This is a genomic window from Pseudomonas sp. Pse79 (assembly GCF_024519615.1).
GTDB classification, from domain to species: Bacteria; Pseudomonadota; Gammaproteobacteria; order Pseudomonadales; family Pseudomonadaceae; genus Aquipseudomonas; species Aquipseudomonas veronii.
The window spans coordinates 526,680-584,350 of the sequence record NZ_JALJRR010000001.1; the positions used below are offsets into that span (position 1 = coordinate 526,680).

Annotated in this window: 40 protein-coding genes (2 of these 40 cut by a window edge); 18 read left to right on the forward strand and 22 right to left on the reverse strand. The window is 62.8% G+C overall.

What is annotated here, in order from left to right; translation table 11 throughout:
• The 10 genes from NR164_RS02305 to tssA all read right to left on the reverse strand — a co-directional run.
• Positions 1 to 1,375, reverse strand: the 5' portion of a protein-coding gene (locus NR164_RS02305; RefSeq protein ID WP_256822224.1) for a pentapeptide repeat-containing protein. It extends 1,220 nt beyond the left edge of the window; 1,375 of the gene's 2,595 nt are visible here — the first part of the coding sequence; its start codon is at positions 1,373 to 1,375; the stop codon falls past the left edge of the window.
• Between the two features lie 42 nt (positions 1,376 to 1,417).
• Entirely contained in the window at positions 1,418 to 4,045 is a 2,628-nt protein-coding gene (locus tag NR164_RS02310; RefSeq protein WP_256822225.1) for a type VI secretion system Vgr family protein, read from the reverse strand.
• A gap of 36 nt (positions 4,046 to 4,081) precedes the next feature.
• Positions 4,082 to 6,814: a type VI secretion system ATPase TssH gene (tssH, locus tag NR164_RS02315; protein ID WP_256822226.1), complete on the reverse strand. Its 2,733-nt coding sequence runs from the start codon at positions 6,812 to 6,814 to the stop codon at positions 4,082 to 4,084.
• On the reverse strand, positions 6,815 to 7,822 hold the full coding sequence (gene tssG / locus NR164_RS02320; protein WP_079443810.1) for a type VI secretion system baseplate subunit TssG: 1,008 nt from the start codon (positions 7,820 to 7,822) through the stop codon (positions 6,815 to 6,817).
• Positions 7,786 to 9,501, reverse strand: a complete 1,716-nt coding sequence (tssF, locus tag NR164_RS02325) for a type VI secretion system baseplate subunit TssF (protein WP_104903192.1) — start codon at positions 9,499 to 9,501, stop codon at positions 7,786 to 7,788. The genes tssG and tssF overlap by 37 nt, the downstream gene beginning before the upstream one ends.
• Positions 9,502 to 9,504: 3 nt before the next feature.
• Positions 9,505 to 9,924, reverse strand: a complete 420-nt coding sequence (gene tssE, locus NR164_RS02330) for a type VI secretion system baseplate subunit TssE (RefSeq protein WP_226926231.1) — start codon at positions 9,922 to 9,924, stop codon at positions 9,505 to 9,507.
• 70 nt (positions 9,925 to 9,994) lie between these two features.
• Positions 9,995 to 10,483 (reverse strand): Hcp family type VI secretion system effector, encoded by a 489-nt coding sequence (locus NR164_RS02335; RefSeq protein ID WP_017849099.1) that lies wholly within the window; start codon positions 10,481 to 10,483, stop codon positions 9,995 to 9,997.
• Positions 10,484 to 10,642: 159 nt separating this feature from the next.
• Positions 10,643 to 12,127: a type VI secretion system contractile sheath large subunit gene (gene tssC, locus NR164_RS02340; RefSeq protein WP_017849098.1), complete on the reverse strand. Its 1,485-nt coding sequence runs from the start codon at positions 12,125 to 12,127 to the stop codon at positions 10,643 to 10,645.
• A 3-nt stretch (positions 12,128 to 12,130) separates the two neighbouring features.
• Complete coding sequence (gene tssB / locus NR164_RS02345; protein WP_017849097.1) at positions 12,131 to 12,628, reverse strand: type VI secretion system contractile sheath small subunit; 498 nt, start codon at positions 12,626 to 12,628, stop codon at positions 12,131 to 12,133.
• A 98-nt stretch (positions 12,629 to 12,726) separates the two neighbouring features.
• Positions 12,727 to 14,277 carry a type VI secretion system protein TssA gene (tssA, locus tag NR164_RS02350; protein WP_256822227.1) on the reverse strand — a complete coding sequence of 517 codons (1,551 nt, stop codon included), beginning with the start codon at positions 14,275 to 14,277 and terminating at the stop codon, positions 12,727 to 12,729.
• A gap of 638 nt (positions 14,278 to 14,915) precedes the next feature.
• Between tssA and NR164_RS02355 the strand changes: the two genes are divergently transcribed.
• Complete coding sequence (locus tag NR164_RS02355; protein WP_079443806.1) at positions 14,916 to 15,971, forward strand: helix-turn-helix domain-containing protein; 1,056 nt, start codon at positions 14,916 to 14,918, stop codon at positions 15,969 to 15,971.
• On the opposite strand, the gene NR164_RS02360 is transcribed toward NR164_RS02355, so the two are convergent.
• The 11 genes from NR164_RS02360 to NR164_RS02410 form a co-directional block, all read right to left on the reverse strand.
• The gene (locus NR164_RS02360) at positions 15,965 to 17,242 is read right to left on the reverse strand and encodes an MFS transporter (protein ID WP_079443805.1); all 1,278 of its coding nucleotides are present in this window, start codon (positions 17,240 to 17,242) and stop codon (positions 15,965 to 15,967) included. The genes NR164_RS02355 and NR164_RS02360 overlap by 7 nt on opposite strands.
• A 296-nt stretch (positions 17,243 to 17,538) precedes the next feature.
• The gene (locus NR164_RS02365) at positions 17,539 to 18,765 is read right to left on the reverse strand and encodes a RhtX/FptX family siderophore transporter (RefSeq protein ID WP_017849093.1); all 1,227 of its coding nucleotides are present in this window, start codon (positions 18,763 to 18,765) and stop codon (positions 17,539 to 17,541) included.
• 13 nt (positions 18,766 to 18,778) lie between these two features.
• Positions 18,779 to 20,269 (reverse strand): PepSY domain-containing protein, encoded by a 1,491-nt coding sequence (locus NR164_RS02370; RefSeq protein ID WP_241561573.1) that lies wholly within the window; start codon positions 20,267 to 20,269, stop codon positions 18,779 to 18,781.
• Positions 20,266 to 20,547 carry a hypothetical protein gene (locus NR164_RS02375; protein WP_126585247.1) on the reverse strand — a complete coding sequence of 94 codons (282 nt, stop codon included), beginning with the start codon at positions 20,545 to 20,547 and terminating at the stop codon, positions 20,266 to 20,268. The genes NR164_RS02370 and NR164_RS02375 overlap by 4 nt, the downstream gene beginning before the upstream one ends.
• The gene (locus NR164_RS02380) at positions 20,547 to 22,619 is read right to left on the reverse strand and encodes a TonB-dependent siderophore receptor (RefSeq protein ID WP_372340278.1); all 2,073 of its coding nucleotides are present in this window, start codon (positions 22,617 to 22,619) and stop codon (positions 20,547 to 20,549) included. Before NR164_RS02380 ends, NR164_RS02375 begins: the two co-directional genes overlap by 1 nt.
• A gap of 142 nt (positions 22,620 to 22,761) precedes the next feature.
• Complete coding sequence (locus NR164_RS02385) at positions 22,762 to 24,456, reverse strand: ABC transporter ATP-binding protein (protein ID WP_256822229.1); 1,695 nt, start codon at positions 24,454 to 24,456, stop codon at positions 22,762 to 22,764.
• The gene (locus NR164_RS02390) at positions 24,453 to 26,180 is read right to left on the reverse strand and encodes an ABC transporter ATP-binding protein (RefSeq protein ID WP_169881076.1); all 1,728 of its coding nucleotides are present in this window, start codon (positions 26,178 to 26,180) and stop codon (positions 24,453 to 24,455) included. Before NR164_RS02390 ends, NR164_RS02385 begins: the two co-directional genes overlap by 4 nt.
• On the reverse strand, positions 26,177 to 27,226 hold the full coding sequence (locus tag NR164_RS02395) for a Gfo/Idh/MocA family oxidoreductase (RefSeq protein ID WP_256822230.1): 1,050 nt from the start codon (positions 27,224 to 27,226) through the stop codon (positions 26,177 to 26,179). Before NR164_RS02395 ends, NR164_RS02390 begins: the two co-directional genes overlap by 4 nt.
• Positions 27,223 to 32,544, reverse strand: a complete 5,322-nt coding sequence (locus NR164_RS02400; RefSeq protein ID WP_256822232.1) for a non-ribosomal peptide synthetase — start codon at positions 32,542 to 32,544, stop codon at positions 27,223 to 27,225. The genes NR164_RS02395 and NR164_RS02400 overlap by 4 nt, the downstream gene beginning before the upstream one ends.
• Positions 32,541 to 36,812, reverse strand: coding sequence for an amino acid adenylation domain-containing protein (locus tag NR164_RS02405; protein ID WP_256822233.1), 4,272 nt, complete (start codon positions 36,810 to 36,812; stop codon positions 32,541 to 32,543). The genes NR164_RS02400 and NR164_RS02405 overlap by 4 nt, the downstream gene beginning before the upstream one ends.
• Positions 36,813 to 36,967: 155 nt before the next feature.
• Positions 36,968 to 37,861, reverse strand: coding sequence for an AraC family transcriptional regulator (locus tag NR164_RS02410; protein ID WP_017849084.1), 894 nt, complete (start codon positions 37,859 to 37,861; stop codon positions 36,968 to 36,970).
• A 222-nt stretch (positions 37,862 to 38,083) separates the two neighbouring features.
• Between NR164_RS02410 and NR164_RS02415 the strand changes: the two genes are divergently transcribed.
• The 16 genes from NR164_RS02415 to NR164_RS02490 all read left to right on the forward strand — a co-directional run bounded on the left by NR164_RS02415 (position 38,084) and on the right by NR164_RS02490 (position 55,515).
• On the forward strand, positions 38,084 to 39,739 hold the full coding sequence (locus NR164_RS02415) for a (2,3-dihydroxybenzoyl)adenylate synthase (RefSeq protein WP_108524095.1): 1,656 nt from the start codon (positions 38,084 to 38,086) through the stop codon (positions 39,737 to 39,739).
• A complete protein-coding gene (locus tag NR164_RS02420) occupies positions 39,736 to 40,506 on the forward strand; it encodes a thioesterase II family protein (RefSeq protein ID WP_284694040.1) in 771 nt (256 codons plus the stop codon). The genes NR164_RS02415 and NR164_RS02420 overlap by 4 nt, the downstream gene beginning before the upstream one ends.
• Complete coding sequence (locus NR164_RS02425) at positions 40,503 to 40,808, forward strand: isochorismate lyase (RefSeq protein WP_017849081.1); 306 nt, start codon at positions 40,503 to 40,505, stop codon at positions 40,806 to 40,808. Before NR164_RS02420 ends, NR164_RS02425 begins: the two co-directional genes overlap by 4 nt.
• A complete protein-coding gene (locus NR164_RS02430; RefSeq protein WP_256822234.1) occupies positions 40,805 to 42,202 on the forward strand; it encodes an isochorismate synthase in 1,398 nt (465 codons plus the stop codon). Before NR164_RS02425 ends, NR164_RS02430 begins: the two co-directional genes overlap by 4 nt.
• Positions 42,203 to 42,286: 84 nt before the next feature.
• Entirely contained in the window at positions 42,287 to 43,015 is a 729-nt protein-coding gene (locus tag NR164_RS02435; RefSeq protein WP_177033711.1) for an AraC family transcriptional regulator, read from the forward strand.
• A gap of 183 nt (positions 43,016 to 43,198) precedes the next feature.
• Positions 43,199 to 44,263 carry an SDR family oxidoreductase gene (locus NR164_RS02440; protein WP_046383432.1) on the forward strand — a complete coding sequence of 355 codons (1,065 nt, stop codon included), beginning with the start codon at positions 43,199 to 43,201 and terminating at the stop codon, positions 44,261 to 44,263.
• On the forward strand, positions 44,260 to 45,519 hold the full coding sequence (locus NR164_RS02445) for an aspartate aminotransferase family protein (protein WP_017849077.1): 1,260 nt from the start codon (positions 44,260 to 44,262) through the stop codon (positions 45,517 to 45,519). Before NR164_RS02440 ends, NR164_RS02445 begins: the two co-directional genes overlap by 4 nt.
• 14 nt (positions 45,520 to 45,533) lie before the next feature.
• Positions 45,534 to 45,977 carry a type II toxin-antitoxin system RatA family toxin gene (locus NR164_RS02450; RefSeq protein ID WP_046383430.1) on the forward strand — a complete coding sequence of 148 codons (444 nt, stop codon included), beginning with the start codon at positions 45,534 to 45,536 and terminating at the stop codon, positions 45,975 to 45,977.
• Positions 45,978 to 45,980: 3 nt separating this feature from the next.
• Positions 45,981 to 47,123, forward strand: a complete 1,143-nt coding sequence (locus NR164_RS02455) for an acyl-CoA dehydrogenase family protein (RefSeq protein ID WP_256822235.1) — start codon at positions 45,981 to 45,983, stop codon at positions 47,121 to 47,123.
• A complete protein-coding gene (locus NR164_RS02460) occupies positions 47,120 to 47,947 on the forward strand; it encodes an SDR family oxidoreductase (RefSeq protein WP_017849074.1) in 828 nt (275 codons plus the stop codon). The genes NR164_RS02455 and NR164_RS02460 overlap by 4 nt, the downstream gene beginning before the upstream one ends.
• Positions 47,948 to 47,957: 10 nt before the next feature.
• Positions 47,958 to 48,914: a fatty acid desaturase gene (locus tag NR164_RS02465; protein WP_256822236.1), complete on the forward strand. Its 957-nt coding sequence runs from the start codon at positions 47,958 to 47,960 to the stop codon at positions 48,912 to 48,914.
• A 59-nt stretch (positions 48,915 to 48,973) separates the two neighbouring features.
• Complete coding sequence (locus tag NR164_RS02470) at positions 48,974 to 49,774, forward strand: DUF3050 domain-containing protein (RefSeq protein ID WP_017849072.1); 801 nt, start codon at positions 48,974 to 48,976, stop codon at positions 49,772 to 49,774.
• A gap of 16 nt (positions 49,775 to 49,790) precedes the next feature.
• The gene (locus NR164_RS02475; RefSeq protein WP_017849071.1) at positions 49,791 to 50,858 is read left to right on the forward strand and encodes an HlyD family secretion protein; all 1,068 of its coding nucleotides are present in this window, start codon (positions 49,791 to 49,793) and stop codon (positions 50,856 to 50,858) included.
• On the forward strand, positions 50,855 to 52,372 hold the full coding sequence (locus NR164_RS02480; protein WP_046489551.1) for a DHA2 family efflux MFS transporter permease subunit: 1,518 nt from the start codon (positions 50,855 to 50,857) through the stop codon (positions 52,370 to 52,372). The genes NR164_RS02475 and NR164_RS02480 overlap by 4 nt, the downstream gene beginning before the upstream one ends.
• Before the next feature lie 23 nt (positions 52,373 to 52,395).
• Positions 52,396 to 53,739, forward strand: a complete 1,344-nt coding sequence (locus tag NR164_RS02485) for a TolC family outer membrane protein (protein ID WP_079443793.1) — start codon at positions 52,396 to 52,398, stop codon at positions 53,737 to 53,739.
• A 150-nt stretch (positions 53,740 to 53,889) separates the two neighbouring features.
• Complete coding sequence (locus NR164_RS02490; RefSeq protein ID WP_079443792.1) at positions 53,890 to 55,515, forward strand: methyl-accepting chemotaxis protein; 1,626 nt, start codon at positions 53,890 to 53,892, stop codon at positions 55,513 to 55,515.
• Between the two features lie 14 nt (positions 55,516 to 55,529).
• On the opposite strand, the gene NR164_RS02495 is transcribed toward NR164_RS02490, so the two are convergent.
• The gene (locus NR164_RS02495) at positions 55,530 to 56,654 is read right to left on the reverse strand and encodes a LysR family transcriptional regulator (RefSeq protein WP_231589922.1); all 1,125 of its coding nucleotides are present in this window, start codon (positions 56,652 to 56,654) and stop codon (positions 55,530 to 55,532) included.
• Here NR164_RS02495 and NR164_RS02500 point away from each other — a divergent pair.
• Positions 56,547 to 57,671, forward strand: partial view of an FAD-dependent monooxygenase gene (locus NR164_RS02500; RefSeq protein WP_236255119.1) — the 5' portion only. It continues 132 nt past the right edge of the window; 1,125 of the gene's 1,257 nt are visible here — the first part of the coding sequence; its start codon is at positions 56,547 to 56,549; its stop codon lies off the right edge, out of view. The genes NR164_RS02495 and NR164_RS02500 overlap by 108 nt on opposite strands.

Here is a 57,671-nt window from a genome sequence, read left to right on the forward strand (position 1 = left end):
ACGCTTGCTCTGCATCTATGCCCAGCCGGGTCATCATCTGCTGGGCATACTCCATGCCTTGGGCCTTAGCCTTGGCGATTTCCGAATCAATTTCCAGCGCCAATGCCTCGGGGTCAAAGGGCTTGAGGGGGCGCATCGGTTCGCGCATCAGAACCGTAAAGTCCGTTTTCGCTGACGGTGGGTAATCGGTGGGGTTGAAAGGCAGGTTCATGCGAGTCGCCATCATCTGAGCGTATTGCATGCACTGCTCATGAGTTGCGCTTAACTCTGCATATTGCGCATCCGCAACGGCCTGCAAACTGGCGATTATCGGCCCGGAGTCGAACGGGGTTGGTTCGACAGGCGCAACCTTGACCGACTCGACGGGAGGGCGTGGCCAAAGCCGCTCAATCCAGACTTGCGCGTCCAGCACCGGATCACCCGCTCGCTCGAGGGCCATAGCCAATTTGACGATATCTTGCGCATCTATATCGAGTACCGGTACTTCGACGCGGTACAGCAGAAGAGCACTTTGCGCATCAGGGAACAGCCATACCGTATCCAGGTCCATCGACATTTCGGTAACGGGTACACGCTTATCCGCACGCTCAATAAACAGCCGTGGCCGCAGGCCCGGCAATCGCCCGGCGACCCTGGCCTCGGTAGGGTGCATGCCTGAGATCGACCAGGCTTCGTCGCCACGCCAAAAACCGGCGTTGCATTGGTCCTGCGCCACTTCATCGAACCAGCGCGCATCAGTATCCGTCGGTAAGAATGGGGCGCGATAAGCAGTCCAATGCTCGTCAAGGGTGCCCATATACTGGCGGCGCTCAGCACTTTGTACTGGCAATGGCAAAAAACTCGCCAGGGCTGGCCGATCATCGGGGTCAACAACTGTGGCATTCGCCACTTCCAGTTGTGCCAACGGCATTCCTTGCGCGGCGTCCACCTCCGGATAATGGCCTTTGCCTGTCGGATTATCTGGCCACTTATTACCGCCATAAGCGCTTTCAAAGTCCAACGGCAGGTTATCCAGTTGACCGCTCACAACGGACGTCCAACCCAGAGGCCCTTTGCGCCATTGCCGCGGCGCGAGTACATGCAATGTTTTTTCCATATCCCCCAGACGCACCCGCACCGCCATGCCACCCCGTTGCACATCGGTCAACGGATAAGCCTTACCCTGTACGGCAAATGTGCCTCGACTTTTCTTTAAACCCCGATCAAGCATCTGCTTGCCAAGTCGCTCGGTTAACCAGGCCCAAGTTTCCCCAGCGGCCATTACCTGATCTTCAGCGTCCACCAGCAGACCCAGGGTGACGACCACGCAATGAAGGTCCAGTGGTTTGGCATTGGCGAGCAATAAAAGGCTGGCCTGTTCACATTTGAGCTGCATCGGACTCTCCGAATAGGAAACTTACGCCTCTTTTTTTCCGTATCACGGCGCGGCAGCGGGCGGCGCAGCAGCATCGCCCGCTGCCGCGACCGCATCGGCGGCGCCATCAAGCAGGTCAACGGCGCCGTTTACAACCGCATTGGCTCCGCCCGCGGCCACTTTCACCGCAGCAAGACTTGGGCGTGATGCTAGCTTCAGACTTAACAGGCTGGGGCTGGGGGCTAGTTCAAAACACGGAAATTCCTGTACTTGATCCGACGTGATCGTTGCACCCACTATAGTGCCGCTGACTCTCATGAACTTATTAAAAAAGGCGTTACCGCAAACTTCTAAGTCCCCATCCACAAGAACATCACCAGTAACATGCACCTGGCCTTCAAGATGTATAATCTTGTCCGACTTTATGACAATCCCTGCCGCATTGATAAGTATGCTATTCCCACCCAGCTTGATCTCATATGAAGTTACATTTTCATGGCAGTAAATATCTGTATTCTTCAACTCCATCTTTGAGTTGGACGCTCGAACTATATGCATTCCTTTCAGATATTCTGAATTTTTAATACTCGCCTTATGATACTCCCAGGCACTGTTGCCAACGCTTTTCTTATACAGACTGTAGTCAGCCGAAAGCGAAACCAATCCAAGTTTCACTGACACGCCAACCCCGTAGAGAGAGAGACTTCCGCTGGCTATATTTACGTCACCCTTCAATTGAAGCATTGAAGTTGTAACGTCTAATTTTGTGCTCAGTTTTGGGTTGGTTATTGCGTCTTTGAAATTATCAAATCCGCTTTTCTCTGATGCGCTATTTGTTGTGCTTGGCGCGGAGGCAAGCTTGCTGCTACTTGCGGGAGTGGCAAGCCGATCTTTAAAGTTGGCACCCATCAAACTCTCTGAAGAGCTCGTCCCCGCCACCGGGGCCGGCGCATGCCCTCCCCCTATGGATTGCCAATAAACACCTGGCACCTGATGCTTATACGAACTGGACGCCAGCTGCATATGCTTGTCCGTGCGCAAATGCGCCCCACTGACATCGCCCTCACCCAAGGTAAAACTACAACCGGTGGACGCCCCCATCTTCATCATCGGCCCGGACGGGCTGTCTTCCATCGCAAACAAATGCCCACCGGGAGTGCTCAAGCCACTTTGGGTCGCGTTTTCGCCGGTGACCACATTGGGATTCTCGGAGTTGGGCACACTACCGGTGATCACCGGACGGTCCGGGTCGCCGCCCAAGAACGAAACCAGCACTTCCGTGCCTTTGAGCAGCGGGAAATTCATGCCGTGGCTCGAACCACTGGACAGCGTGGCCATACGCAACCAGGCCGAACCACGCGTCGCATTCTTCTCACCGCGAATGAACGGGAAACTCACCCTGTAGCAACCATGCTCATTGAGCAGCGGCCGACCGGTATCTTCATCACCATCCACCACCGCACTGAGCACGCCCTGCACATAAGGCCGCGGTGTCACACAGGGTGCGCGGAACTGCACGTCGCCGGGCAAGGCGATAAACCGCGTGTTGATCCCCTGCCCCGGCCCTTCCCCCTCCGACCCCAGGCCCGGCAACGGCTGATAACCGTCGTGGTGAACTTCAATCACCTGATAACCGGCATTGAACAGCGGACGCGGGTGGCCGACTAACAGCATCGGATAACCGGCGCGCAACCCCGTGGCTCGACCGCTGCCATGAAACTCCCGTTGACGGCAACCGATGGCCTGGGCGCGGCGATTGGCCAACCATTGCCCCTGTTCGAGCGAACCGAAGTGCTCGCCATACAACCCTTGTCCGCCGATAAATACAGACGAACCAGAGACGGCCTCTCGTTGTGCGGTTGAGGCATCTGCGCCAAGACTGGCAGCTGCCACCGAAGCATTGACCTCTAACTTCAACTGCGCGTTGCTCGCGGAAAAGTCCTGGAGCGTGACCCCCGCTGCTTGCCGCACGAGTTTGCGCTCGAAGGTCCGCGCCACCGCCAGGACCCGGCCTACATCCAGTTCCGAATCTTGGCGGCGATAGGTCAGCAGGCTGGGGAGTTGCGGCTGGTACAGTCGGTCGCCACAGAACACCAGCGCCTCGCCGTCAGGCCCCTGTTCAAAGAAGTAATACACGCCGAAATATTCAAGAAGACGTGAAATAAAGGCGAAACTGGTTTCTTCGAACTGGCAGGTAAACGTCGCCTGAGTCAGCGGATCATCGGCCAGCGGCAGGCGGATATCGAAGTCATACGCCGAACCGGGCAAACCGTTCATACCCGGCCCTTCGACAGTCAGGTCGGCCAACTTGAGCACGTCGCGAATCAGCTCCGGCAGACTTTTGTCCAGCCAGATTTCCGAAAAGCGGAAATGCCGCAACTGCACGAAGCGCGGTTCCAGCACCACGCGGTAGTAGTAATACAAGGAATCGGCGTCGAGATAATCCACCTCCGTGACCACGCCCTGATAGGGATGCGGCTGCCCCAACGCATCGCTCAGGGTCAATATCGCCCGGTTGCCCAGCAGCGCTTCGTCGTCGAACAATGGATTGATCGTGGCCAGCCGAACCTCGAAGCGATAGGGCTGAGAGAGCTGTTCCTCGCCCTGCCACTGCTGTACCCATAATGTTTCGAGCAGCAGCGAGGGTGCCAGGCTGCCGAAAGTGCAGAGCGCATGATCATTGAGAGCCATCAATCAATCCTTGTTCTTCAGTCGGTAAACGAGCGGTCACTCTAGGGGCTCAAGCAGCGCTTCACGCTCGGGTAAAGACCTGATCGCATCGACGTCTTGCGTGGTAATGATCCACTCGCCGCGCGCATCCACCGCCACATGCAACCCAGCCAGCGGCCGCTGATCGGCAATCGCCCCCAGCAACACGTCAGACAAACGCGGCGTCAGGCTTTTGCGCAGGATGAAGTCGATATTGCGCGCCCCGCTCTCCACTTCCGTGCAGCGCGCGGCGATGGCGTCGGCGACCTCTTCTGCAAACGTCAGACGGACTTTCGACGACGCCAGCAGACGCTCGCTGAGCCGGCCCAGCTTGAGGCGCACGATACCTGCCAGTTGCGCGCCACCCAGGGTGAAGAACGGCACGATGGTCATGCGCGCCAGCAGCGCCGGTTTGAAATGCCGGGACAGAGTCGGGCGGATTTTTTCCGCGAGGGTGTCCGGGTCGGGCCGCCCGTCGACGCACAGGTTCTGGATTTCTTCGGTGGCCAGGTTGCTGGTCAGCAGCACCACGGTGTTGGAGAAATCGATCTGCCGCCCTTCGCCGTCGGACAGGCTGCCCTTGTCGAAGACCTGATAGAAAATGTTCACCACGTCCAGGTGGGCTTTTTCCACTTCATCGAGCAACACCACCGAATACGGACGCTTGCGCACCGCCTCGGTCAACATGCCGCCCTCGCCGAAGCCGACATAGCCGGCGGGCGAACCCACCAAGCGGCTGACGGTGTGCTTCTCCTGATACTCGCTCATGTTCACCGAGATCATCGCCTGTTCGCCGCCGAACAGATGTTCGGCCACAGCCAGAGCGGTTTCGGTCTTGCCGACCCCCGACGGCCCGACCAGCAGGAACACACCCAAGGGCTGTTGCGGATCGCGCAGGCCGGATTGCGCGGCCTTGAGGATTTCCGCGATCTGCTCGACGGCGGTGTCCTGACCGCGAATGCGCGTCTTGAGGTTGTCGGCCAGGGCCAATACGCCGCCCGCCGCATCGCGCAGCACTTTGCCCAGCGGCACGCCGGTCCAGTCGGAAACCACCTGGGCAATCGCATCGGGACTGACTTCGGTGAACAGCAACGGCGCGTCGCCTTGCAGTGCGGCCAGGGTTTCACGGGCCTGATCCAGCTCGGCCTGACGTTCCTCCAGCGAGGCCAGTACCTGCACTACCTCGCCTTCGGCCGGAACCGGCAGGTCCTGTGCTTGCAGGGTCAGTTGCTTGCGTGCTTCAAGGACGCGCAGCGCCGCGTCGCGCTCGGCCAGCCAGCGGACTTCCAGCGCCACCCGACGCTCGTCAATCTCAGCCTGTTCGTCGGCGATATCTATCAGGCGCTGGTCTTCCACAGGAAAACCATTGCCACGGTCGCGCTCCAGCGCGCTCTGTTCACGCGCCAGACCGGACAACTGCCGCTCCATGCGCTCCAACTCGGCAGGCTTGATGCCCAGGCCGATGCGTACCCGGGCGCTGGCGGTGTCGAGCAAGTCGACGGCCTTGTCCGGCAGCAAGCGCCCGGTGATGTAGCGATCGGACAATTCGGCGGCGGCGACGATGGCGTCGTCGCGCACGCTGACCCCGTGGACTTTTTCGTAGTGCCCCTTGAGCCCGCGCAGGATCAACACTGCGGTTTTGACACTCGGCTCGTCCAGCTTGACCAGTTGGAAACGACGCGCCAGGGCCGGGTCTTTCTCGAAGTACTTCTTGTACTCCGACCAGGTCGTGGCGGCGATGGTGCGCAGCTCGCCACGGGCCAATGCGGGTTTGAGCAGGTTGGCCGCATCCGAGCCACCCGCCGCGCCGCCGGCGCCGATCAGCATGTGCGCTTCGTCGATGAACAGGATCACCGGCGTGGTGGACGCCTTGATCTCTTCGATGACGCCACGCAGGCGGTTTTCGAACTCGCCCTTGACGCTGGCGCCCGCTTCCAGCGCACCGAGATCCAGGCTGAGCAAACGTGTGTTTTTGAGGAAGTCGGGGACTTCGTCCTGGCTGATCAACAACGCCAGGCCCTCCACCACGGCGGACTTGCCCACACCCGGCTCGCCCACGGCGATGGGGTTGTTTTTACGCCGCCGGGCGAGGATGTCGATCATCTGGCGAATCTCATCATCGCGCCCGAAAATCGGGTCGATGCGCCCCGCCGCTGCCTTGGCGGTCAGGTCTTCGCAAAAGCGCGCGATATTGTCTTCGGCTGCGGGCGCACTGCCGCCGGCGCCGGCCAACGAAGCAGAGGCCGCGCCGGTCTGCAGGCTGTCCAGCGGACCTTCGCTGGAGCCGCCCAACAGTTGAGCGAACTCTGCGGTCAGGGCATCGGTGGAAATCGGCTTGAGCAGTTCGCCGTAACGCGTGCCAGCGCTGTAGTAGCCCAGGCGCGATACCAGCGCCAGCAGCAGCGAACCTCCGCGAATCCGCCCGCTGCCGACCACCAGCGAGGCAATCAGCCAGGCGTCCTGAATCCATTCGGTGAGCAGGCCAGCGAACACCGGACGTCCCGGGTTGCCGTTTTTCAACTGCGCCAGGCCCTCATCCAGCAGCGCACGCAAGCGCATCGGATCGATCTCGAAGCGCACGAGAATGCGCGTCGTATCGGCATCCGGATCTTCCAGCAACTGGCGCAGCAGGTGCTCCAGGGAAATCTCGTAGTGAGCGCGCGCCAGGGTCTGGCCCGCCGCGTTCTCCAGGGCCTTGGTGCTGTACACATTGAGCCGTGCGAACAGCGGTTTGAGTTCTACCTGAATCATCTAGCGAGCCCTCTCTTCGAGCATTGGTCCGTGTTCGGCCGTCAGCATGAATACAACGTCGTCCTGTGTGTCTCCGTCACCGAGCCAGGTATCCAGGCCCAGCCGCTGCCAGCCGCCGCCCAGCGAAGCGCACTGCTGCTTATCTGCCGCAAGACGCATGACCAGACGGCTGCGTAGCGGCGTCTGCAAATACAATCCCACCAAGCGTTCGAGCTTTTGATACAGCGCCTGCCCCGGCAATAACCCGTGAAAACGCTCGGTACTCAGTGCCGTCAGGCGGATATCCAGGGTGCCGCTGCGGTCCATGACTTCACGACCGAGCAGGCTGTTTTCGCCCAACACCCCGCACTGCATGCCCAGGTAAGTGCGTGCCGTGCGGTCGATCCGCAGGCGCGTCTCGACACACGGCACGACTTCCACCGTCACATCGCTGAGTACCGCCTTGACCAACTGCTGCAGCCCCAGGGCCGAGCGCGGGTACTGGTTGAACAACCCGGCATACCGCAGCAAATCGGTGGATTGATCGCGCTGCTCCGGACGCGCATCCGCAATGCCGATCAGCGCCTGCAACTGACGCAGGCTCTTGACGTCGCGCCGCTCGGTAATGTCGATCCAGATCCGGTGCTTTTCCCAGGCACGGAACAGCAACGGATAGAGCGAGGCATGCAGGATGTCGAGAAAGTCACGTCCCGCAGAGTGGCCCAGCAGTTGCTCGTCGATCAGGTCTTCGGTGTAAAACGTCGGCAACGGCGAAGTGACGCCATACAGCCCGAAGAAGTTGGCCTCGATCCGATAGCGACCGTCGTCGTCCTGCTCGATCCCTTCGATATCCCGCAGCGGAAACCCGAGCCCCAGCCGCGGCCGGACCCGCACGTTGTCGACGAAGTGTTTTTCGCTCGGAAAACGTAGGCGCAACAGGCGCAAGGCCTGGAAAAACCCGAACTCGCCGCCGTCATCGAGCAGCGGATCGATCACAACAGGCGTTGGTGCCCGATCTTCGCTGGCCATTTCAAGGTCTCGTGGTTGACGCTGTCGAACAGCGTGAAGGCGGTAAAGCTGTTGATGGCCGTACAGCCGGCGAAAAACTCATCCAGCACACAGCCGAACAGGTAGAAATTGCCGGGGCTGAGGAAATAGTCGCCCCGGCACTCGACCCGGACCACACTGCCTTCGATCGGCAACCCGCGAATAAAACGCCGCTCGTGGCTGACGGTGACTTTTTCGATGGCATCGATGCGCCGCTGGTTGGCATCCTGGGCCCCTTCGCCGACGCTCGGCAGATACAGCGCGAGCAGGCCGCGCAGGTAGTCGCGATCGGCCAGGCGGAAGTGGTTGGCATTGAGCTGCGAGAGCATGCGCCACAGCAACTTGTCGTCGAACTTGGGCGGCTGGCACGGCGTAATGCCGCGAATGCTCTTGAATTCGACCCTGGGCGGCGTGTTGTCGGTGGGCTGGTTCAAATCCCCCAGGCGCAGGCTTTCTGGCAGCTTGCCATTGGTGCAGAGCAAGCCGATGGACAAGGTCATCTCGCCCGGCACTTTGCCTTCGCTGTAGGGCAGGCTCAGATAGTGGTCATAACCTTGGGCATCGATGCTCGAGGCGCGGATGCGCAGGTTATAGGTGTCGCGCTGCGAGAAGGTATTGAACGGCTCCAGCAGCCGCTCCCCGCCTCCAGCGGAATAAGCACTGACCTTGAGCACCGAATGAATCCGCATGCTCATGCGCTGACCATGGTCGGCAGGCTGGATGCGATAGTCGACTTGCTTGTGGTCGATGCGCAGCGGGTGTGCATCCTGGGCGAACAGATTGATCGCCGGCGTCACCCCCAGCAAAAAGCTGTTGGCCGACAGGTTCGGTGTCCAGTCCGGCAGGTTCTCGAACATCAGGCGCACGCTGAAGCGCCCGTCTGCGCCTCTGGCTCGCCACTGTTTGAAGCCGCGAAGCTCGATAAACAGGAATTTCTCGGGCAGCGCGAAGTATTCCTGCAGGCACCGATAGGCCGGGTGCGCGGTATCGGGAAACGGCAGCAAGGCGTTGCTCGCATCGAATCCCAGGCCACGCAAATGGCTGGCCGGCAACACCGTCATGGGCTGCTCTTGCGCAGAGATACGAATCTCGCGCAGGTTGAGCTGCAACAGACGCAATAACTTGGAGCCATCGACCAGGCCATCCCCCAGATAGAAACGCAGGCTGTCGGCCAGCCAGCTATTCGGGTCAGCGGTGGTAAAAGCGAAGTCCAGGACCAGGCTGCGCTCTTCACCGGCGCCGCCGTCCCAGCGGCTGCCGAGCAGTTGCAGCGGCTCCAGGTCGACCGCCGCGGTACTGCTAAAGCGCACGCGCTGGCCATCGACCGGCACCGAGGCAATTTCGCAGCCGGGCTCGATACGCGTAACCTCCTGCAATGCCGTGCGCGGCTGAAATTGCAGCAGCGTCAGGCAGGGCAACGGTTGCAGGTAATGGGGATAGAGCAGCTGCGCCAACTCTTGAATGAACTCGGGAAACTCGTCGTCCAACCGTTGGCGAACCATCCCGGTAAGAAACGCCACGCCTTCGAGCAAGCGTTCGACGTCCGGGTCATTGGCCGAGTCCACCCCCAGCAGCGGCGCCAGGGCCGGGTTGCGGCGGGCAAACTCATCGGCCAGACGCCGCAGTTGGTTGAGTTCACTTTGATAATGGCTGTTGAGCATGACTTAGTGCATCGCCAGGGACACGCGACCGTCCGAAGACACACGCGTTGCCAGGTGAATAGGAATGTCCCGATCGTCGATCGACACCACGCCCTCAAGACTGAAACTCAGCGACAACACTTCCTGGGCACCTTCGGCGACCAGAATGCGCGGCGATTTCAAGCGAGGCTCGTAGCGGGCGATCATGCGCGTCATGTTCTCGATTATTTGCGTGGTCTCGCCGGTCGCAAACGAACCGGCCAGATTGGTGAAGTCGGGTACGCCAAACTCGGCGTCAATCGGCACGCTGCCGCGCCGGGTATTCAAAATGCGTTGCAGATGCTGGACGATCGACTGCGTCAACACTTCAGCCTGGGTCAGGTGCGTGCGACCGGTTTCGGCCTGCAGGCTTGTGATGCGCTCCAGCAATCGCTTTTCTCTCAACGCGGTGTACCTTCTGCAATAACAAGAACACCGCCCTGGACCAGGGCGGCATTGAACTGTCGAGCCTGGCTTACGCTTTTGGCGCCAACCACGAGTCTTCGGCTTCGATACCGTCCGGCACCCAGGTCCAGACGATTTTTTCGTAGGTGATGCCGATGTCTTCCATATGGCCCATTTGCTTGAACTCAGGGCTCAACACGTTCGGCACCCAGGTGCGGGCCGAAACGAGCACGGCATTGCTCAGGGTGATGGTGTAGTACTTTTCTTCGGTGCCTTTAGGCGAGATCCGATAGAACTCCAACACAACAGACTTGAGCTGCTCGCCGGAAGTCAGGGCTTGCAGCAGCTTTGGAGAAGACTTATCGATTTCCTTGGTCAGGGTCATGCCCTGGTGGACACGCTTGCCGGCAGGCAGGCCGGTCTGCGGGTTCTTGGGAATATCGATCAGGTGTTCGACGGCCTGAACAAGGATCTTTCCTTCATGACCGGTAACCGTGCTGGAACCTTCGATCTTGCCTTGGTTCTGGCCTTCGATACTCAAGTAGCATGGCATTGGCATAACGTGTACTCCGGGTTTAATCAGTGAGTTTTCAGGCATCGATCAGCGCCTCTGGCCCTGTCTCGCTGCGTTGAATCCATCTTATGGAAACGCCGAGGCAATGACCCTCGGGTGAACACCTGAATGGGCAACGGCGGCGTTGCCCATTCGCGCTACCGATCAGCTCTTGTCGAGCTTGCCCACCAGCGACAGCGTGAAAGACGCGCCCATGTACTTGAAGTGCGGACGGACTTTCAAACCGACGCGGTACCAGCCTGGATCGCCTTCGACGTCGCTGACGGTAATCTCCGCCTGACGCAGTGGGCGACGGCTGCGCACACCGGCGGCGGGGTTATCCATGTCGGCCACGTACTGGCGAATCCAGGTGTTGAGTTCGGACTCCAGGTCGCCACGCTCTTTCCAGGTGCCGATGTTTTCGCGCTGGATGACCTTGATGTAATGGGCCAGGCGACTGACCACAAAGATGTACGGCAGTTGGGTGCCCAGCTTGTAGTTCAGCTCGGCTTCCTTGCCTTCTTTGTCATTGCCGAAGAACTTGGGCTTCTGGCACGAGTTGGCGGAGAAGAACGCCGCGTTATCGGTGTTCTTGCGCATGGTCAGTGCGATAAACCCCTGCTCGGCCAGCTCGAACTCGCGACGCTCGGAAATAAGCACTTCGGTCGGGATCTTGGTCTGGGTTTCGCCCATGGCCTCGTAGTTGTAGATCGGCAAATCACCGACGGTGCCGCCACCCTGTGGGCCAATGACGTTGGCGCACCAGCGGTACTGGGCAAAGCTGTCGGACAGGCGACTGGCAAAGGCAAACGCAGCGTTGCCCCACAGGAAGTCCTGGTTGCCGCCACCGACGTTCTCGTTGTAGCGGAACGTCTTGGCGGGGACCGTGTCTTCGCCATAGGGCGTGCGCAGCAGGAAGTGCGGCAATGTCAGGCCAACGAAACGCGCGTCGTCGCTTTCACGAAAGGCATTCCATTTGGTGAACTGCGGCCCCTCGAAGACGGCTTGCAGATCCTTGAGATTGGGCAGGTCGGCAAAGCTGTCGATGCCGAAGAACTGCGGGCCGGCCGCGGCGATGAAGGGCGTGTGGGACATGGCCGAAATCGCGGCGACCGACTGCAGCAACTTCATGTCCTGCGGGCCGGGGTTGAACTCGTAGTTACCGATGATCGAGCCGAACGGCTGGCCGCCGAACTGGCCGAACTCGGCGGTGTACACCGCCTTGTACAGACCCGAACGGGTGATCTCCGGCGCATCCTCGAAATCTTCGAGCAGCTTCTCTTTGGACACGCTGAGGATTTCCAGCTTGTTGTTCTCGCGAAAATCCGTGCGGTCGACCAGAAACTTCAGCGAGCGCCAGGACGACTCCAGCTTCTGGAACTGCTGGTGGTGAATGATCGCGTCGACCTGCCGGCACAGCTTGGCATCCAGCGTGGCGATCATGTCGTCGATCAACCCGGCGCTGACCTTCTCGGCCTGCCGGGCCGGCTCGAGCAGTTCGGTGACAAACGCTTCGAGGCCCTGACGGGTGACGGCATACGCCTCGTCGCCCGGCTTGACGCGCGTCGCTTCCACCAACTGATCCAACAGGGAAACCGACTCGACCGCCTGGCCGGTCGTGCTCGCTGCCTGACTCTTTTCTTCGCTCATGGGTTATTCCTTGTCCTTTACGCCAAGTTCCGAGAGCAAACGCTCGCGGGCCCCGTCATCGTTCATCAGGGCCTGCAGCTGCTTGCGAAACTCCGGCAAGTTACCCATCGGCCCTTTCAAGGCCTTGAGCGAATCCCGCAGGGCGATCAGTTGCTGCAACTCGGGAACCTGGGCCACGATGGCATCCGGCTCAAAATCGCGAATGGACTGGAAGGTCAGCGAGACCGGGATCTGCTCGTCCTCCGGCGCGTTTTCCGCCAGATGATTGGGTACCGCCAACTGCAGGCTCAGGTTCTGGCCCTTGAGCACATCGGTGAAGTTGTCTTTGTCGACGCGGATCGGTTTGAGGTCTTCAACCGGCGTGTCGTCTTCACGCAAGGTGAAGTCGCCGATCACCAGTTGCTTGAGCGGCAGCTCGACCTGTTCCTGCGCGCCGCCGGTGTCAGAGCTGTAAACAATATTGACGCGCTCTTTAGGCGCGACCGAACCTTCACTAGCCATTAAATCTCACTCCTGTTTACCGGACTCGCTCAACGCAGCCGTTAGAAAACTCATGGCATGGATATGCACACGCCTGCCAGGTATTGCCTGTTGCCCATTCAACTTGCCGGCGGGCTGGCCAAACGCCAGAACGCCGGCAAATCCATTGCAGCCAACTGTTGCGCCCACAGCGCTCTCGAACCGCCGTCGTCATGCGCCAGTGCCAACTCCAACAACGGCCGGACCAGCTCCGGCTCCCAACGATCGAGGCCCTGCTCCGTCGCTTCCTGGAGCAACACATCCAAGGCAACACCCAACTGAGCGCGCGGGTCGAAACGCTGTAGCAGATGGCATTGGGCAGCGCGCAGGCGAAACCGCTCGCGGCCGCTGCCGGCCTCTCGCACGGCGCTCTGCAAACGCGCCAACGCTTCGTTCAAACGGCCTTCGGCGGCATCACGCGCGACTTCATCGATCAGCGTTTGCAGCCCATCCGTGGCGCCGCTGCCGGCCGTCGGTGCCAAACCTTCGAGCCAACTGCGGGTCGCGCCATCGGCGAACGGCTGGCCGTCGGCGAATGTCAGCTCGACCAGCGCCGGCAGGCGCGCCAGAAAATGACGGGTTTCCAGGGCCAGGCTGGCAGCACCGGCCTGCGCCGCCGAACCGAGCCTCAAGAGCGCGGCGTGACTGGCCCGATTGAGGTCCAGCCAGCACGGATAACTTGGTAACCGACCTTCGCAAAAACGCACGATGTCCAGCGGCTCGCCAACGCTCTGCAAGCGGCTGAAACTTTCGAGTTCCGCGTCCGAAGGCGGCGGCACGCGTGTCGTGTAGCCTTGCGCAGGAGGGACCTGCTCCAGGGTCGTCCACGCCAATTGGCGATTGAGGCGAAACAGCAACGGCAAGGTCGCCCGAGACTCCAGGCAAAACCCCAGCAGCGGTGCAAGCGAGGCAAACACGCTATTGACCGCGTTCTCGATGGCTTCATCGCTCTCAAGACGGCCCAATGGCGGAGCCGGCACAAGGGCCGGGAGCGGCGCCGAAGGGGCGTGCGCAACCGGCGTCGGGAGCGCTGTAGGCGCATCGACTGCCGCTGGAACCTCTTCCGCCGTCACCGCTATTGGCTCGACACCCGCTTGCACGGGCAACTGCGATAGGCGACGACGCAACGCAAAAAAACTCGGGCCGTCGGCGTCCCGGTCGCGCCAATGGCGATCGATGGCGTCCCAGTCTTCGAGCAACTGCGCCAATTGTTCTCCGGGCACCGCTTCGAAGTTGGCTTCAAGTTTGACGGCGAGCCACTCGAGCATCCACTCGGCCTGGTTGCGCCGGGCACGCAATCGAGCCGGCGGCGGGGTCAGGGTCTCCCAATACAACTCGAGCATTTCGCGCACTATATGCACGCCGGTCGCCAGGCCGGAAATGCCTTGCAGAGTGGTCCAGGCACATAACAACCAGACCGCGGCATTAAAGTCCTTGCCCTCTTCTCGCAGCACTTTTACACAGGCATCGGCGACTTTCTGCCAATCCACTCCGGACTCGGCGTGGATATTGTTCAATTTATCCACTTCGATTTGCGCGAGGGAAAAAGCCAGCCCTTCCCGAGGATTAACGCCTGCAGGATGAGTCAAACTGATCGCAAACGAACCTACTTCCCGGTCGAGGCAACTCATCCGTTACTCCTTACTTCAATAGGTTGTTTGATACATCGTTGCCGCGTAAAAAAAATCGCCGCCGATGCCGGGTTGATTTATGCAGCGGTGACGATCTTCATTGATTGATCCAAGGCCTGAAATTCCGCCCACCGCGGCTGTAATCCGCCAAGCCAAAGCCCCGCGCGTTGAAGCGTCGGACAAGCATGTGTCAGCCAAGGCGCCGGGGCCATCGGGTGAACACCTGAAGTACTCGCCGGTTTAACGTACCCGTTCAGATCATCGCGCCGAAAATAACAAGACCAATACCCAGCGCACTTTGCTTGAGAAACAAGCGCACGCGTTCACAGCGTGGAAACACATAAACGCTGTCAAATTCGAATTCGCGTCAATCTATCAAGCGCCTTGCAGATGGCTTGACCCTGCGTTGCAACTTTTCAATTATTTTCAGGCGCCCGGCCCCGCTCTTGCCGCCGCCAGAAAGTGCGCAACAAGTTGGATACAAGAGGGATTGTCATTACTTTCATGGAGAAACCGGTTATAAGGAGCACAACAACCCATTCTGACTGGCTGCCGCTAGGCAGCACGGACGTACAGTGGGAAGATGCAACGCCTGTTCACGGGGCGTGAACATAGGCTTTCCGGGTTGTAGTGAATCCATGAACAAACCAGCCTCACTGATATGCGCCCCTAAACACGTCGGCTCCAGGCACGCCCATGATCACTTCGAGGTCAGCGCCGAGCCGGTTGCCAACCAACTGCTGGCCTGGCGTGATCGGGTCGGACACGTCATCGACGTCCTGCCTACATCCCACGCAACCACCACGCCCTTCAACGCGAGCATTGACCGCTACAAATTGGGTGATCGCGTCTTCACCGACTGCTCAAGCGACGCCTTGTTGCTCGACCGTTCGATTGCGCGCATCTCTACCGACAAGGTCCGGGACTATGTTTTCCAGGTCTTCACCCAAGGCGCAATGGAGTCCATTCGAGGCGGCCCTCAGGAACATGGCGCGTCCGCCAGGGCGAGCATCGTTGCCATGGACATGAACCAGCCGATCAAAATGAGCCGGGGGCGTTGCCGCGTATTGACCTTCTTTGTCTCGCGCCCGGTGGTGGAAGCGGCGCTGCCGCATGCCGAGTCGATCCACGGGCGTGTCTTCGAGAATACGACGCCTATGACCCAATTGATGATCGAGCACGTCGAGGCGTTTTCCAGAAAACTGCCGGTTATCAGCAGCGCCGAGGCCGCGTCGACATTCGATACCGCCGTTCAACTCATGCTCGCAGCCTTCTCGAAACAGGCCAAGCTGGGTGGGCACGTGCGGGCGGCGGCGCGCAGTGCGATGTTCGATAAAGCCAGGCGTTATGTGCAGAACAACCTGTATCAACCCTGGCTGACGCCAGAGTACGTGCTGATGGCCATGCAGCTACCTCGCGCCACGCTCTACCGTCTGTTCCAGCATGAAGGAGGGTTGGGTCGTTACATCCTCAACTGCCGCCTGCGTGAAGCCGCGGACGAACTGGTGCGCTATCCTGACCGCCAGGTGATTGAGATCGCCTACAGCCTGGGCTTTAACAGCGCATCGGCGTTTACCCGCGCGTTTCGTCGTCGCTATGACCTGGCGCCGCAGGACCATCGCCTGATGGCTGCACAGCGAATGGGCAACGCTATGCCGGGGCACCGTAACGTCGCTGGCCGAATCGATCAGTGAGCCGGCTGGCGCGCTGGAAATTTCAGCAGTGCGAACAGGCTGACCAATAGCGCGCCCAGCAGATACCAGGAAGGCGCCATTGCGTTCTGGGTAACTCCGATCAACCACGTCACAAAAAACGGGCAGAACGCCCCGAAAATCGTCACGCCGAAACTGTAGACCATCGACATCCCCGTGGCCCGGTGATGCGCCGGAAAAGCCTCCATGATCATGACGGTAGCGACGCCGTTGTTGCCCATCGCGACAGCCGAATAGATGCCGATGATCAGCAAGGAAGCCAGCTCGCCGACCCCATGGGTCAAGGCCAGGAACACCGGATAGACCAACAGGATGCTGAGGATCATCGTCACGTATTGGGTCGGCTTGCGTCGCGGCAGCCGGTCGGCGAACCGCGCAAACAATGGCGCGGCAATGAACAGCATCGCGCTGGAAAAGCACGCCGAAAGCAAGCTCATGCTCGGCGACAGGCCTAACGTGCGGACCAGATAGGTCGGCATGTAGAGCACCATCAGGTAGATGCTTGCGGTGGGGGTTGCCATCATCAAGATCCCCAGCAATAGCTGGGGGCGGTGGTTTTTCAGCAAGACACGCAGCGACGGCGACTGGATACCACTCCGTGTTGTCTCCACCATATTGCGCCGAATGAACCACCCAAACGGCGCAATCAAAAGCCCAAGCACGAAAGGAATACGCCAGCCCCAGGCCAGCAACTGTTCGGGAGTCAGCAATGCGGTCGTGGTGGCACCGACAACCGCCCCCACCAAAACCGCGGCCGCCTGGCTGGCAGAACGCCAACTGACCAGATAGCAGCGTTGATTGCGCGCCGCCAGCTCCATCAGCACCACGGACGACACGCCGATCTCCCCTCCGGTCGCGAACCCTTGCAGCAACCGCGAGAGCACCAGCAACACCGTTGCGGTGACGCCGATCGATGCATGCGTCGGCATGAACGCGATCAAGGCGGTACCGGCTGCCATCAATAGGTTGGTGACATTCAAGCCGGCTTTTCGCCCTTTGCGGTCGGCGAGGTTGCCGATCACGATTGCGCCCAGCGGGCGCATCGCGAAACCGATGCCAAACGTCAACAATGCCATCAGCAACGAGGCGAACGAACTGTCCGATGGGAAAAACAGCTTGCCAATGATCACGGCAGAAAAGCTGTATACCGTGAAGTCGTAGATCACCAGGCCATTGCCAACGACTGTCGCCAGTATCACCTTCTTCGATTGCCTGAAGGTCACCGGACAATCGCCAGATTCAAGATAAGACATTTAGGCCGAGGTCCCGTCGAGTCAATCAAAGCGCGCTGGGTAGCGAACACGTGGGCCCAAAAGGCCCCTCATGGGCACGTTGGGCGCTAACAGCTCGATCGACGGGCTATTGATTTGTAGTAGCGTCCTGGCGGGAGCATCCTACGGAACAATATCAGGCTTGTATGTACCCCTTTTATAACGCCAGCAGGCGCGCACTCACTGCGGCTCCGCGCCGCACGCTTGATGTCGGAAGATCACGAGCGCTCGCACTGATTGACCCGTTGAGCGCCTTTGACGATCGCCCAACCTATCAATCAGCCCGCGGCTCTTTCCCCCACACGGTGACGTGACACATTCAACGCCACCAACGACGCCAGGATCGCCATCACCATCCCCGCAAGAAACCCACCGCTATACCCCGCCTGCGCAGTCAACCCCACCAGCAAGGTCGAAGACAGCATTTCCCCCAGATCACGCGTGCTTTGCACGGCGGTCATGTCCGTACCGGCCTGGTCGCTTTGCGCGGCGAAGGCCATGGAGGCAGTCATGATCACCACCGAGGTGGCGCCGGTCGCGAACGAGCCCAGGCCCACGGCCAACCAGATCAGTCCGGTTTGCGTGGCAAGCATGCCGTTGGCTTGCAGCAGCCAGGTCAACGCGGCAGCGCCGGCCATGCCCACCGCCAGGATGAACGTCGGCCACAGCCCCAACACCCGGATCAACCACGCACCACCGCCGCAGCCGAGGACGATGGTGACCACGCCGCCGCTCATGCCCAGTTGGCCGATAGCCTGCAAGGACCAACCGGCGTCATTCAGGAACAGCTTTGACAAGCCAAAACCCGACACTGACGTCATGGCCGACAACAAGGCGAGTACCACCAGCGCCAGCGCCTTCGGCCGCTTGATAAACCGCCATAATGAGGCATGCGCCACATCTGGCTGTTTTTCCTTGGCCGGTGCCACGTGCAGCCAGCCGACGCACACCAGACTCAACAACGGCACCAAAGCCAGCAGACTGAACGCGCTGGTTTGCCCCAGGTAGCCGCTAAGCAGCAAGGTACCGGCGCCGCCAACGAAGAAGCCGACCATGGTGCCGCCCACTTGGATGGCGTTAATCCGCGCGAGCATGTTGCCGCTAAAGTACTCGGCCGCCATGCCGTCGGTGGCGATGTCCTGGGTGGCGCTGGCCAGCGAGGCAACAATCAGCAGGCCCACGGCGATGCCTGCCGTCTCGACGCGCAGGCCGATGCTTGCCAGGCAGGCAATGCACAGCAGCACCAGTATCTGCATGGGAATGATCCAACTGCGGCGCCGTCCCAGGCGTGGGCTCCAATGGTTATCCACCTGGGGCGCCCAGAGGAACTTGACCACCCACGGTATCCCCACCAACGGCAGGAAGGCCAAGGCGTGGAGCGCCGCGCCGTCATGACGCAGCAGGGTCGGCAAGGCGTCCATGGCGATGCCGAAGCAAATGCCTTGGGACAGGTACAACAGTGCAAAGGTCAGCACCATGCGCCAATGTTTCAACAGATCCAGCATTACAAGTCTCCCCTCAGGCAACATTGGCGGCGGCAGCCCGTGCCGCGCGCGTAAAAGAAATCAGGCGCCGCAATGCCCACAGGGCACTGGCCGCGCACAGCAGCAACACAAGATCGATGGGCCATAGCGGCACGCTGCCTTGTTTCAGGCTGCCGGCCAGGTGCAGCAGCGCCGCCGCCAGGAAGCCCAGGCCCGTCACGGCCAGCAGCAGGTGCAGAGGTTGACGCCTGGGGGGCATCAGGCAGGCCAGCAGCAGGCTGGCAAGCCAACCGCCCCAGAACCACCACGCCAGGTTGGCACTGCCCAGCGCCCCCGCGCAGAGCAATACCGCCGTGGCCGCCAGCAACCCGCCACCGCCGCCGATCACCAGGCGCAGTAGCACCTGCCAACCGCCGCCGGCCTTGAGGCGCCGACGCTCCAGCCACAGGTACAAGCCGCTGAGCACCAACCCCGCCGCCGCCAACGCCATGCCGAAATGCACGGCACGCAGCAGTGACCCGCCAACAGGCACCCAGCGGTAGTCGGCAAAGTGCAGCGGCTGCACCGCAATAAACGCCTGCAACCACAGACCGCGCCCGCTGGCGCTGCTGGAGCCGACGGCGAGGCCGTCAGCGGCGCGATAGGCATGCCGTTCAAAGACGGCCGTACTGGGCAGGCCTTGTTGGATACCACTCACTTCCACCCAGGCATCCGGCTCACCCCAGTGGTGCAAGGCGACGTTTTGAGCAGAGAACCCCGGATGGGCGACGGCGTCCTCGCGCAGCAACTGATCCAGATCGACCGCCGGCGCCGAAGCCGTTGTTCGGTCGACCTGCGGCGGCGCCCCCAGCAATTGCATGAACGCTTGCTGCGGCGCGCCCGGGAACGCCTGCGCGGCAAGACCCAAGGTGCCGAGCGCCCCCAGGCCGGACAACGCGCCAGTGATACCAAACAGCAGCAACCAGGGCCCGCACCAACGGCCGATCAGGCTGTGCAAGTCATGGGCGAACACCCGTGCCCCACGGTCGCGCCGCAGGCGCTTGAGGTCTTGCAGGCGCCCACTGTGTAATGCACTGCCTGCCCAGATCATCAGCAACAACACCACGCCCAACAAGCTGATCAAAATCCGGCCGGGAAAACCGATGAACAGACTTTTGTGCAGGTTGAACAGGATATCCGCCGCGTTGCCTGACGCCAGCTCACGGCCGCTGACGGGGTCCAAGGCGACCGTGCAGTCCTTGGGCGATGCACACAACTCGACCACCGAGTGGCTACTGTCCGGCAAACGAATGCGCAATTCACCGAGCGCCAGGCCGCGCTCGCGAGCGATAGCCGGCCATTGCGCGACCGGTAGCGCCGGCCCGTGAGCCAACGCCGCCGGGCCGCGAAACCAGGCGCGCAAGTCTTCATGGGCCATGCTCCACGCCCCCGTCAGCAGGATCACGAACAGCAGTACCCCAAACACCCCGCCTGCCCCGGCGTGTACACGCTGAACCAATGCCCTCGGTGCGCCCATCAGGTTCATCGCCAGGCTCCATCCCAAAGCAGCCAGGGCGTAAACAGCAGCAGCCAGACGCTGGAGCGATACACCACGCGCTTGCGATCCGGCGCCAGCAACGACCACAGCAGCACCGTCACCAGAAACCCCAAGCCCAGGAACACGCCGGCATACAGCCGCTCCAGCCCACCGCCCCACGGATAATGCCGCGCCAGCAGGACGGCCAGTTGCAGGCTGCTGAGCACACTGCCCGCCAGCGCCAGACAAATGCGCAGCGGCCAGGAACCGAGGGCCGGCGCGGCCATCAGAACGTACCTCGCAGGGTCAGATTGAGGCTGCGCGGTTCGCCATAGCGGTTGTTCCAATTGACGTTGGACAGGCTCTGGTAGTACTTGCGGTCCGCCAGGTTGTTGCCGTTGACCGCGGCAGTCCAATGCTCGTCGATGCGGTAGGCGACCCGCGCATTGAGTAAGGCATAGCCGCCCTGCTCCAGGGTCACAGCGCCGGATTGGGTGGAGTAATTACTTTGCGCCTGCACGCCGGCACCGACGCTCCAGCGGCGGTCCTGCCACGGCAACTCGTACTGGGTCCACACCCGCGCCATGTGGCGCGGCGTGAAGCTGGCATAGCGCTCACCCGAAGCGTTGGTGTCCTTGAGGTACTCGGTGCTGGTGTAGGTATAACCGGCGGAGACGTTCCATTCGGGGGTGATATAACCGCTGCTCTCCAGCTCGAAGCCCTGGCTGCGAACCTTGCCGCCGCTGATGTAATAGGTGGTCGGCCCCACACCCGGGTGGTCCGGATCGACCTGCGGATTGTTCTCCAGGTCGATACGGAACACCGCCAGCGACACATTCAAACGCCCGTCCGCCAACTCGCCCTTGATCCCGGTTTCATAGGTCTTGCCCTCCACCGGTTTGAGCAGGTCGCCGCTCCAGGTTTGCCCGGTCTGCGGCTGGTAGACCTCGGCGTAGCTGGCGTACCACGACCAGTTCTGCGCAAAGTCCCAGATCAAGCCGCCATACGGGGTTATTTCCCGGCCGGGGGTGAAGTGGCTGGTCGGCGCGTTCTGGTCCCACCAACTGGCCCGGCCGCCGATGACCAGGGTCAGCGGATCGAGCAGTTTGTAGCGGGTCAGCGCGTAGACGCCCTTGGAGGTGGTCGTCGTGGAACCGGGCGATGTGTAGGCGCCGATCCCGGGTTTGGGCACACTGCTCGGGTCCCAGCGATAGACATTCACCGGCACGTTTAGCGGCGTGGTGAACTGGGCGGTGCGCTGCTCGGTTTCGCCGTGGCTGTAGTTGGTGCCCAACAGCAACTCATGGCTGCGGCCAAACAACGAATACGGCCCATTGACCGAGGCATCCACGCTCTTTTGGGTGCTGCTGAATTTATACGCAGCGCCCATCAAGCCACCGCCATCGCCGGTGAGCGGGTCGATGGCGCCAAAAGCACCGGCATAGCGCAGGCTTGAGTCGGCATCCTGGTATTCGGCGGCGACCTTGGCTTTCCAGTCGTGATCCAATTGATGCTCGAGAGAGCCGAACACCCGGCGCGTGGTCCACTTGAAGCGGTCCCAGTCCACGTCCAGATAGGTGGAGCGCGACAGGTTCAGGCTCGACCCGTCCTTGGCCATGGGCACGCCGGCCATGTTGGTCACCGAATCGATGGTCTGGTATTGCGCGCCCAGGGTCAGCAGGGTGTCGGGGCTCAGGTCGAATTCGGTGATGCCGTAGAGCAACTGGGTGTCTTGCTTGCCGACATCGTAGAAGTAGTCGCGATCCTCGTAGGCCGCCACCACACGCCCACGCACGTTGCCAGTCTGGGTCAGCGGCCCGCCGACATCCACTTCGCCACGGTAACGGTCCCAGGTGCCGCCGCTGAGGGTGGTGCTGGCGGCGAATGCCTTTTGTGGGCGCTTGCGCACCAGGTTGACCGTGGCCGCCGGGTTACCGCTGCCGTGCAGCAAACCATTGGAGCCACGCAGGATTTCGACGCGCTCATACACCGCCATGTCCTGAGGCGAACCGGCGGTTTCACCGAGCATCGCCGGCACGCCATCCAGTTCGAAAGAGTTGATCTTGAAGCCACGCACGTAGTACGCGGTGGTCAGCAACTGGAACGGCTGCACCGTCACGCCAGTGGCCTGCTGCATCACTTCATCGAGGCTGAACAGGTTTTGCTGCTCGATGCGCTCATGGTCGATGACGCTCACCGACTGCGGCGTTTCCCGCAGTTTGAGCGGTAGCTTGCCGATGGTGGTCACGCCGGGCGGGGTCACCTCGCCCGAGGTGTCGTCACCCGCGACCTTGATGTCAGGCAATTGCACGGTCGCAATCGCCTGTGCCAACGGGCTCAGGCCCAGCACCAGCACCATCCCCAGTTGCGCCCCATTACGTTGGAAACCCCGCCCCGCCTTTGTTGCTCCCCGGTGTGACATTGCCCAGCCTCTTTATCGATAATAATTCGCATTAGTATCGTTTAAACGAACGCTGCGACTTTTCGATTAAGGGACTTTTTCAATGGCTGCCCGGCAGGTTTTGCTCGACGAACTGCGCATACCAGCGGTGCGTGGCCAGCAAATGCTCATGACTGCCGCAGCCGCTGACGCTGCCGCCTTCCAGCACCAGGATCTGATCGGCACCGCGCACCAACGTCGGGTTGTGCGACACCAACACCACGGTGCGCCTGCCATGCAGCGCCTGCAGGCTGCGATTGACCCGTGCTTCGCAGCGCGCATCGAGGCTGGCGGTGGGTTCGTCAAGCAACAGGATCGGCGCCGGGGACAGCAGCGCGCGCGCCAGGCCGACCCGTTGCCGCTGGCCGCCCGAGAGTAATGCGCCGCCCGGCCCTACCTCACTGTGCCAACCCTGCGGCAGGCTGCTGAGCACCTCATCCAATGCAGCATCCTTGGCGGCGTGTTGCAGTTGCGCAGGCGTGGCTTGCGGCCGGGCCATGCTGACATTCCACAGCAGGCTGCCGGCAAACAGCCCGCTGTTCTGGAACACTTGCGTGAGGTGGTTGGCCAAGGTGTGTTCGCTTAGCTGGCGAATGTCCACCTGGCCGAGTCGTACTGCGCCGGTCTGCGGGTCCATGCCACGCCCCAGCAAGGCCAGCAGAGTACTTTTACCCGCGCCCGACGGACCGACAATCGCCGTGAACGTTCCCGGCGCGCAATGGATGTCCACATCCTTGAGCAACTGCTCGCCGCCTTCGCCGCAGATATTCAAGCCTTGCCCTTGCAAACTCGCATCCTGAGGCTGCTCTCCGGGGTGCGGGCTGTGCAGCGTCGGCATGGCCAACACCGCGAGCACTTGAGATAACGCCTGCCACGCCATACGCAAAGCCTGGTCCAGGTAAGCCAGTTGCGACAGCGGTTCGATGAAGCGCACCAGCAACACCAACACCGCCACCAACAGCGCGCCGGATAACTGCCCCGCCGCCACCGCCAGCACGCCACCTGCCAACACCAGCGAAAACACCACCTGCACCGCCGCCGCAAAGCCAAGCCCGCTGGGCAACGCGCGGCGGTTGAGACGGTGCGTGGCCTGGTGTTGCTCGTGCAAGGCCTGACGCAACGCCAACTGGCCCTGGCTGGCATCACCGGCGCTGCGGATCAAGGCCTGTTGCTGCGCGAATGTCTGCAACAGCTGCCCGGCGCGACGGTCGACTTGCTGGCGCAGTTGCTCCAGCGCCAGGCTACGTCGCCCGGCCCAACGCAGCAGGGCGAACAACGGCAGATAAGCCAGGGCCAACGCCAGGGCCAAACGCGGTTCAATAAAGATCAGCCCCAGCACCACCATCGTCGGCGTCACCAGCGCCGTTACCAGCGGCGCCAGCAAGTGCGCCGGGATGCCCATGCTGTTGAACACCGGCCCGCGCACCAAGTCTTCCAACTGGCCCTGACGCGCCAATGGCAAGCGCGGCAGCTGTTGCACCAGTTGCGAGACCAGGCCGGCCGCCAACCCGGCTCCCGCCAGATAACCACGGCGCTGGGCAACGTAGCTGACCAAGGCCTGCAGCAACGTCAGCCCCAGCAACAGCAGCACACTTGGCTGCACACTCTGTTGATCGAACCAGGCCAGTATCAGCGGCACCAGCGCCAACCCCGCCAAGCCATCCAGCACGGCGGCCAGTAGCATCCACCCCAGGGCGCCGCGCAGTACGCGCCGGGCCTGGTCGGGCAAATGACGCAACGGCGAAAGTACACTCATGACACGAACTCCAGTTGATCAGCCGTCGACATTTGCTCGTCCCACAGCTGGCGGTACAGGCCGTCCACGGCCAACAACTGTGCATGACATCCGCGCTGCACAATGCGCCCTTCGCAGAGCACCAGGATCTGCTCGGCATGGGCGATGGTTTCCAGGCGATGGGCGATGATCAGCCGCGTGCGCCCGGCTGCGTCGTCGCGCAGTGCAGTACGCAAGGCGCGCTCGGTCTGCGGGTCGGTGGCGGAGGTGGGTTCGTCGAGCAACATGATCGGCGCCCGCGACAGCAGCGCCCGCGCAATCGCCAGGCGCTGCAATTCGCCGCCGGACAGCCGCACATCATCGTCCACCACGCTGGCGTAGCCCTTGGGCAACCCCATGATCCAGTCATCCAGGCAGGCCGCCTTGGCCGCGGCGCGAATCTGTTTTTCACTGGCGTGCGGCTGATACAGGGCGATGTTTTGCGCCAGTGACAGGCGCAATGCCCCCGCCTGCTGAAACACCAGCGCCAGATGCTGCTGCAATTGGCGGCTGGCGATCTGCCGAACATCCACCCCGCCCACGCGCACATGCCCGCTGTCGACGTCCATAAAGCGGGCGATCAAACCGGCCAAGGTGCTTTTCCCCGCGCCGGACGGCCCCACCAGCGCGGTGGTAGTGCCCGGCTCCAGGCGCAGGTTGATCGCCTTCAGTACCGTGACATCACCCTGGGAGAAGCTCACATCGAGCATCTCCACGCTGGCGTCCCGAGGCGATTGCGGCGCGTCGGGCTCGATCAACGGCGGTGTACTCAACACCTCCTGTAGGCGTCGGGCACTTGCGCGCGCGTTGTTCAGCGCATCAAAGCCGTGCCCCAGCGCCAATACCGGCGCCGCCATGGCGCGCACCAGCAGCAAAAAGCCGCATACCTGCACGGCGCCCACTTCGCTCACGCCGATAAATAGTGTGCCAAGTACCACCCAGGCCAACAGCCACGGTGCGCTGAGCAGGACCTGGATCAGCGCAGCAAGATGGCCGGCGCGACTCACCCAATGGCTGAAGCGCTGATCAAACTGCTGCACCGCCTCTTGCACACGGCGATGAATGCCCGCGCTGGGAAATTGCCGGACCAGGCCCAGGTTGCCGGCGAACTGGCTGTAGTCGCTGAACAACCGCTGGATTGCGCCATTGCGCTGGGCCACGTCCTCGCGGTAATGCGCCGAGCCCAGGCGCCAATAGCCCAACACGCCCAATGCCAACGGCAGCAGGCACCAGAGCGCCAGGACACTGTTGCTCCACAGCAGGTAGGCCAGGGTGGCCATGGGAATCAACAGCAGGTTGACCAGGTCGGTCGGCGCATGGCCCACCAATTGGTGCAAGGCCCGCACATCCTGCTCGGCGTAACGGGTGACGCCCTCGGGCCCCAGCCGTGCAAACCAGCCCAAGGGCAAGCGTTGCAGATGCTCGGCCAGGCGCACGCGCAGACGGTCACACAGGTCGGCGTCCACCTGATGGGTCAGGTGCAAGGCCAGGGTCTGGCCGCACAACCACAGCGCTGACGCCACCACCGCCACCACCACCCAGTTCAGTGCCGAAGACGCCAGCGGCGGCGCCTGGCGCAAGCTGTCCGCCAGTTGCGCCAAGGCTATCAGCGGCAGCAGCGAGCAGATCCCGGCGACGGCCTGCAACGCGATCGCCGCCCCTAAGCGCGCACGGAAAGGACGCAGCATTTCGCTCAAGTGGCTCATCGGACGTGCTCCAATGCCTGGGCCAGGCCGGCCGCCGGTAACGTCAGCGACGGCTGCAGCGGGAACCCGAGCGCCGCCGTCACCTGTTGCCATAACCTCACCACTTCCAGGCTGCGCTGTTGCAGGCGCGCCAGCCCCATCCCCGTGATCAGCGGTTGCAATGCACTGGCCGCAGCTGTCGGCCAGACGCGGCGGTAAACCTGCGTCCAATCCGCCGCCGCGGCCTCCAACACTTCGGCGCACGGCAGCGGCTCATCGGCCTGCGGCCCAAACAGGTCGAACACCCCGTCGGCATCTTGCACCGGCGCACGCACGGCCGGCAGCCACAGCAACGGTCCGTGGGGCGAGGCCAACAGCAACGTGCCGCTGTCAGTGGCGATGCTGATGCGCTGCAGCCTCTGCATGCGCCCGTCATCATTGGCGGCCAACTCATTGAGCACGCGCAACGACACCGGCACTTGCGCCATGACCAGGCTGATATCCCGCCAGGCCGACAGCGCCGGTGCCACGCAGTCCACCGACCATGGGCCTACCGATTCCAACAGCGCCGCCAGCACATCGAGGGTGGCGTAACTCACCTGCACCGCGCAGTCGGCGTCGATATGGCGAATGCCCTGTTGACGATGCAGCTGCCGCGCCAGCTCGATGAACCGCGCCACGCACGGCAACTGCGGGTAGAAACTGTTGAGCAGGCAGCGCCGATGCAGGCGCGCCGCCGTGCTCAGCAAGTCTTGCAGTTCCTGGGGCAGCAACGGGTGCTCGATCAGCACATCAATGCCCCGCTCCATCAGCGCTTGCGCCAAGGCGGGGCCTTGTTCGCCCCTTGCTGCGCCGCCCACCGCTACGCAAGCCAGTTGTGTGTCGGCGGGTACGTGGGCCAAGGCATCGAAACACGGCACTTCGAGATAGCGAGCCAGTGCGCGGGAGCGACGACTGCCCTGCCCCAGCACCCCGACCAGTTCCAGGTGCTCGGCCGCAGCCACACCAACGGCGTAGAACTGGCCGAAGCGCGAGCCCACCACCAGGGTTTTCACAGGCATAGTCATGGGCGTTCCTCCAGCAAGTAACGACTCAGCCCGGCGTTCAAGCACTCGAAGTGATTGCCGCGCAGGGTCTGCACAGTCAGCGGCGCCAACGACGCCGCCTGCCACCAGGCCTGCAGAGCGGCCTGGTGATCGGGGATCAACGGGTTGGCGACACTCGGCACAAACAGGCGGATGGCGCCCACATACGGCGCGCCGTCGCTGTAGTGGCTGGCGCGCACGGAATGAGCGAACACCCGATACAACTGCTCATCGGCAATGCCCTTGGCCGCCGCCAGTACGCGGGATTTGAGCGCAGTGGCGTCCAGATCCAGGTGTTTGTCGAGCAACTGTTCAGCCGCCGGCAACCCCAGCGCAGCGGTGTCCAGCCCCAGGGTGCCGGCGAAGCTGTAGAGCATCTGCACTTCATCCTCCACCAGGTACGGAATGCGGTAGCTCGATACGATGTCCACCCGCCGCACCTCGGCGCCCAATTGCAGCAGGGCCTTGGCCAGCTCCAGCGTTACCAGCCCGCCGGAGCAGTAGCCCAGCAAGTCGAAGCGGCGCCGGCCGCTGTCCCACAGCGCCTGGGCATAGCGTTTGCCGAGGGTGGCGTTGATATGCTCCGGCGGCAGGCTCAGGTAATCGTCGCTGTCATGCACCGCCAACCCCAGCAACGGGCCACTGCCGGCCAGTTCGGCGATCAACCCGCGATACGGCAGCAGCGTGCCGAGCCCTTCATGCACCAGCACCCGCGCTGTGCCTTCACCCGCGGCCAGTTGCGTCAGCGCATCCACCCGCCCGCGCCCACCCAACGGCGCACGGCGGGTGTCCGTGGAGGGCACCACTGCGGGGGCTTCACTGCTCGACTCACTGCGCAAGCGCTGGGCCAGGCCTTCCGGGGTCGGCTGGCTGAGAGCCCAGCGCAACAGGCGGTCGAAGGGGTGCGCACGGGCCAATGGCTCTTGCTCGCGCAAACCGGCGATCAATTGCGCGATCAGCAGCGAGTCACCACCAGCGCCGAAGAAATCCTGATCCGCCGACACCCCACTGCAATCGAGTACTCGCTCCCAATGCGCGATCAAGCGCTGCACCAGCTCATCCGCCACTTCCGTGCGCGCACGGCGTGCCGGTTCGAGCTGGCGCTGCTCGGCTTGGGTGGTCAGCGCGCGGCGGTCAATCTTGCCATTGGCAGTGACCGGCAAGCGGTCGAGTATCCGCACCTGCGCCGGCACCATATAACGCGGCACGCGCTCGGTGATGAAGGCCAGCAACGTCTCCTGGCTCAGTAATGGCCGGTCGGTTTTCACGCGTGCGACCAACAGGTCGTAGCCCAGCAGGTGCAGCACACTGTCGGCCGACGCCAGCGATTCGGCCTGGTCGCCGGCCTCGCTGTTCAGCCACGCCAGCCACTGGTCCGTATGCACAAACAGCTGCCCGGAGGTGGCACGCACGTCCTGCGGCGTCTCCATCATCAGGCTTTGGCTGATGCTGATTTCGCGGTGTTCGCGGGTCAGTTCCTGGATCACCAGCCAGGCATCGGCTTGCAGCAATTGGCGTAACCCGGCGAGCAGGCGCGGTGTATCCAGGGCGTTGTTCAATGCGCCGGAGCTGAGCAGCAGGTCCAGGGACCCCGCGGCAAGCCCTTGTTCGCAGGCGGGTTTGTTCATGTCGAACGGCATGAAGCGCACCCACGGATACGCGGCAAAGCGTTCGCGCGCAGCGTTAAGGAAATAGCTCGACACGTCAGAAAACACATAGTCGATCTGCACCCCGTCCGCCACCAACGGCGCCAGCGCGGGGATGATCAGCGCACTGGCGGCACCGGTGCCGGCGCCCACTTCCAGGATGCGCCAGCGGCGCTGGCTCTGGCGCGCAACGATCGCGCAAACCGCCTCGGCCATGGCCCGATGCAGCACTTGGGCATGCTGGCCACGGCTGTACATCGCCTCGGCAATATGTGCCGAGCCCTGCGGGAACATCAGGCTTGCCGGGCTCAGGCGCCCGTCCAATTGCTCGGCCAGGCGGGTCGCGCTGGTGCGCAGGTAATCGACCAATTCCAGCGGCCAAAGACCGCTCGGCGCCAGGCGGGCGAACTGTGCCCAGGCATCGTGCTGATTCAGGTCAGCCGTGCTGACCTGGCAGCGCCAACCGTCATCGTCTGCACACAGGTAGCCGCTGTCGGTCAACAACGTCAGCCAATGCCGCAACAGGCGATGCTGACCGGCGTCGAGTTGCAAGGCCTGGCACAGCGAGTCGAATGCCACGGACTGCCCCGGGATCAGCAAGCCACTGCCGCCCAACCAGTGCAGCAACGACACATCCGCCGCCCGATCCAGCGCCGCCAGTGCCGCTTCGATGGCGGCGCGCGGGCCGAAATCCGCGTGTTCAAGGGTGTGGCGTGACTGGCGCAGGACTTCGCCCAGCTGTGTGCTCAGGTGAGGCGCAGGCGCGTTGGTGTGCAGGGTGACGAAGCTGCACAGCGAACGTTCGTGACGCTCGCCGAGCAACACCGTGGTACTCGCGGCGATCTGCGGATGGGCCAGCCAGCCCGCGTCGATTTCCGCCAGTTCGATGCGGTGACCGCGAATCTTCACCTGGTCATCCTGGCGCCCAAGAAACTCGATCAAGCCTTCCGCGTCCAGGTAACGCCCCTGGTCACCCGTGCGGTACAGGCGACGCCCGCTGGCATGGGTGATAAACCGCTCGGCGCTGCGTTGCGGGTCTTCGGCATAACCCAGGGCCAGGCCGAGTCCGCCGATATGAATCTCACCACGCACACCCACCGGGCACTGGCGGCCCAGCGCGTCGAGCACTTCCAGGGTCTGGTGCTGGAGGGCCCGGCCGTAGGGGATGCTCGGCAAGGCCGTATCTTCGGCACGAATGGGATGCTCCACCGACCAGATCGCCGCTTCGGTGGCGCCGCCCAGGCTGAACAACTGGCTTTCGGGCCAGCGTTGCCACCAGCGCGTCGGCAGCGTGGTGGGAATCCAGTCGCCGGACCACAGCACACAGCGCGGCCCGGGGATTGCGCCGGGCTCGGTCTCCAGGTAATCCACCAGCATCTGCCCTTGTGCGGGCACCGAGTTCCACAAGGTGATGCCGTGTTCCTGCATCAATTGCGCCCAGTGCGAAGGATCGGCGCCGCGCTCGGGGTCGGGCAGCACCACCTGCGCACCGACCGCCGTGGCGCCGAAGAAGTCATACACCGACAGGTCGAAACTCAACTCTGCCAGGCCCAGCACGCGGTCATCGACGTTCACCGCGTAGCGCTGGTTGATGTCATCGAGGGTGTTGACCACCGCGCCATGGCTGAGCATTACGCCTTTTGGCGTGCCGGTGGAGCCTGAGGTGTAGATGATGTAGGCCAGGTCCGCGGCCTCTACCGCCAGCGGCTCACGGGGTGGCCAATGCGGGTCGGCGGCAAGCGTATCGATGGCGATGCGCGGAAGTTCAAGGGTGTCCGGCCATGCCTGGGCTTGCAGGACAATCACCGCGGCAATCCCCGCGTCGCGCAGGATCGCCTCGCGGCGCAAGGCCGGTTGGCGGATGTCCACCGGCACATAGGCCGCGCCCATCTGGGTAATGCCCAGCACCGCCATCAGTTGCCAGGCGCTCTTGGGCAGCATCACCGCCACCCGCGCGCCCGGCTGCACGCCGAGCGCTTCAAGCGCCTTGCGCACCGCGGCGGCATGCTGGGCGACCTGACGATAGCGGTAACGGCCGTCGCGGTCGCTGATCACGAGGGCATCCGGAGTTCGCCGCGCCTGTTGGGCGAAGCCGTCGGCGATATTGCGCGCTGGGGCGCTGGCGTGGATCGGCGGGTTTGCCTGCTGCGCGGGCAGCACGATATCGCCACGCGCTTGCCACAATTGCGGGTCGCGGGCCAAGCGTTGCAGCAAGTCGACGTAGGCTGCGAACATCTGCGCGGCCATGCCTTCGGGCAACACGCCGATGCGGACATCCCAGCCGATCTGCAAACCGCCGTATTGGTCGCTGACCTGGCAGTCGATCCACACTTGCGGGGTTTGGCTGATCATGTAGCTGGGCGGCTGCAACACACGCCCGGCATCGCCGAGCATGCGTTCGACGCTGCCGATGCCACTGGTGAACACCACCGGCATCAGGTCGGCGCCACGCCCTCGCACACGGGCCAGTTCGCGCAGTACCTCCACGCCGGTGAAGCGGCTGTGGTCGAGGTCATCGAACAGCTGCGCGCCGATACGCCGCGCACGCTGGACAAAACTGGCGCCCTCGGTGCCGTCCACCGCGAGCAGGCTCAGGGCGGTGAAGTCCCCCACGACCTGGTCCAATTGCGGGTGCAGGTTCGGCCGGTTGAGCACGGTGAGGTTCAGGCAAAAGTCCGGGCTTTGGCTCCAGCGCCCGATCACCTCGACAAACGCGGCCAGCGTCACGCCCGCCGCGCTGAGGCCTTGGGCGCTGGCAAGGGCGCACAGGGCGTTCCATTGCCCGCTGCTCAACACGCCATGGTGGTGGGCGAAACGCGTGGAGCCCAAGCCCGCGTGCTCGCTCAGCGGCAGGTCCGGACGCCCGGGCAGGCTGTCCAGGCGCGCCAGCCACCACGCCTTGTCGGCGTGCCAGGCGGTGCTGCCGCGCGCTTGCTGTTCGTGCTCGAGGTAGTCGCGAAAGGTCGCTTCCAGCAATGGCCAGTGGCGCGTCGGTTCCAAGTAGCGCTGGGTGAGTTCTGCCAGCAGCAGTTGCAGGCTGGCGTAGTCGAACAAGGTGAAATCCACCGAGCAATGCAGGATTGCCTGCTCGCGTCCCACGCTCAGTTCGGGCAGCAGGATCGGCCATTGATCGAGCGCATGGCAGGCATGGTCCAGGCGCTTGCGCACGCTGTTCAGGTGCGCCTCGAACGCCTCGGGCGTAGCGTCGCGGCGGTCATGCACCGGCAGCTGTTGCCATGGCACCTGGGCTTGCACCCGTTGCTGATGGTTATCGACCACCGCGCGCAGCATCGGGTGACGTTGCACCACGGCGTTCCAGGCCTGTTCAAGGTGTCCGGTGTCGACGTTCGCCGGCCACGGGTATTCGACATACAAGTGGCAAGCGTTGCCGCCATAGTCAAAGGCCGGGTTGCGTCCCAGTACATAGGCGCCCTGTACCGCGCTCAAGGCGAAGGGTTGCAGCGCCTGCTCCGGCTGTGCGCGCCATTGTTGGGGCGCAAGATGCACCAGCAGCGCTGGCCGCTGGGCGCGAATACGCTCCGCCAGGGCTGAGTCCAATGCGCCTTGCGGCGCGCGAAAATGCAGCTTGCCGTCAGTCGCCCAGAGTTCGATCTGGCGTTCACGGCAGATGTGCAGCACATCATCCAGGCTCATAACACGCCCTCCTCGATAGCCACTTCGTCGCTGCGCACCAACAGCGCGGCCATGCCTGCCAATGTCGGCTGCAGGTAGAAATCGCTCATGCGCAGGCTGGCGCCCAGTTGTTCACGCACGCTGGCCAGCAGCCGCGTCGCCAGCAGGCTGTCGCCGCCCAGGCTGAAAAAACTCGCCTGGGCGCTGCGCACCGGCCGTCCCAGGATGGCCTCCCAGCACGCGACCAGGGGCTGTAGCTCGGCACTGAGTTCGCCGTCTTCGTTGTTTGCCGGTTGCCTGCGTTGCAACGCGGCGCTGAGGCTGGCGTGCAGGCGCGCGCGGTCGATCTTGCCGTTGGCATTCAGTGTCAGGCGCGGTACGGACCACAGATGCTCGGGCCGCATCGCCTGGGGCAAGCGTTGTTGCAGCCATTGGTCGAGGCTTTCAGCGGTCAGGGTTTCATCCGCCGCACGCGCACTCAACAGCAGCATCGCCGGGTTTTGCCACAGGCATTCCAGGTGGCGAAAACCGCTCTGGCCGAGCAGGTGCGCCAGTTCGGCAGCGTCAGGCAATACCGGTGCGCGCTCATCCAGCAGCGCCGCGCTGACCAGCCGCAACGGCGAGTCGCGCAGCAGGTCGGCCAGCAACAGGCGGCCTTGCGGCTTGAGCAGTGCCTGCGCCAGATTCAGCCCATCGCCGGGCTGAGCATAACTGTGCAAGGCCGCGAAGCTGATCACCACGTCGTACTGTGACCAGTGTTCAGCGGGCAGCACGCCCTCCACCAGCAGTTGGCTTGCCACGCGCCGGCGCTTGCCCACGCTGGCCGCCAGCAGGCCGGGGCTGCTCTCGAACAAAGTCAGTTGCACGTCGCGCGAACTCGCATGGTTCAGCCATTGCTCCAGCAACTGCCCGCCGCGCACATCCAGCACCGCGACTTTCAGCGGTGTGCCGCGGTGTTGTTGGAGCGCCTGGCTCAGGGTGTCCAACACCTGGCGGCCCGCCGGCAGGTTCAACGCCATGGCCTGCGGTGCCAGCAACGGATCGAACAACACTTGCGAGGCGCCGTCTTCGGTGCGCAACAGCACCTGCAAGGCACCGACCATGCGGTGCAGATCCGCCTCGCGCCACCCCAAGTGCGCCAACGCGTCGTGCAGGCTGAGCGACTCGACATGCTCGGCCAGCCACTCGCGCCAGGTGTCGAGCAGGGCGCTGGGCGGCGGGTCTTGCAGCAGGCAGCGCAACAGCTGCGCAGTGACCTGGTGTTCTGCGGCCAAGGTGTCGTCGAGCATCGAGACGGCCGGCAACGCCTGCGCCGATGCAGATTCAGGGCTGATCACCACGGCCGCGCCGAGGCTGCCGTTCAACACGGCGGCACAGGCGCTTTCAATCCGTGGGTGGGCGGTGAGCGCCGCTTCGATTTCCCCCAGTTCGATACGCTGCCCGCGCAGCTTGACCTGCTGGTCCATGCGCCCGAGAAACTCAAGGGTGCCATCGGCCCAGAAGCGCCCGCGGTCGCCGGTGTGGTACCAACGCCCGTGCTCATCACTGCGAAAGCGCTGTGCGGTCAGCAGCGGGTCATTGCGATACCCCCGCGCCAGGCTTGCACCACCGATCAACAGTTGCCCGATCACCTGGTCCGGCACATCGCGCCCGGTGGCGTCCACCACCCGATACGCCTGGCCGGCCAAAGGCTTGCCATAGGGAATCGACGGCCAGTGGTCGGGGACCTCATCAATGCTTTGCAGGTTCGACCAGATACCCGCTTCGGTGGCGCCGCCCAGGCCATACACGCGGCACTGCGCGGTGGCGTGGCGCCGCAGGCGTGCGGCGAGGTCGAGGGCAATCCAGTCGCCCGACAGCAACACCGCCCGCAGGCTTCGGTAATCACAGGCATCGGCGCCGACGCCCAGGGCCATTTCCAGCAATGCCGGGGCCGAATTCCACAGGCTCACGCGGTGTTCGGCGATCAGTTGCGCCCAACGCGCCGCATCGCGGGTTTCTTCAGGTTGCAGCAGCACCAGGCGAGCGCCCTGCCCCAGCACGCCAAACAGGTCGTACACCGACAAGTCGAAATCCAGCGCCGACACGGCCAGCAGGCAATCATTCGGTGTGACCTGCAGTTCGGCCTGCACCGCGTCGATCGTGTTGATTGCGGCGCCATGGCAGACTTCAACACCTTTGGGAATGCCGGTAGAGCCCGAGGTGTAGATCACATACGCGCTGGCGCGCGGCGATAGCGTTTTCGGCGCGACCAATGGCGCGGACTGCTCAAGCACCGCCGGGTCAAGCCATTGCAGCGCGTTGCCCGGCGGCTGATCGGCAATCACTCGGGTGATGCCCGCAGCCGATTCGATCAGGCTGCGCCGCGCAACCGGCTGTGCGGTGTCCACCGGCACATAGCAACCACCGGCCGCCAGCACGCCGAATACGGCGGCGATCTGGCGAGGCCCACGCGGCAGGCAGACCTCCACCGCCTCGCCCTGACGCATGCCCGCCTCAAGCAAACCCGCCGCTATACGCAGGGCTTGGGTGGCCAGATCGTTATATGTCCAGCGTTGCGCGCCGCAGATCAGGGCGAGTGCGTCGGGTTGTCGGGCACTTTGGCGAAAAAAGTCTTCGAGCAGGCCACGCCCCGGCGCCAACGCCGGCAGGCTGTTCTGCTGGTCGCGGCGCGCCTGTTGCGCCAGCGGCAACAGCACCGGTTGCGGCTGGTTCCAGTCGCTGTCGGCGAGACGCTGCACCAGCTCGACATAGGCGCTGAACATCGCCTGCGGCACGCCTTGCGGGAACAGGTCGGCAACGCTGTCCCAGGCCAGCAGCACGCCGTCCTCAAGCCGATACAGTTGGTGGTCGAGCCACACTTGCGGGGTTTGCGAGAGCATGTCGTGCAGGTCGCCAAACACCTCGCGAAAGCTGGCGGGGACAAAACCCGAATCGCTCAGGTTGCAGGAAAACACCACCGGCGCGGAACGCGGATGACCTTGGCGACGAGCCTCACGCAGCACTTCCAGCGCGGGAAACGCCGCGTGGTCGATGGTGGCGTGCAAATCGCGCTGGTAGCGTCGGGCGCCTTCGGCAAACGGCAACTGCGGTGCGTCTTCACACGCCACCAGCAGCAAGGTGGTGAAGTCGGCGATCACCTGATCGATGGATTGCTGGTCATCGTGACGGTCGAACAACGGCACATTGAGCAGGAAGCTCGACTGTTCACTCCAGCGTGCCAACACCGCGTTGAATGCCGTGGCGAACACACTGGGCAACGTCAGGCCATGGGCCGTCGCCTGGCGTTGCAGGCGTTCGGCTTCTGCGTGACTGAGTACGTAAGCCTGGCGGGTAAACCGTGGCGCACGGATCGATTCCGGGGCACAGGCCAGCGGCAGTGCGGGGCCGTCCGGCAACTGCGCAAGGCGTTCGCACCAATACTCACGATCTCGCGCATACGCCTCTGCGCGACGTTGGCGGCGCCGGCCCAGGTAGTCGGCAAATTGCACGTCCGGCGCGGGTGCAAGCGCGGCTGGCGCCTGATAGGCCTGGCCCAGTTGCGCCATCAACAGGCGCAGGCTTTCCACGTCAACCGCCAGCAGGTCGACACTCAACCACACACGATCACGGCCTTCGGGCAACTGCACCAGGCCGACCAGCAACACCTGCCCCGCGTCCACGGCCAGGCATTCATGCGATCGCCATTCACGCAGCGCGTGCCAGGCGTCTTGCGCAACCGCTTGAGTGTGGTGGCGCCAATCCTGATGGTCGAAAACCGGCAATTGCGTTGCGCCAAGAATGCGTTGGCGGCCGTCGTTGAAACTGGCACGCAACATCGGGTGACGCGCCTGCACGCACTTGACTGCCGCTTCCAGGCGTTGCGCATCGATGCCCTGGCAATCGAATTCCAGCCATGCGTGGCAACTGATATTGCCCAGCACTTCGGCGGGCCCGCGCCCCAGCCAGTACGCCTGTTGCACCGCGCTGAGTTCAAAACTGTCGTCGGCTGCGCTCAACGGGGCGACATCAGCCACCTCCACACGTCGCACCGCCTGGCCATGCAGCAGGCCAAGCCAGGCCGCGAGGCTGGGTTCGGCGCTGAGTTGGGCGAAGTCGACCCGCAACCCATGGCTGCGCAGGCGCTCCTGCAAGTACATCAGGCGGATGGAATCCAACCCGCAGCCCAAGAGGTTTTCCTCATCGCCCAGGCTGTCGATTTCTTCCACGGTAGCGCCCAGCAACTGGGCCAGGTGTTCGATCAGCCATCTGCGCAGTGCGGTGGTGTCTGCTGTTGTCAGCTCGCTCATGAAAAGCTTCCTGTGACCCGTCTAGATAAAGTCCCTGGCTCACCAAGATGGAAGCCATTCTCAATTGGAACTCTATCGCAAGCGGTTTTTCAGAAAGCGCTCAGGGCTTTAGATAAACAGGCCTTTTCATTCGATTCAGAGACACCGTGCCGTGATCAACGGATTTCGCTGGGCGATACACCGTAGCGTTTGCGAAAGGCGATGGAAAAATGCGCCGGGCTGAATCCCACGCCATAGGCGACGGTAGACACATTGCTTTCCTCGTCGCTGAGCATGCGGTGGGCTTCGTTGAGACGATGTTCGTGCAGGTAGCCGAACACGCTGGTACCGAACACTTTGCGAAACCCCGCCGTCAGTTTGCGCGGGCTCATGCCCACGTGACTGGCCAGGGCGTTCAGGCTGGGCGGTTCGAGCAGCGAGCGCACCAGACGGTCCCGGGCGGCGTGTACACGCTCCACATCCGACGAGGTGATGCGCAGCTTATGCTCCGGTTGCCCGCGCTCACCGAGCAGGAACTGCGCGCTCAACGCGGTCAATTCCAGCGCCTTGCCACCCAGGTACAACGAGCGGCTCGGGCCCTGCATCGGGCATGTTGCAATTTGCGTGGCCAGTGCCTGCATCGCGCGCGGAGCCGGGCGCACCATCATGTACGGGTCGCCGCCGCCACTGCTGAGGAGCTTGCGCGGGGCCAGGCCGAGATGGCGGTCGAGGGATTCGAGGTCCAGCTGAACGATGGTGTAGCGCAGTGGCGTGGTGGTGCCGTAGATCTGCGACGAGGTGAACTCGCCGTCGTTGACGATGGTGCACAGGCTCGGCCCCTTGATCGACTGCTCGCTGTGCCCGGGGATGCGGCACGACAGCTCGCCACTTTGCACCAGAATCAACTTGAGGCCGCGCTCCAGCGGGTCCTCGACCCAGTTTTCGCTGTCTGACCACAACGTGCCGGTGACCAGGGTCATGTGCGGGTCCAGGTAGACCGTTCCGGGTTGGTTGCCCTTGGGTTCGGCCTGCGTCTCTTGTCGACTGGGGGCGATGATCGTAATAGTCATTGGGTTTTCCCTTGATCCTGAGGCCATTACGCGGGGCCTGACCTGAATGAGGAGGAGGCTTTTAAACCGTAAACCTCCCTGTTTATAGCCGCTGTGTATTTCATCTAATGAAAAAGTCACAGGTCCGAAAGCCTTGGCGTTGAGAAGCGCTCGGCGAAGGACAATGATAATAGATCTCATTTAGACGTTTGTAGCCAATTATTTCTACAAATAGGGGATTCCATGTCATTGCACACCTGCGCACCCGATTCAGACAGCGTTGGCGACGCGCCCGACTGGCCTGCCGCGTTCGCCGAACGCTACCGCCAGGCCGGTTACTGGCAAGACCAGACCTTCGCTCAGGCCCTCGATACGGTCGCCGCGCGCACCCCATCGGCCATCGCGATAACCGACGGCCCCTTGCACCTCAATTACCGCAGCCTGGCAGACCGCTGCCGGCGCCTGGCTGGCGGTTTGCACGCGCTGGGGATCGCAGAGGGCGACAATGTGGTGGTGCACTTGCCCAACGGCACTGCGTTTATCGAAGTGTGCTTTGCGTTGTTCCGCCTGGGCGCCCGGCCGATCCTCGCCCTGCCCGCCCACCGTCAACATGAGATCGGCGGCTTTTGTGGCTTTGCCCAGGCCTCGGCCTACATCGGCTGCGCTCAATTGGAGGGCTTTGATTGCCGCTCGATGGCGCGCCGACTGGCCGCTGCCAACCCGCTGTTGCGCCACGTGGTGATCGACGGCGATGCGCAGGAGTTCACCGCGTTGAGTGAGCTTTACAACAGCGCGCCGCTGGAACGGGACGCCGGTCGCGCCGACGCCGTGGCGTGTTTCCAGCTGTCGGGAGGCACCACCGGCACGCCAAAGTTGATCCCGAGACGGCACGCCGAATACCTCTATAACGTGCGCGCCAGCAGCGAAGTCTGCGAGCTGGATGCGCGTACCGTTTACCTCACCGCGTTGCCCATGGCGCATAACTTCACCCTGTGTTGCCCGGGTGTGATCGGCACCCTGCTGGCCGGTGGGCGCGTGGTGTGTACGCGCCGCTCGGACCCGGAGTCCTGCTTTGCGCTGATCAGCGAGCAGCGTGTCACCGTCACCGCCTTGGTGCCGCCGCTGGCGATGCTCTGGCTGGACGCCCAGGACCAGCGCCAGGCCGACCTGTCCAGCCTGCGCGTGCTGCAAGTGGGCGGTGCGAAATTGCTCAGCAGCGCGGCAGAACGGGTCACGCCGACGCTGGGCTGCACCTTGCAACAAGTGCTGGGCATGGCCGAGGGGTTGTTGTGTTTTACCCGCCTGGATGACCGCCCGGATCTGCTGCTGCATACCCAGGGCCGTCCGCTGAGCGCCGATGACGAAGTACGCATTGTCGATGAACAGGGCCAACCGGTGCCCGAGGGTGAAGTGGGTGAACTGCAAGTGCGCGGCCCGTACACCATTCGCGGCTACTATCGCCTGCCCGAACACAATGCCCGGGCGTTCACCGCCGATGGATTCTATTGCAGCGGTGATCGGGTCAGGCGCACCGCCGACGGTTACCTGGTGGTCGAAGGTCGTGACAAGGACCAGATCAACCGCGGCGGTGAAAAAGTCGCTGCCGAAGAGGTGGAAAACCTGCTGATCGGCCATCCCCAGGTACACGACGCCGCGCTGGTGGCGATGCCGGATGCGGTGCTCGGCGAATCCACCTGTGCCTTTATCGTCGCCCGTGACCCGGCGCCCTCGGCCTTCGCACTCAAGCATTACCTGCGCGGCCACGGCCTGGCGGCGTTCAAGGTGCCGGACCGTATCGAGTTCGTCGCACACTTCCCGCACACCGGCGTGGGCAAAGTCAGCCGCAAAGACCTGCGCGAGCGCCTGCGCCAGGCCTGGCTGCAGAGTGCCGCTTCGTGAACCTGCACGACGAACGCTGGGTACGCGCTTATCGACTCACGCCCATGCCACGCTGGCGATGGGTGTGTTTCGCGCATGCCGGGGGCAGTGCAAGTTTCTTCCGCGACTGGGTCCATGCCCTGCCCGCCGACATCGACCTGTTGGCCATCCAATACCCGGGCCGCGAAGACCGTTTCAGCGAGCCGTGCCTGACCGACATGCAGCGCCTCGCCGACGGTGCCGCGCACGCGTTGTCGTGTTACGCCGACCGGCCGCTGGTGTTGTTCGGCCATAGCCTGGGGGCGGTGGTGGCATATGAAGTGGCGACGCGCCTGGAACAACGGGCAATCGCCGTCGACCACCTGTTCGTGTCCGCCCACCCGGCACCGCAGCGCCAACGCGGCGGGCAGTTGCACCTGGGCCCCGACGCGGCCCTGCTGGACGATGTGCGGCGCCTGGCCGAGCGCCCCAATGCGTTGCTGGAGAACCCGGCCCTGTGCGAACTGTTCCTGCCCGGCTTGCGCAACGATTACCGCATCGTTGAAACCTACACCTGTGCGCAACCGCGGCCACTCAAGAGCCGCATCGGGGTGTTCTACCCCGAGCAAGACCCGGAAATCGAGCTTGATGAAGCCATGGCCTGGCAAGCCGCCAGCCACCAGCCACTGCACCTGCAGCGCTGGCAAGGCGGACATTTTTACCTGGTCGAACAACGCCAGGCACTCATCGACGCCATCGTCGCGACGCTGTCGACCCCATCGCCCTCCTTGAAGGAAACCTGTCAATGAAAACCCCCGACGCCTGTGATGGCCTGCAGGACATCCGTCACGCCATCGATTCACTGGACCACCAGATCATCGACCTCATGCGCCAACGCATGGCTTACGTCAAAGCCGCCGCGCGCTTCAAGCCGACCGAAAGCAGCATCGCCGCGCCCGAACGCGTTGCCCAGATGCTCCCGCAACGCCGCGAGTGGGCCGAGCAGGCCGGGCTGGACCCGCACTTCGTCGAAACCCTGTTTGCCCAGATCATCCATTGGTACATCGGCCAGCAAGTGTTGCACTGGCGCGCGATGAGAACGCTGGCATGAGGGCCTTTGCACAGTTGCACGCCCATGCCGAGGGGATGACCGAGGTGTTCGAGCACGCCCAGCGGCGTGCCGTCGAACAAGGTGAGCCGGTGTTGGCCAGTTACTCGATGAGGATCGCCCCGCTGGACTTGCTGGCGCTGTTTGGCAGCGCCGACCAACCTGGCGCCGAGTGCCTGTTCTGGCGGGCGCCGGAAGACGACAAAAGCCTGTTCGGCTGGGGGGTGGCGGCGGAACTGAGCAGCGCGGGCCCTCAGCGTTTTGCCTCGGTCGACGCGCAATGGCGACACTGGCTGCAAAGCGCGGTGATACACGGCCCGCTGGCGCCTTCGGTGTGCGGCGGCTTTCGATTCGATCATCAGGTCAAGGCCAGCCCCGCCTGGCAGGGTTTTGGCGATGCGTCCCTGTGGCTGATGACGCTATTGCTGGTGCGCGACGGTGCAGACTGTTGGCTGGTGTGCCAACAGCGCGTCGCGCCCAGCGATGCGGCGCGTTGCTGTTGCGAGCACGTACTGAAGGAGTGGAACACGCTGATGGATCGCTACGTCAGCGGCGCGCCCTCGACGGCTGCACGGCAGCACACCCGCGACCAGAGCCTGCCGCGGGCCTGCTGGGAAAGCAAAGTCGCGCATGCCCTGGACGTGTTGCGCGACACCGCGTTGAACAAGGTGGTGCTGGCGCGGGAAGTGGTCAGCGAATTTTCCCGGCCTATCAGTGCCGGGCGCACCTTGGCTGCCCTGGCGATCAACGACCCCACGGCGTACTTGTTTGCGTTTCGACGCCACCACGCGTGTTTTATCGGTGCCTCCCCGGAGCGCCTGGTCAAACTGCACAACGGTCACCTGCAAACCCTGGCGCTGGCGGGCACAGCCCGGCGCGATCCCTGCCCGGAGCAGGATGCACAACTGGCGCAAACGCTGCTCGACTGCCAGAAGAACCAGCATGAGCATGCCGTGGTGGTGCAGATCATTCAGCGTGACCTGGCGCCCTGGGTACGCCCGTTGCACGTTCCCCCGGCGCCGCACATCAAGCGGCTCAGCCGCGTGCAGCACTTGGCGACGCTGATCGAAGGCGCACTGCGCCCGCAGAGCAGTTTGCTGGACATGGTCGCAGTCCTGCACCCGACGCCCGCCGTCGGCGGCCATGAACGCGGCCAGGCGCTGGAGCATATTCGCCAATTCGAGGGCTTTGACCGTGGCTGGTACGCGGCGCCGTTAGGCTGGCTGGATGCCCACGGCAACGGCGAATTCATCGTCGGTTTGCGCAGCGCCTTGCTCAACGGCAACCAAGCCCGTCTATTTGCCGGCTGTGGCATCGTCGAACACTCCGACCCTGCCAGCGAATACGACGAAACCTGCATCAAGTTGGCGGGCATGCGCGCCGCGTTGCAGGTATAACCCGCTGCCCGATGCTTGAATCAAGTCCGGCGCAGGCCTACCCTGCACACGGAAAATTCACCCTCTGAGTCAGGAAGACCTTACATGTGGGATGGCAACGTTACCTTTGGTGATTCATGGGCCGGCTACATTGGCCGCGCGGATCAGAACACTGCCCACTCCCATGTTGCCATTCAGCTGTGCATCGGCGTACACCAGCCCGTCACCCTGGAGCTGCCAGGCCAGTCGATCCGCGCGGCCGGCGTGATCATCGGGCCCAATGTCGAGCACCGTGCCGTGCCCGACATTCATCCGGTGGCCTTTGTCTACGTCAACCCGGATACCCCGTTGGGGCGTGCGCTCAACGCGTTGCTGCAAGACAATGGCATCGCCCTGGCCAATGACGAACTGCTCGAGTGCTTTCGCCACTCCAGCTCCCTGTCTCAGTTTGTGGAAGCGCTGGGGCGCTTGCTGGCGATTACGTCGCCCATCGACCAACGCCTCTACAAGGCCTTGAACATTCTGCGCCTGGACCGCGACGGTCCGGGCTCCGTCAGCCGCGCCGCGAGTGCGGTCGGCCTGTCCAGCCCGCGCTTGCGCTATGTCGCCACGCACCAGATGGGCGTGTCGCTGTCCCAATGGATCATCTGGAACAAACTCGAGCGCGCGTCCAAATCCCTCGCTGACGGTTCCACCTTGTCGGATGCCGCCGCCGACGGCGGCTTTTCCGACCAGGCGCACTTGGCCCGCATCATGCGCCGCATGATTGGCATGACGCCCCGCACCGCTGCCAGGGTTTTGCGAAAGACAAGCGTTTCGTTCAAGACGCATTGATATCAAAAAGCCAATATCGATCGCATCTTATTCGCGAAAACGATAAGCGCTGATTGCCGGCCTCACACAGCACCTCAGCGCTACCGACAGTGAATGCAAGAGTGTTCGCCAGGGGTATCCGTGCCCGGGATTTGGCGGAACGCACCGTTAATTCTTTCGATGAGTCCGCAGGAAGCGTCCTACATGTCAGAACAGCAAAAATTAACCGTCCTTCTCACGGGTGGCTCAGGCGTACTCGGTGAATCACTGATCGACTGCCTGGCAGAGGACTTTGACCTGGTATGCCTGGCGCGTAAAAGCCGCATTCGCCACCCGCGCGTGGAGGTGCTCAAGGGCGATATATGCAGCCCGCGACTGGGGCTGGACGTCGGCGATTATGAAGCGCTGCTCAAGCGTGTCGATTGGGTGATCCACGCCGCAGCGGTGACCCGCATGGATGGCGATATCGACCAGATCTTTTCGGTGAACTACCTCGGCACCGAAAACGTCGTGAACTTTGTCCAGCAAGCCAACGTGCCGCTTTACCACATCAGCACCGCCTTCACCCATCCGTGCGACTACTACGAAGGCGTGCAAGCAGAAACGCCTTACGAAGTCGCCAAGCGCCAGGCTGAAACGCTGGTGCGCTCGGCAGGTATCGATGTTTCGATCTTTCGTCCCTCCATCATCATCGGCGACTCGGACAGCGGGCACATGCCCAACTTCCAGGGGTTTCATATGACCATGGGGCTGATGATGTCCGGCGTGCTGCCTATCGTGCCCTGCCCGCCTGCCGGGTATATCGACTTGATCGCCCGTGACGTGGCGGCGCGGGCGATTGCCAACGCGTTGCGCCAGCGCTTGATCGGCGCAGACTACTTTCTCACCAGTGGCCCGCAGGCGCTTGATCTCAACGGCCTGTTGGACCTGATGTGCCAATCCATGGAAGCCCAGGCCCAAGCCTTCACCCGGCCGCGCTGCATGGCGCCGGATATTTATGAGCGGCTGATCCGCCCAGTGTTCCTCCCGGCACTGACCGGCAATATCCAGGCCGCGCTGGGCCGCGCCAACCAGCTGTGTCGCTATGCCTGCCTGCGTACACCGCTGCCCACGTCACTCCCTGAGTTGCTCGGCGAACCGGCGTTCAGCGCACGGGATGTCAGCCGTGAGTTACTGCTCTCGCTCAACCACTTGGCGCCCAAGCTGGGCGCGTTGACGCGCATGCTCAAGCAGCCGATGCCAACCGTCGCACAGGCGTCAGTCGCATGAACCCGCTTCTTACCGAACCCGCAGCCGACGCCGCACAGGTCGACCAGTACTTCCGCCAGCACGTGAATTCAGGGTATGCGCGCCTCGCGTCGTTGATGAATTTGCCGATCGAACAGTCCAGCCATGGCGTCTATATCTACGACAGCCAAGGCCGCAAGTACCTGGATGCCGGCGGCTATGGCGTATTTTTCCTCGGCCACGGCCACCCGGTGGTGGTGGCGGCCGTCACCCGACAGCTGCAGCAAAACGCCCTGGCCAGCAAGCTGTTGCTCAACCCGCAACAGGCTTTCGCCGCGCAAGCACTGGCTGCGCATTGCCCTGGCAACCTGGACTATGTGTTCTTTTGCAACTCAGGTGCCGAGGCCACCGAAGCCGGCCTGAAACTCGCCCGGCTCAACGGCTGCCGCCGCACGCTGTCGACCCTCGGCGGCTTCCACGGCAAGACCCTCGGCGCACTCGCCGTCACTGGCCGCGAAAGCTACCGCGAGCCGTTCAGCGGCCTGCTCAGTGAAAGCACGTTCGTCCCCTTCGGCGACAGCGCCGCGCTGGAACAGCAATTGCGCGCTTCACCGGACAAGGCCTGTGTGATTCTCGAACCGATCCAGGCCGAAGCGGGTGTGATCCTCGCGCCGCCAGGCTACCTGACACGTGTCCGCGCACTGTGCGACCAGTACGGCGCCGTGCTGATCATCGACGAAATCCAGTCCGGCATGGGCCGTACCGGCCATTGGTGGGCATGCGACCAGGAACAGGTGGTGCCCGACATCATGCTGGTGGGCAAAAGCCTGTCCGGTGGCTGCGTGCCGGTCAGTGCCATGGTCGCCAGCGCAGCGATTTACGCGCCGTTCAACCGCAACCCCACGGTGCATACCTCGACCTTCGGCGCCAACCCGCTGGCCATGGCGGCCGTGCAGGCCACATTGCAAGTGATGGTGCAGGAAGACCTCGTGGAACGTGCCCGGCTGATGGGCCAGGACCTGCACGCCCGCTTCAGCGCGCTGTTGCAGCAGAGGGGCCTGGCCGAGCGCGTCAAGTTGCGCAGTGCCGGCTTGTTGCTGGGCTTTGAATTCAGCGACGCCTCGGTCGCCGCGAACATGGTCATGGCCCTGATCGAACAGCAAATCATTGTGTGCCACTCGCTCAATGACCACCGGGTCGTCAGGCTCACGCCTTCCCCGCTGCTGACAGCCCAGGATTGCAATCGGTTGATCGAGGGGTTCGCCCACGCGCTGACCACCTCAATACCATCCCTTTGATTGGAGTTTCCCCCATGCAAGAAGTCAACGTACTGGCCCATATCCCCAGTGCCTGCGCTGATGAAGTCTTTGCCGTGATCAGCGACTTCAGCAACTACGTCGAGCTGTGCGAGTCGGTGCGCAATATCACGATCAATAAGGTCAGCGACCAGGTGTCGTTCACCTCCTGGGAAGTCAATTTCCACAGCGGCATTCTCAAGTGGCAGGAGCGTGACACGTTCAATACCCAGACCCGGGAAATCCACTTCGAGCAAATGAGCGGCGATGTCGATCACTTCTCCGGCACCTGGCAAGTGTTGCCGGACGGCAAAGACGCGGTCATCACCTTCGCCTCGCGCTTTGACCTGGGCCTGCCGATGCTCGCCGACATGCTCGACCCCGTGGCCCACAAAGCCATCCGCGACAACATTCACTCGATCATCACCGGTCTGTTCCCGGCGAGTTACTTGAAGGCCTGAACCATGTCCCTTTCACTGTTGAATCGCTCGCATGCCTTGCTGCACAGCTACGCCCCAGGTTTTGACGAACGCCTGGCGAGCATCGCATTCGCCGAACGCGAAGCGCCGCCTAGCGAAGTCATCGCCCTGTTCAAGCAACAAGGGCCGGTCGGCCTGTTGGTCAACCGTGCCGCGGGCGGGTTGGGCGCGGGCATCCTTGATGCCGTGCATGTGCAGATCGCCCTGGGCGCGCGTTCACCCTCGCTGGCGGTGGCCAGCACCATGCATCAGTTTTCCGTGGCGAGCCTGTTGGCCCTCACCCAGAACGGCGGCGGCGCCGAAGGTTTGTTGTTGGCGGCGGTCGCACAAAAGCGCTTGCTGCTGTCCTCGGGGTTTGCCGAAGGCAACTCGGGTGCCGGCATTCTCGATTCGAACATGCAGGCGCTGCAAACCCCTGAAGGTGTATTGCTCAGCGGCAGCAAAAAGCCCTGCTGCCTCGGGCAGTCGATGGACTTGCTCACCGCCAGCTACACCCGCCAGACCGCCGAGGGCGAAGAGCTGATGGTCGCACTGATTCCGGCGAATGCACCGGGCATCACGCGGTCGCCGTTCTGGCAGAACAGCGCACTGGCCGCCGCCGAAAGCATCGAGGTGCGCCTCAACGAAGTCTTCGTGCCCGAACGCATGTTGTTTTCCGCCGGCTACAAACACCTGTTGGGCGACGTGCAAACCGTCGGTTTCATCTGGTTCGAGCTGTTGATTTGCGCGTCCTACGTGGGGGCCTGCGCCGGTTTGGTCGAGTCTGTGATCGAAGCCGGGCGCTGGACGCCCCATCACCGCGTGGAGCTGGCGGCTCAGCTGCAACTGGCGATCAGTGCCCTGGAAGGCGCGGCGCTGGATATCGAACGCAACCCGCAGGACCTGCCGAACGTGCTGGCCCGCCTGCTGCTGGTGCGCTACGGCATCGAACAACTGCTCACCGAACTTTCGGACCAGGCCCACGCCATGCTCGGTGGGATGGCGTTTATCACCAGCAACCAGAGTTCGAACTGGTTGATGGCCTGCCGTGGCCTGCAGTTTCACCCGCCGGCGAAGATCTCGATGGCGAGCAACCTCGACACCTACTTGTCCCACTCAACCTTCAGCATCGCCGGAGCGCACCCATGAACCTGCTCGGAAAAATCGTCGTGATCACCGGAACCGCGCGCGGCCTCGGTTACGCGGCGGCCTGCACATTGAAAAAACAGGGCGCCACCGTGATCGGCCTGGACATTCTTGCGCCACAAGAGCCCGGGTTGCTGGATGGGTTTTATCAAGTCGACCTGTGTGACCGAACGGCGCTGGCGCAGGTGATTGGCGCCATCAGCACCGACTTCGGCGACATCGATATCCTGGTGAATAACGCCGGCACCCTGACCCTGGAACGCGGTGAAACCGGCGTCACCGACGCAGTCACCCGCGCGGTGGATGTGAACCTGTTCGCGCCATGGCAATTGGTGGCCGGGTTCCTGCCGGGGTTGCTGCGCAAGCGCGGCAAAGTGGTCAACGTGTCGTCGCTGTTTGCCCTGGTGAACGCGCCTTATGTGGCCGCATACGCTGCCAGCAAACGCGCGCTGAGTGCTTATTCGGACGTGCTGCGCATGCAATATCGCGGGCAGCTCGACGTGGTCACCGTGTACCCGGGCTTTATCGACACCGCCATTCACTTGCCCGCCCAGCGCGTGGGTTTGTCGGTCAAGCGCCTGGTGACGTTCATGTGGGGTGACAGGACCCTGCTGTCTCTCGAAGAGAAACTCGATGCCGCCGCCGATGGCCTGGTTCGCGCCTGCCAAAAAGACGGCCTGCGCAACCGCGGGCTGACCTTTATGGGCACGCTGGCCATGTACACCGCGCGTATCGCACCAAGTGTGGTCGACGCCTTTATCGCCCTGCGCCTGCGCACGCTGACCCGCGGCGGGCACCTCGCGCTCAAACCTGAACTGATCGAGTAACGCGTTGCCAATGGCCAGACAACTCCACAGCAAGCCTCAGGTCCGCCTCGATCGCGCCTTGTTCAAGGCCCGGTCGGGTGAGTCCCTGTTGATCATCGGTTACGCCTTGTGCCTCTTCCTGCTGCCCCTCGCGCTGTTTGTGTGGGTGGCGAACACGGCCGCCACCCTGTGGGTGTTGCTGTGCTCGCCCCTTTGGGTGCTGGCCGGGTACGGGTGGTTTCTGCAAGCGATCCTCGGGCATGAAGGTTTCCACTTCAACCTGAGCAGCACGCCTATGCACAGTTGCTACCTGGGCATTTTCACCAGTTCGTTGCTGCCTGGATTCTGCGTGACCGGTTACTTCGTCGACCATTGGCAACACCATCGCTACAGCAACAGCGAACAGGACCCGGACTATCGGCACTTCTCGCGTTATCGGAGCCTGTTTAGCCGCCTTGCGCTGTCACGGTTGATGGCCACCTCGAACTATCTGCAGGCGACGTTGCGCCTGGCTTTCGGCCCGCCGGTCAGCCCATCGCCCTTGCCTTCGCCTTTGAGCGCAGCCCAGGTGCGACGACTGGCGCGCTGCAATATCGCGTGCCAGGTCGGCTGGTTGAGCGTCTACGCGGTCGCCCTGTGGCAGATCGACGGGCTGCTGCTTGGGTTTGCCTTGAGCCTGGCGGTTGCGTTCCTGCTCTCGGCAGTCAATGCCTATCAGGAACATGCCTTCAGCGAGGGCCATGACCAGCCCCCTGCCCGCTCGCGTACCTCGCGCCTGAGCACCTGGCTGCACGCCGGCGCGAACTTTCACCTGGAGCATCACTTTTATCCAGCGGTGCCGTGCTGGCGCCTGCCCCGCGTCCACCGCCAACTGCTGGACGCGGGGTGGTACGCAGACCGGCAATACCTGCTGGAAACACGCTTCATACCGTCCTTCAAGTACGCCTCCGGTCGCCATCCTTACCGTGGCGACACGCTGAACGACTGAACGGTCCCCTTACTTTCCCCATGGATTTTGGCCTGAACCGTCAGGCCGCAGGAGCTGCTATGCCTTTTGATATCGACCGCCACATTGAAACCGAGCGCGCCCAGTTATTCGGCCACCCGCTTTTCGCCAATATCCGCACCGTTGAAGATGTACGCACACTGATGGAATTTCATGTGTTTGCCGTATGGGACTTCATGACCCTGCTCAAGCGCATCCAGCGCGACCTCACCTGTGTGGAGTTGCCGTGGGTACCGCCAACGCATATCACGGCTGCGCGCTTGATCAATGAAATCGTGGTCGGCGAAGAAACCGACGAACACCCCGATGGCGGCTTTATCAGCCACCTGGACCTGTACCTGACCGCCATGGATGAAATCGGCGCCGACAGCTCGGTATTCCGCCGTTTCCTCGCCGCCATCCAGGCCAAGGAACCGCTGGCCAAGGCCCTCAGCGACCGCGATATCCCATTGGCGGCCAAAGTGTTCATGTGCCAGACGCTCGATGTGGCGCAACACGGCACCACCGAAGCGGTGTTGGCGTACTTCTTCTTTGGCCGTGAAGACATCATCCCCGACATGTTCGGACGCCTGCTGTCGCAATGGTCGGTCAGCGAAACCGAGGTGCCGATGCTCACCTATTACTTGAAGCGCCACATCGAAATGGATGGCGACGATCACGGCCCGGCCGCTAAACGCATTATCGCTGAAATCGTCACCACCCCTGTGCAACACCAGCACATGGTCGAAAGCGCCAAGACCGCGATCAAATCGCGCATCGATTTGTGGGATGGCGTGCATCACTTCCTGCAGCACAAAGCGCAACACGCCACGGACCGCCCTGAGTGCCTAAGCCTCGCATGACCACAGGGAGCAGGACATGACCAAAGGTAAATTGATAAAACTGACACTGTGCGGCGTTGTGGTCGGTGGGTTACTGCTGCTCGGCTGGCAGCGTTGGCAGTATTCCAACGCTTACGTGAGTACCGATAACGCCGAGCTCGATGGCGTGATCATTCCGGTGCGCGCCAAGCTCTCGGGCGTGGTGATGAGCGTGCCGGTGACAGACAACGTCACGGTGCAAAGCGGTGATCTGCTGTTTCAGATCCGCGACAGCGAATATCAATACCAGGTCGAGCAGCGTGAGGCGCAATGGCAGGCGTTGCTTGCCGCCGCAGGGCGCGGCGGCGGTCCGGGTGCGTTGGACAGCCAGGTCCTCGGCGCGGTCGCAATGCGCCAGGCGGCGCAAGCGGCGCTGGCACAATCCAGCGCCAATCTGGAGCAGGCGCGCAACGATTACGGGCGCGCCCGCCGCCTGGGCGCCCAAGGTGTGTTGAGCACCCAGGATCTCGAGGTGGCCAAGGCGCGTTTCGACGCCCTGAGCCACGCCCAGGAAGTGGCACGCGGCAATGCCCAGGCTGCCGCGCAAAGCACCTTGGCCAACAAAGCCGAACTGAAAGTGCAGGACTACCGGATCGCGGCGGCGCAAGCCGAACTGGAACAGGCCCGGATCAAGCTGCACGACACTCGTCAGACCGCGCCGGTGCGCAGCATCGTCTCGAAAAAAGAAGTCGAGCCGGGCCAATTCGTGGTCGCCGGGCAGAAGCTGTTGAGCCTGATTGCCACCGACCCGCTGTGGATTACCGCCAACTTCAAGGAAACCCAGGTCGGGCGCGTGCGGGTCGGCCAGTTGGCCAAGGTCACTGTGGATGCGTTTCCCGGGCAGGCTTTCGACGGGGTGGTCGAGAGCCTCGCACCGGCTACCGGCGCAAAGTTTTCACTGCTGCCCCAAGAGAACGCTACCGGCAACTTCACCAAGGTGGTGCAGCGCGTGCAGGTCAGGATTGCCCTCAAAGACGTGCCGGATGACTACAAAGCCTTGTTGAGCCCCGGCATGAGCGCCTTCGTCGAAGTCGCCACGCAACAGCACGGCAGCCACACGTTATGAAGTCGCCGTATCTGATTGCGCTGACCGTGACGCTGGTGTCGATGATGGAGCTGCTCGACGTGACCATCGTCAACGTGGCGATTCCCAGCCTGATGGGCACCTACGGGGCGTCGGTCGATGAAATCTCCTGGGTGTCCACCGGCTACGTGGTGGCCAACGTAGTGATCCTGCCGGTCAGCGGCTGGCTGTCGGCCTGGTTCGGGCGGCGCACTTATTACCTGGTCTCCACGGCAGTGTTCGTGCTGGCATCCGTGGGCTGCGCCTTTTCCGCCGAACTCTGGCAACTGGTGGCGTTCCGCGTACTGCAAGGCTTGGCGGGCGGCGGGTTGCTGGGGATTTCCCAGGCAATCATTTACGACGTATTCCCCAAGGAGAAGGTCAGCAGCGGCATGGCGTTGTACGGCGTTGGCGTGATGATGGGGCCGACGTTGGGCCCCACCGTCGGCGGCTATCTGATCGACACCTTGTCCTGGCACTGGATATTCCTGATCAATCTGCCCATCGGTGCCGTGGCCCTGCTGCTGTGCTGGCTGTGCATCGGCGATTCCGCCAATGAAAGCAAACCCAGCAGCGTCGACTACAGCGGCTTCTGCCTGCTGGCCCTGGGCGTCGGCAGCCTGCAGATCCTGCTGGAGCGCGGCGAGCATTGGGACTGGATGGAATCGAACTGGACGGTTGCCTGCCTGTTGCTCAGCAGCTTCAGCCTGGTGGGGTTCTTCTGGTGGGAACGGCGCGCGACCAACCCGATCGTCAATGTGGCGTTGTTTCAGAACCGCGAGTTTTTGATGGGCTGCATCTGCGCGTTTTGCGTGGGCTTCGGGCTGTACAGCACGTTATTCATGGTGCCGCTGTTTTTGCAGACGTTGCTGGCACAGAGCGCGTACCAGAGCGGGCTGGTGATTTTTCCCGGAGCGGTGGCCAGTGCCATCAGCACCTTGGTGATCGGCAAGCTGTCCCAGGAAAACAAGATCGACGAGCGCGTGTTCGTGACCTTGGGCATCGTCATGTACTGCTACGCGATGTTCCTGCACACCCAGTTCACCCTCGACAGCAACCCGGACACGCTCTATTGGCCCCTGGTGATTCGCGGCCTGGGCCTGGGCATGATCTTCGTACCGCTGACCAACCTGGCCATGCGCCGTCTGCCGCTGACGTTGATCTCGGGCGCCTCGGGCGTGCTCAACCTGATGCGCCAGTTGGGCGGCAGCGTCGGCATCGCCATTGCCGCGACCCTGCTCACGCGGTTCTCGTGGGAGCGCTATCGCCTGCTGTCCGAGCATGTGACCGAGTCCAGCCTGGTTGCCAGCGGCTGGGGCGGCGTGGAATCCAACCCGCTGTTTCTGTCCCTGAACCTTGCAAGCCATCAACAAGCCTTGGCCCTGATGCCTTACCTGCAAGCGCGTGAACAAGCGCAAATGCTGGCCTTCAGCATGCTGTTCGGCACATTGGGCGCGGTCATGGCCATCGGCATTCCCATGGTGCTGATGATGCGCAGAAGCACCCTCAGCCGATAACTTCTCCAGTGGAGCACATCCCCTTGCGTATTCCAGGGCTGCATCTCGACCCGATCACACTGCTCACTTTCCTGTGCGGCCTCAGCCTCGCCTGCTGCCCGGCCAATGCGGCGGCGGAAGACTTGTACCAGCTGTACCAGAAGGCGCTGACCCACGACATGAAGTTCGCCGCCGCACAGGCGCAACAATTGGCCACCGCAGAAAAAGAACCGCAAAGCCGTGCCAACCTGTTACCGGACCTGTCGGTCACCGGCGGCGCGGCGTGGGTCGATGCCGAGGATTCGTCCGACTACCATCGCAACCGCAATAACACCAACGCCTATGCCGTGGTTCTCACCCAACCGCTGTTGCGCTGGCAGAGTGTGGTTGCCCACGACCAAAGCAAACTGATGATCAGCGCCAGCGAGGTGCAGACCGAACAGGCGCGCCAGGACCTGATGCTGCGTGTCGCCCGCGCCTACTTCGACGTACTGCTTAACCAGGAACTGTTGAACACCCGCACGCAACAGTTGCAAACCCTGCAGGAGAGCCAGGACCGCACCCGGCGTTTGTTGGCCGACGGTGCCAGCACCCACAACGCGCTCGAACAGGTTCAGGCCAAATACGACCAGGCCTTCGCCGAGCAAATCGCCGCACGCGGCGCGCTGGATATCGCCACCGAAGCCCTCACCCAATTGACCGCCGCCCAGGCGCGCCCATGGTCGGGCAAGGAGCCACAATTCAGCGCTCCGGTGCCCGCCGCGATCGGCGCCTGGGCCACCACCGCGCAACAAGGCAACCTCGCCGTGCAGCGGGCGCAGATTGCCCAGCGCCTGGCCGAAATGGACATCGACAAGGAACAAGCCGGCCACTTGCCGACCCTTGACCTGATCGCCGCCCATGGCCGTTTTGCCTCGGTCGGCGGCGATGTGTACGACGTCACCCTGCCGGAGAATCGTTATAACCAGACGGTGGTCGGGGTCAAACTGAGCGTGCCACTGTATGGCGGCGGCCGTACCAGCAGCCGCGTGCGCGAAGCCCATGCGTTGCAGAGCAAAGCCCTGGATGAACTCGAAGATGCGCGCCGCAGCGCCGGGCTGATGGCCCGCCAGGCCTACCTGCAAGTGACCAGCGGCATGAGCCAATACCAGGCGCTCAAGCAGGCGCTGAAATCCAGCCAGGTCAACCTCACGTCGGTGACCCACGGCTTCGAGGCCGGTGCGCGCATCAACACGGAGGTGCTGGACGCACAGCAGAAAGTCACGGACACCCAGCAACGTTTGGCCCAGCAACGCTACGCGATTCTGCTCGCGCAGCTCAATCTGCTGGCGTCGACGGGGAACCTGAACGACGTGCGTCTACGTGAGGTCAGTCGCCTGCTCGATTGAACCCGGTGCGCGCCCCATTCAGCCCATGTACCTGAGCCATTGAATTCAGGGTTCGATAATCGAACGGGTTCCCACTTCTGCCGTTCAAGTTCACTGCGTGAATGCGGATAGCACGATCACTATTACTTAAGTGGTCTGCGGAGTATGCCCATGTTTGCCCATCTGAAAATTCGCACCGGGATGATCGGGGTGCTGCTGCTGTTCGTTATTGCACTGTTGTTCTCGACCCTGAACGGCTGGCGGTCGGCGGTACGCAGTCACGAGCACATTGACGAGTTGGGGCGTACCTCGCGACAAATCGACGGGATCAACAACGCATTGCTGCTGGCAATCCGTACCAGCGCCAACGTGTCCTCGGCGTTCATCGAGACCGTCGGCGGGCGTTTCGACGATGCGGAAGCCCGGCTGGTGCGCAGTGAGGCGATCTGGAGTGACGCCATCGCCAAGGTCAATGCCTCGACCACAGACTTGCGTGACCCGCAGTTGAAGGCCCTCGCCGAAGATCTCAAGCGTGCGTTCGCCGTATACGGCACGGCCATCGTCGGACAACGCGCCGCCACTCGCGCGCGCTCCGCCGAAGAGTATTTTCAAGTCAACATCGATGCCGGCAACAGCATGACCAAGCTTCAGGAGATTCGCGTGAAGCTGGTCGGCGCGTTGGATGCCCGTGCCCAGGAGATCAACACGGAGGCGGCTGCGCGGCTGCAGACTTCGCAAACCCTGGCCATTGCCTTGATCCTGCTGACCCTGGCACTCGCTGTCGTCTGCTGGGTATTCATCTCGGGCACCGTCCTGCGCCCATTGCGCGCGGCCGGCGAGCACTTCAAGCGCATTGCCGGGGGCGATCTGACCCGCGAAGTCGTCTCGCCTGGCCGCAACGAAATTGGCGAGTTGTTCCTTGAACTGCAACGCATGCAGGCCAGCCAGCGTGAAACACTGATCCAGATCGCTGACTCAGCCACGCAGTTGGCCTCAGCCGCTGAAGAACTCAACGCCGTCACCGAAGAAAGCAACCGTGGCCTCCAGCAGCAGGACATGCAGCTGGAACAGGCCGCGACCGCGGTGAACCAGATGACCAGTGCGGTCGAAGAAGTGGCGCGCAACGCGGTGTCGACTTCGCAAGCGGCCACCGCCTCCAATACGCTATCGGAAAAGAGCCGTCAGCAGGTACGCGAAAACATCAGCGGTACGCAATCGATGACCGCCGAAATTCAGGGCAGCGCCGAGCGTATCCAGCACCTCGCCAATGAAGTGCGCAACATCGGCAAGGTGCTCGACGTGATCCGGGCAGTCTCGGAGCAGACCAACCTGCTGGCCCTCAACGCGGCGATCGAAGCGGCCCGGGCCGGTGAAGCCGGTCGGGGGTTTGCTGTCGTGGCCGACGAGGTCCGCACCCTCGCCTACCGCACCCAGGAATCGACCCGCGAGATCGAACAGATGATTGCCAGCGTGCAGAGCACTGCCGAACACGCGGTGGATTCGATGCGCAGCAGCACGGCACGGGCGCAAGGCACGCTGGAAATCACGCAGGCGTCGGGGGTGGTGCTGGAGGATATCTTCGCGGCCATCGGCCAGATCAACGAGCGCAACCTGGTGATTGCCAGCGCCGCCGAAGAACAGGCCCAGGTTGCCCGTGAGGTCGACAGCAACCTGTTGGCGATCCGCGACCTGTCGGCGCAATCTGCGGCGGGCGCCTTGCAGACCAACGCCGCGAGCCATGCGCTGTCACGCTTGGCTGCGGAGCTGAGCGGGCTGGTGGGACGCTTTCGGACTTGATCCTTGGCGGCCCCTTATCTTGAGCCGCTCCCAACTCGTTCCAACCGCAGCTGTATAAATTCCAGCAACGCCCGAACCCGCGCAGTCACGGAATGCCGGTGGCTGTACGCGCCAAGCAATTGCAGCGGCGCAGGGCGCAGGTCCAGCGACACTTCCCGCAATCGGCCCGCGGCAAGATCTTCCTGGCATGGATAGGCTGCCACTATCGCGAAACCGATGCCTTGCCGCGCGCCCGCCAACGCAAGTTCTCCACTGTTGACACGATAGCGACTACGCACAGATACCTTCACGATTTCGCCTGTGCCGTCGAGAAACAGCCAGGGCTGGCCCTTCAATGCGCTCAGTGTAGTAATGCACGGCAAGGACTCTAGTTCGCGCACTTGGCGCGGAGTTCCCGTTTTGGCTAACAGAGCGGGTGCCGCGACCACAATGCTGGGTAGCGTAGCGAGTTCGCGGGTGATGATGGTGCTGTCATCCTGGCGCCCACGATGGAAGACGATAGAGAGGTCCACGTCTTCCCGGAGCGCTTCTAAACCGGTCAGGCGCGTGTCGCACTCCAATTCGACGCCAGGATGGAGGCTACAGAATTCGGCCAGGATAGGGGCCAGTAGCCTTGGCGCTTCGCCTGGCATGCACATCCTTAAGGGCCCCCGCAGTTCACGCTGCACCGCGCCAAGTTCTTCCTCAGTGGAGAGCAAGGAATCGAGCAAAGGTTTTGCACGTTCGTAGAGAAGTCTGCCGGCTTCAGTCATGCGCAGGTGGCGAGTACTGCGCTCCAGCAAGCGGACGCCCAATCTGCGTTCCAGCGAGGCGACGTGGCGGCTGACGTTAGAGGATGGCAGGGACAGTAGGCGCGCCGCGCCGGAAAAGCTTTGTGCATCGACGACCGCCACGTATACACGGACGGTGTTCAGGTCGAGGGCATTGCGCATGATTATCCCGATTAAGGTATTAAAGTCGCCCATTTTTACATAATAGTTCTCCCCATTGACGGAATCTAAGATGCCGTCTCGTCCGATGGGTTGTCGCCGATGGCGTGTCGGGACGGATTGAATAGGAGATCCAGCGTGGAAATCGGAATACTTGGCGGCGGAATTGCGGGGTTGAGCGTGGCGCTTGCCTTGCGCAAGCGGGGACACAGTCCCCGGGTATATGAGCGCCGGACGGGGCCAGCGACCATGGGGGCTGGCGTGACGCTCTGGCCCAACGCTGGCTTTGTGCTGGAGGAACTGGACCTCCTCCAAGACATCGCGGCAGCGGGTGGCCGGCCAGTGGTAGTGCGCCGCCAGGACGCTGCGGGCAATTCGTTGGGGGGCATCGATATCGCGCTGCTGGACCAGACAATGGGATATCCGACTCATACCATTTTGCGGAGGGACTTGCAGGCAGTGCTGCTGAAGCATGCGGCACAGAGCGGAATCCCGGTGGAGTTCGGGCATCGGGCGGTGGGGATCGATCTGGAGGCTAATGGCAAAGCGGTAGCGCGCTTCGAGAACGGGGTGAGTATCCGTCCAGATCTGCTTATCGGCGCAGATGGCCGTATGGGGTCGGTGGCACGCGGGTTCGTTGCGGGGGACAACACACCGGTTTATCAGGGATTTGTGAACTGGATAGGTGTGGCGCAGGGGGAAAGTGCGTTGGTGAGCGATATAGCGATTCAGGATTATTGGGGGTCGGGCAATCGCTTCGGATGCGTGCCGGTCCGGCCGGAGTTGGTCTACTGGGCAGCGGCGCAGGCGCGGCCATTGTCAGGGGCGACGCCCGCAGCCGATATGCGCAAGGAGATCGAGGATCTGTTCGCGGGATGGCCGGAGCCTATCGCCCGTATCATCCAGGCGACGCCGGCGCACGCCATCCGGATGATTGCCGTGCACGACTTGGAGCCGCTGCACACGTGGAGCCGGGCTAATGTGCTGCTTGTGGGAGATGCGGCGCACGCGCCGTTGCCGACATCGGGCCAGGGCGCTTGTCAGGCGTTGGAAGACGCTTGGCACCTTGCTAGATGCCTGGAAGGAACGAACGGCCTTGATGAAGCCTTGCAGCGCTTCGCGGAGATCCGCGGGCCGAAGACCGCCAAGCTGGCCGAGCAGGGTCGAGTCTTCGCTCGCGGTCTGTTTGCCACTGATCCTGAAACCTGCCGCATTCGCAATGAACGC

Coding starts and splice junctions, on each gene's coding strand:
- NR164_RS02310 (WP_256822225.1), bottom strand. CDS start 4,045: ATGGCTCTCAATGATCATGCGCTCTGCACTTTCGGCAGCCTGGCACCC.
- tssC (WP_017849098.1), bottom strand. CDS start 12,127: ATGAGCGAAGAAAAGAGTCAGGCAGCGAGCACGACCGGCCAGGCGGTC.
- NR164_RS02410 (WP_017849084.1), bottom strand. CDS start 37,861: ATGACTATTACGATCATCGCCCCCAGTCGACAAGAGACGCAGGCCGAA.
- NR164_RS02415 (WP_108524095.1), top strand. CDS start 38,084: ATGTCATTGCACACCTGCGCACCCGATTCAGACAGCGTTGGCGACGCG.
- tssA (WP_256822227.1), bottom strand. CDS start 14,277: ATGAGTTGCCTCGACCGGGAAGTAGGTTCGTTTGCGATCAGTTTGACT.
- NR164_RS02450 (WP_046383430.1), top strand. CDS start 45,534: ATGCAAGAAGTCAACGTACTGGCCCATATCCCCAGTGCCTGCGCTGAT.
- NR164_RS02445 (WP_017849077.1), top strand. CDS start 44,260: ATGAACCCGCTTCTTACCGAACCCGCAGCCGACGCCGCACAGGTCGAC.
- NR164_RS02370 (WP_241561573.1), bottom strand. CDS start 20,269: ATGAACCTGATGGGCGCACCGAGGGCATTGGTTCAGCGTGTACACGCC.
- NR164_RS02365 (WP_017849093.1), bottom strand. CDS start 18,765: ATGCTGGATCTGTTGAAACATTGGCGCATGGTGCTGACCTTTGCACTG.
- NR164_RS02475 (WP_017849071.1), top strand. CDS start 49,791: ATGACCAAAGGTAAATTGATAAAACTGACACTGTGCGGCGTTGTGGTC.
- NR164_RS02435 (WP_177033711.1), top strand. CDS start 42,287: ATGTGGGATGGCAACGTTACCTTTGGTGATTCATGGGCCGGCTACATT.
- NR164_RS02375 (WP_126585247.1), bottom strand. CDS start 20,547: ATGGCCGCGCCGGCCCTCGGTTCCTGGCCGCTGCGCATTTGTCTGGCG.
- NR164_RS02385 (WP_256822229.1), bottom strand. CDS start 24,456: ATGAGTGTACTTTCGCCGTTGCGTCATTTGCCCGACCAGGCCCGGCGC.
- NR164_RS02440 (WP_046383432.1), top strand. CDS start 43,199: ATGTCAGAACAGCAAAAATTAACCGTCCTTCTCACGGGTGGCTCAGGC.
- tssB (WP_017849097.1), bottom strand. CDS start 12,628: ATGGCTAGTGAAGGTTCGGTCGCGCCTAAAGAGCGCGTCAATATTGTT.
- NR164_RS02405 (WP_256822233.1), bottom strand. CDS start 36,812: ATGAGCGAGCTGACAACAGCAGACACCACCGCACTGCGCAGATGGCTG.
- NR164_RS02465 (WP_256822236.1), top strand. CDS start 47,958: ATGGCCAGACAACTCCACAGCAAGCCTCAGGTCCGCCTCGATCGCGCC.
- NR164_RS02390 (WP_169881076.1), bottom strand. CDS start 26,180: ATGAGCCACTTGAGCGAAATGCTGCGTCCTTTCCGTGCGCGCTTAGGG.
- NR164_RS02425 (WP_017849081.1), top strand. CDS start 40,503: ATGAAAACCCCCGACGCCTGTGATGGCCTGCAGGACATCCGTCACGCC.
- tssH (WP_256822226.1), bottom strand. CDS start 6,814: ATGATTCAGGTAGAACTCAAACCGCTGTTCGCACGGCTCAATGTGTAC.
- NR164_RS02460 (WP_017849074.1), top strand. CDS start 47,120: ATGAACCTGCTCGGAAAAATCGTCGTGATCACCGGAACCGCGCGCGGC.
- NR164_RS02430 (WP_256822234.1), top strand. CDS start 40,805: ATGAGGGCCTTTGCACAGTTGCACGCCCATGCCGAGGGGATGACCGAG.
- NR164_RS02380 (WP_372340278.1), bottom strand. CDS start 22,619: ATGGTGCTGGTGCTGGGCCTGAGCCCGTTGGCACAGGCGATTGCGACC.
- NR164_RS02355 (WP_079443806.1), top strand. CDS start 14,916: ATGAACAAACCAGCCTCACTGATATGCGCCCCTAAACACGTCGGCTCC.
- tssG (WP_079443810.1), bottom strand. CDS start 7,822: ATGGCCAGCGAAGATCGGGCACCAACGCCTGTTGTGATCGATCCGCTG.
- NR164_RS02480 (WP_046489551.1), top strand. CDS start 50,855: ATGAAGTCGCCGTATCTGATTGCGCTGACCGTGACGCTGGTGTCGATG.
- NR164_RS02335 (WP_017849099.1), bottom strand. CDS start 10,483: ATGCCAATGCCATGCTACTTGAGTATCGAAGGCCAGAACCAAGGCAAG.
- NR164_RS02470 (WP_017849072.1), top strand. CDS start 48,974: ATGCCTTTTGATATCGACCGCCACATTGAAACCGAGCGCGCCCAGTTA.
- tssF (WP_104903192.1), bottom strand. CDS start 9,501: ATGCTCAACAGCCATTATCAAAGTGAACTCAACCAACTGCGGCGTCTG.
- NR164_RS02395 (WP_256822230.1), bottom strand. CDS start 27,226: ATGACTATGCCTGTGAAAACCCTGGTGGTGGGCTCGCGCTTCGGCCAG.
- NR164_RS02455 (WP_256822235.1), top strand. CDS start 45,981: ATGTCCCTTTCACTGTTGAATCGCTCGCATGCCTTGCTGCACAGCTAC.
- NR164_RS02490 (WP_079443792.1), top strand. CDS start 53,890: ATGTTTGCCCATCTGAAAATTCGCACCGGGATGATCGGGGTGCTGCTG.
- NR164_RS02360 (WP_079443805.1), bottom strand. CDS start 17,242: ATGTCTTATCTTGAATCTGGCGATTGTCCGGTGACCTTCAGGCAATCG.
- NR164_RS02400 (WP_256822232.1), bottom strand. CDS start 32,544: ATGAGCCTGGATGATGTGCTGCACATCTGCCGTGAACGCCAGATCGAA.